Source organism: Streptomyces sp. 4F14, from assembly GCF_048159485.1.
GTDB lineage: Bacteria > Actinomycetota > Actinomycetes > Streptomycetales > Streptomycetaceae > Streptomyces.
Genome location: NZ_JBLRVY010000038.1, coordinates 57,672 through 110,572 on the forward strand (window position 1 = coordinate 57,672; position 52,901 = coordinate 110,572).

Annotated in this window: 52 protein-coding genes (1 of these 52 only partly in view); 21 read left to right on the forward strand and 31 right to left on the reverse strand. The window is 72.0% G+C overall.

The features are described 5' to 3' along the window. On the forward strand, window positions 1–662 hold the 3' portion of the coding sequence (locus tag ACLZOT_RS43425) for a glycosyltransferase (RefSeq protein ID WP_416974755.1). 526 nt of this gene lie to the left of the window's left edge; 662 of the gene's 1,188 nt are visible here — the last part of the coding sequence; its start codon lies off the left edge, out of view; its stop codon occupies window positions 660–662. Further along, window positions 659–1,732 carry a class I SAM-dependent methyltransferase gene (locus ACLZOT_RS43430; RefSeq protein ID WP_416974756.1) on the forward strand — a complete coding sequence of 358 codons (1,074 nt, stop codon included), beginning with the start codon at window positions 659–661 and terminating at the stop codon, window positions 1,730–1,732. Before ACLZOT_RS43425 ends, ACLZOT_RS43430 begins: the two co-directional genes overlap by 4 nt. Before the next feature lie 25 nt (window positions 1,733–1,757). Here ACLZOT_RS43430 and ACLZOT_RS43435 read toward each other — a convergent pair whose 3' ends face one another. The 7 genes from ACLZOT_RS43435 to ACLZOT_RS43465 all read right to left on the reverse strand — a co-directional run bounded on the left by ACLZOT_RS43435 (window position 1,758) and on the right by ACLZOT_RS43465 (window position 8,559). Then, the gene (locus tag ACLZOT_RS43435) at window positions 1,758–3,104 is read right to left on the reverse strand and encodes an MFS transporter (protein WP_416974757.1); all 1,347 of its coding nucleotides are present in this window, start codon (window positions 3,102–3,104) and stop codon (window positions 1,758–1,760) included. Window positions 3,105–3,237: 133 nt separating this feature from the next. Continuing rightward, window positions 3,238–4,188, reverse strand: coding sequence for a VOC family protein (locus ACLZOT_RS43440; protein WP_416974758.1), 951 nt, complete (start codon window positions 4,186–4,188; stop codon window positions 3,238–3,240). Window positions 4,189–4,207: 19 nt separating this feature from the next. After that, entirely contained in the window at window positions 4,208–5,251 is a 1,044-nt protein-coding gene (locus ACLZOT_RS43445; RefSeq protein ID WP_416974806.1) for a 4-oxalomesaconate tautomerase, read from the reverse strand. A 41-nt stretch (window positions 5,252–5,292) separates the two neighbouring features. Then, window positions 5,293–6,000 (reverse strand): 4-carboxy-4-hydroxy-2-oxoadipate aldolase/oxaloacetate decarboxylase, encoded by a 708-nt coding sequence (locus ACLZOT_RS43450; RefSeq protein ID WP_416974759.1) that lies wholly within the window; start codon window positions 5,998–6,000, stop codon window positions 5,293–5,295. Further along, window positions 5,997–6,740, reverse strand: a complete 744-nt coding sequence (locus ACLZOT_RS43455; protein ID WP_416974760.1) for a PIG-L deacetylase family protein — start codon at window positions 6,738–6,740, stop codon at window positions 5,997–5,999. Before ACLZOT_RS43455 ends, ACLZOT_RS43450 begins: the two co-directional genes overlap by 4 nt. Window positions 6,741–6,794: 54 nt before the next feature. After that, the gene (locus tag ACLZOT_RS43460) at window positions 6,795–7,445 is read right to left on the reverse strand and encodes a GntR family transcriptional regulator (protein ID WP_416974761.1); all 651 of its coding nucleotides are present in this window, start codon (window positions 7,443–7,445) and stop codon (window positions 6,795–6,797) included. Between the two features lie 94 nt (window positions 7,446–7,539). Next, window positions 7,540–8,559, reverse strand: coding sequence for a LacI family DNA-binding transcriptional regulator (locus ACLZOT_RS43465; protein WP_416974762.1), 1,020 nt, complete (start codon window positions 8,557–8,559; stop codon window positions 7,540–7,542). Window positions 8,560–8,756: 197 nt separating this feature from the next. Between ACLZOT_RS43465 and ACLZOT_RS43470 the strand changes: the two genes are divergently transcribed. Then, the gene (locus ACLZOT_RS43470) at window positions 8,757–9,890 is read left to right on the forward strand and encodes a Gfo/Idh/MocA family protein (protein WP_416974807.1); all 1,134 of its coding nucleotides are present in this window, start codon (window positions 8,757–8,759) and stop codon (window positions 9,888–9,890) included. Window positions 9,891–9,924: 34 nt separating this feature from the next. Here ACLZOT_RS43470 and ACLZOT_RS43475 read toward each other — a convergent pair whose 3' ends face one another. Further along, entirely contained in the window at window positions 9,925–10,956 is a 1,032-nt protein-coding gene (locus ACLZOT_RS43475; protein ID WP_416974763.1) for a LacI family DNA-binding transcriptional regulator, read from the reverse strand. Window positions 10,957–11,105: 149 nt separating this feature from the next. On the opposite strand from ACLZOT_RS43475, the gene ACLZOT_RS43480 reads away from it, so the two are divergent. Genes ACLZOT_RS43480 through ACLZOT_RS43490 form a run of 3 tightly spaced genes read left to right on the forward strand, consistent with a single transcriptional unit; the run spans window position 11,106 to window position 14,083 of the window. Further along, the gene (locus ACLZOT_RS43480; protein WP_416974764.1) at window positions 11,106–12,260 is read left to right on the forward strand and encodes a phytanoyl-CoA dioxygenase family protein; all 1,155 of its coding nucleotides are present in this window, start codon (window positions 11,106–11,108) and stop codon (window positions 12,258–12,260) included. Window positions 12,261–12,270: 10 nt separating this feature from the next. After that, window positions 12,271–13,038 (forward strand): SDR family oxidoreductase, encoded by a 768-nt coding sequence (locus ACLZOT_RS43485; protein WP_416974765.1) that lies wholly within the window; start codon window positions 12,271–12,273, stop codon window positions 13,036–13,038. A 40-nt stretch (window positions 13,039–13,078) separates the two neighbouring features. After that, window positions 13,079–14,083, forward strand: a complete 1,005-nt coding sequence (locus ACLZOT_RS43490; protein WP_416974766.1) for a Gfo/Idh/MocA family oxidoreductase — start codon at window positions 13,079–13,081, stop codon at window positions 14,081–14,083. 44 nt (window positions 14,084–14,127) lie between these two features. On the opposite strand, the gene ACLZOT_RS43495 is transcribed toward ACLZOT_RS43490, so the two are convergent. Then, entirely contained in the window at window positions 14,128–14,328 is a 201-nt protein-coding gene (locus ACLZOT_RS43495; protein ID WP_416974767.1) for a hypothetical protein, read from the reverse strand. Between the two features lie 15 nt (window positions 14,329–14,343). Between ACLZOT_RS43495 and ACLZOT_RS43500 the strand changes: the two genes are divergently transcribed. After that, the gene (locus ACLZOT_RS43500) at window positions 14,344–14,859 is read left to right on the forward strand and encodes a hypothetical protein (RefSeq protein WP_416974768.1); all 516 of its coding nucleotides are present in this window, start codon (window positions 14,344–14,346) and stop codon (window positions 14,857–14,859) included. Between the two features lie 12 nt (window positions 14,860–14,871). Here ACLZOT_RS43500 and ACLZOT_RS43505 read toward each other — a convergent pair whose 3' ends face one another. The 5 genes from ACLZOT_RS43505 to ACLZOT_RS43525 are packed head-to-tail and all read right to left on the reverse strand — an operon-like array spanning window position 14,872 to window position 19,266. After that, complete coding sequence (locus tag ACLZOT_RS43505) at window positions 14,872–15,408, reverse strand: GNAT family N-acetyltransferase (RefSeq protein ID WP_416974769.1); 537 nt, start codon at window positions 15,406–15,408, stop codon at window positions 14,872–14,874. Window positions 15,409–15,417: 9 nt separating this feature from the next. Further along, complete coding sequence (locus ACLZOT_RS43510) at window positions 15,418–16,314, reverse strand: sugar phosphate isomerase/epimerase family protein (protein ID WP_416974770.1); 897 nt, start codon at window positions 16,312–16,314, stop codon at window positions 15,418–15,420. Further along, window positions 16,311–17,189, reverse strand: coding sequence for an ATP-binding cassette domain-containing protein (locus ACLZOT_RS43515; protein WP_416974771.1), 879 nt, complete (start codon window positions 17,187–17,189; stop codon window positions 16,311–16,313). The genes ACLZOT_RS43510 and ACLZOT_RS43515 overlap by 4 nt, the downstream gene beginning before the upstream one ends. Before the next feature lie 5 nt (window positions 17,190–17,194). Next, window positions 17,195–18,244 (reverse strand): ABC transporter permease, encoded by a 1,050-nt coding sequence (locus tag ACLZOT_RS43520; RefSeq protein WP_416974772.1) that lies wholly within the window; start codon window positions 18,242–18,244, stop codon window positions 17,195–17,197. Next, entirely contained in the window at window positions 18,244–19,266 is a 1,023-nt protein-coding gene (locus ACLZOT_RS43525) for a sugar ABC transporter substrate-binding protein (protein ID WP_416974773.1), read from the reverse strand. The genes ACLZOT_RS43520 and ACLZOT_RS43525 overlap by 1 nt, the downstream gene beginning before the upstream one ends. Window positions 19,267–19,472: 206 nt before the next feature. Here ACLZOT_RS43525 and ACLZOT_RS43530 point away from each other — a divergent pair, with 206 nt between their 5' ends. Continuing rightward, a complete protein-coding gene (locus tag ACLZOT_RS43530; RefSeq protein WP_416974774.1) occupies window positions 19,473–20,258 on the forward strand; it encodes a GntR family transcriptional regulator in 786 nt (261 codons plus the stop codon). A 91-nt stretch (window positions 20,259–20,349) separates the two neighbouring features. On the opposite strand, the gene ACLZOT_RS43535 is transcribed toward ACLZOT_RS43530, so the two are convergent. The 3 genes from ACLZOT_RS43535 to ACLZOT_RS43545 all read right to left on the reverse strand — a co-directional run bounded on the left by ACLZOT_RS43535 (window position 20,350) and on the right by ACLZOT_RS43545 (window position 22,966). Beyond that, on the reverse strand, window positions 20,350–21,108 hold the full coding sequence (locus tag ACLZOT_RS43535; RefSeq protein WP_416974775.1) for an SDR family NAD(P)-dependent oxidoreductase: 759 nt from the start codon (window positions 21,106–21,108) through the stop codon (window positions 20,350–20,352). 2 nt (window positions 21,109–21,110) lie between these two features. Then, window positions 21,111–22,289 carry an acyl-CoA dehydrogenase family protein gene (locus tag ACLZOT_RS43540; protein WP_416974776.1) on the reverse strand — a complete coding sequence of 393 codons (1,179 nt, stop codon included), beginning with the start codon at window positions 22,287–22,289 and terminating at the stop codon, window positions 21,111–21,113. 104 nt (window positions 22,290–22,393) lie between these two features. Further along, window positions 22,394–22,966: a TetR/AcrR family transcriptional regulator gene (locus ACLZOT_RS43545; protein ID WP_416974777.1), complete on the reverse strand. Its 573-nt coding sequence runs from the start codon at window positions 22,964–22,966 to the stop codon at window positions 22,394–22,396. A 208-nt stretch (window positions 22,967–23,174) separates the two neighbouring features. On the opposite strand from ACLZOT_RS43545, the gene ACLZOT_RS43550 reads away from it, so the two are divergent. From ACLZOT_RS43550 to ACLZOT_RS43560, 3 genes are all read left to right on the forward strand, one after another. Beyond that, the gene (locus ACLZOT_RS43550; protein WP_416974778.1) at window positions 23,175–24,506 is read left to right on the forward strand and encodes a gluconate:H+ symporter; all 1,332 of its coding nucleotides are present in this window, start codon (window positions 23,175–23,177) and stop codon (window positions 24,504–24,506) included. A gap of 38 nt (window positions 24,507–24,544) precedes the next feature. Further along, complete coding sequence (locus ACLZOT_RS43555; protein WP_416974779.1) at window positions 24,545–25,876, forward strand: enolase C-terminal domain-like protein; 1,332 nt, start codon at window positions 24,545–24,547, stop codon at window positions 25,874–25,876. 100 nt (window positions 25,877–25,976) lie between these two features. Further along, window positions 25,977–26,795, forward strand: coding sequence for an SAM-dependent methyltransferase (locus ACLZOT_RS43560; RefSeq protein ID WP_416974780.1), 819 nt, complete (start codon window positions 25,977–25,979; stop codon window positions 26,793–26,795). A gap of 9 nt (window positions 26,796–26,804) precedes the next feature. Here the strand turns inward: ACLZOT_RS43560 and ACLZOT_RS43565 are convergent, their stop codons facing one another. Further along, window positions 26,805–27,374, reverse strand: a complete 570-nt coding sequence (locus ACLZOT_RS43565; protein WP_416974781.1) for a TetR/AcrR family transcriptional regulator — start codon at window positions 27,372–27,374, stop codon at window positions 26,805–26,807. A gap of 129 nt (window positions 27,375–27,503) precedes the next feature. On the opposite strand from ACLZOT_RS43565, the gene ACLZOT_RS43570 reads away from it, so the two are divergent. Both ACLZOT_RS43570 and ACLZOT_RS43575 read left to right on the forward strand, forming a co-directional pair. Then, window positions 27,504–28,214: an alpha/beta fold hydrolase gene (locus ACLZOT_RS43570; protein WP_416974782.1), complete on the forward strand. Its 711-nt coding sequence runs from the start codon at window positions 27,504–27,506 to the stop codon at window positions 28,212–28,214. Window positions 28,215–28,300: 86 nt separating this feature from the next. Next, on the forward strand, window positions 28,301–29,773 hold the full coding sequence (locus ACLZOT_RS43575; RefSeq protein WP_416974783.1) for an aminotransferase class I/II-fold pyridoxal phosphate-dependent enzyme: 1,473 nt from the start codon (window positions 28,301–28,303) through the stop codon (window positions 29,771–29,773). A 3-nt stretch (window positions 29,774–29,776) separates the two neighbouring features. Here the strand turns inward: ACLZOT_RS43575 and ACLZOT_RS43580 are convergent, their stop codons facing one another. The 5 genes from ACLZOT_RS43580 to ACLZOT_RS43600 form a co-directional block, all read right to left on the reverse strand. After that, a complete protein-coding gene (locus ACLZOT_RS43580; RefSeq protein ID WP_416974784.1) occupies window positions 29,777–30,544 on the reverse strand; it encodes a class I SAM-dependent methyltransferase in 768 nt (255 codons plus the stop codon). A gap of 22 nt (window positions 30,545–30,566) precedes the next feature. Further along, on the reverse strand, window positions 30,567–31,418 hold the full coding sequence (locus ACLZOT_RS43585; RefSeq protein WP_416974785.1) for a DUF6454 family protein: 852 nt from the start codon (window positions 31,416–31,418) through the stop codon (window positions 30,567–30,569). A gap of 96 nt (window positions 31,419–31,514) precedes the next feature. Then, window positions 31,515–31,703, reverse strand: a complete 189-nt coding sequence (locus ACLZOT_RS43590) for a hypothetical protein (protein WP_416974786.1) — start codon at window positions 31,701–31,703, stop codon at window positions 31,515–31,517. 263 nt (window positions 31,704–31,966) lie between these two features. After that, window positions 31,967–32,716 (reverse strand): hypothetical protein, encoded by a 750-nt coding sequence (locus tag ACLZOT_RS43595; RefSeq protein WP_416974787.1) that lies wholly within the window; start codon window positions 32,714–32,716, stop codon window positions 31,967–31,969. A gap of 31 nt (window positions 32,717–32,747) precedes the next feature. Further along, window positions 32,748–34,037 (reverse strand): hypothetical protein, encoded by a 1,290-nt coding sequence (locus ACLZOT_RS43600; protein WP_416974788.1) that lies wholly within the window; start codon window positions 34,035–34,037, stop codon window positions 32,748–32,750. Between the two features lie 197 nt (window positions 34,038–34,234). Between ACLZOT_RS43600 and ACLZOT_RS43605 the strand changes: the two genes are divergently transcribed. From ACLZOT_RS43605 to ACLZOT_RS43620, 4 genes are all read left to right on the forward strand, one after another. Then, a complete protein-coding gene (locus tag ACLZOT_RS43605) occupies window positions 34,235–34,366 on the forward strand; it encodes a hypothetical protein (RefSeq protein ID WP_416974789.1) in 132 nt (43 codons plus the stop codon). Between the two features lie 6 nt (window positions 34,367–34,372). After that, window positions 34,373–35,404, forward strand: coding sequence for a cytochrome P450 (locus ACLZOT_RS43610; RefSeq protein WP_416974790.1), 1,032 nt, complete (start codon window positions 34,373–34,375; stop codon window positions 35,402–35,404). Between the two features lie 34 nt (window positions 35,405–35,438). Beyond that, window positions 35,439–37,721, forward strand: a complete 2,283-nt coding sequence (locus tag ACLZOT_RS43615; RefSeq protein ID WP_416974791.1) for an Orn/Lys/Arg decarboxylase N-terminal domain-containing protein — start codon at window positions 35,439–35,441, stop codon at window positions 37,719–37,721. Between the two features lie 116 nt (window positions 37,722–37,837). Then, window positions 37,838–38,968: an FAD-dependent oxidoreductase gene (locus tag ACLZOT_RS43620; protein ID WP_416974792.1), complete on the forward strand. Its 1,131-nt coding sequence runs from the start codon at window positions 37,838–37,840 to the stop codon at window positions 38,966–38,968. Window positions 38,969–38,979: 11 nt separating this feature from the next. On the opposite strand, the gene ACLZOT_RS43625 is transcribed toward ACLZOT_RS43620, so the two are convergent. Continuing rightward, window positions 38,980–40,557 (reverse strand): HAL/PAL/TAL family ammonia-lyase, encoded by a 1,578-nt coding sequence (locus ACLZOT_RS43625; protein ID WP_416974793.1) that lies wholly within the window; start codon window positions 40,555–40,557, stop codon window positions 38,980–38,982. A gap of 166 nt (window positions 40,558–40,723) precedes the next feature. Between ACLZOT_RS43625 and ACLZOT_RS43630 the strand changes: the two genes are divergently transcribed. After that, window positions 40,724–41,863, forward strand: a complete 1,140-nt coding sequence (locus tag ACLZOT_RS43630; protein WP_416974808.1) for a 3-oxoacyl-[acyl-carrier-protein] synthase III C-terminal domain-containing protein — start codon at window positions 40,724–40,726, stop codon at window positions 41,861–41,863. Then, window positions 41,860–43,764 carry a cytochrome P450 gene (locus ACLZOT_RS43635; RefSeq protein WP_416974794.1) on the forward strand — a complete coding sequence of 635 codons (1,905 nt, stop codon included), beginning with the start codon at window positions 41,860–41,862 and terminating at the stop codon, window positions 43,762–43,764. Before ACLZOT_RS43630 ends, ACLZOT_RS43635 begins: the two co-directional genes overlap by 4 nt. Here the strand turns inward: ACLZOT_RS43635 and ACLZOT_RS43640 are convergent. After that, a complete protein-coding gene (locus ACLZOT_RS43640) occupies window positions 43,734–44,960 on the reverse strand; it encodes an EF-hand domain-containing protein (protein ID WP_416974795.1) in 1,227 nt (408 codons plus the stop codon). The two genes, ACLZOT_RS43635 and ACLZOT_RS43640, sit on opposite strands and share 31 nt — an antisense overlap. Window positions 44,961–45,256: 296 nt before the next feature. Next, window positions 45,257–45,808, reverse strand: a complete 552-nt coding sequence (locus tag ACLZOT_RS43645; RefSeq protein ID WP_416974796.1) for a Uma2 family endonuclease — start codon at window positions 45,806–45,808, stop codon at window positions 45,257–45,259. Window positions 45,809–45,956: 148 nt separating this feature from the next. Between ACLZOT_RS43645 and ACLZOT_RS43650 the strand changes: the two genes are divergently transcribed. Beyond that, window positions 45,957–46,529, forward strand: a complete 573-nt coding sequence (locus ACLZOT_RS43650; protein WP_416974797.1) for a Uma2 family endonuclease — start codon at window positions 45,957–45,959, stop codon at window positions 46,527–46,529. A 36-nt stretch (window positions 46,530–46,565) separates the two neighbouring features. Here ACLZOT_RS43650 and ACLZOT_RS43655 read toward each other — a convergent pair whose 3' ends face one another. Next, the gene (locus ACLZOT_RS43655) at window positions 46,566–47,999 is read right to left on the reverse strand and encodes an MFS transporter (RefSeq protein ID WP_416974798.1); all 1,434 of its coding nucleotides are present in this window, start codon (window positions 47,997–47,999) and stop codon (window positions 46,566–46,568) included. Window positions 48,000–48,101: 102 nt separating this feature from the next. Here ACLZOT_RS43655 and ACLZOT_RS43660 point away from each other — a divergent pair, with 102 nt between their 5' ends. Next, window positions 48,102–48,815: a TetR/AcrR family transcriptional regulator gene (locus tag ACLZOT_RS43660; RefSeq protein ID WP_416974799.1), complete on the forward strand. Its 714-nt coding sequence runs from the start codon at window positions 48,102–48,104 to the stop codon at window positions 48,813–48,815. Here the strand turns inward: ACLZOT_RS43660 and ACLZOT_RS43665 are convergent. The 4 genes from ACLZOT_RS43665 to ACLZOT_RS43680 all read right to left on the reverse strand — a co-directional run bounded on the left by ACLZOT_RS43665 (window position 48,799) and on the right by ACLZOT_RS43680 (window position 52,561). After that, window positions 48,799–50,100, reverse strand: a complete 1,302-nt coding sequence (locus ACLZOT_RS43665) for a family 43 glycosylhydrolase (protein ID WP_416974800.1) — start codon at window positions 50,098–50,100, stop codon at window positions 48,799–48,801. The genes ACLZOT_RS43660 and ACLZOT_RS43665 overlap by 17 nt on opposite strands. A 23-nt stretch (window positions 50,101–50,123) precedes the next feature. Then, window positions 50,124–50,966 carry a helix-turn-helix domain-containing protein gene (locus ACLZOT_RS43670; protein WP_416974801.1) on the reverse strand — a complete coding sequence of 281 codons (843 nt, stop codon included), beginning with the start codon at window positions 50,964–50,966 and terminating at the stop codon, window positions 50,124–50,126. Between the two features lie 205 nt (window positions 50,967–51,171). Continuing rightward, window positions 51,172–52,017, reverse strand: a complete 846-nt coding sequence (locus ACLZOT_RS43675; RefSeq protein ID WP_416974802.1) for a hypothetical protein — start codon at window positions 52,015–52,017, stop codon at window positions 51,172–51,174. A 91-nt stretch (window positions 52,018–52,108) separates the two neighbouring features. Next, complete coding sequence (locus ACLZOT_RS43680) at window positions 52,109–52,561, reverse strand: RICIN domain-containing protein (protein ID WP_416974803.1); 453 nt, start codon at window positions 52,559–52,561, stop codon at window positions 52,109–52,111. Window positions 52,562–52,901 lie beyond the last annotated feature (340 nt).

Consider the following 52,901-nt stretch of genomic DNA (forward strand, 5'->3'; position numbering starts at 1 on the left):
ATCCCCGGTTCTCCCCGCATCTGGTCATCGGGTTCAGCACGCCCGAACTCGCCGGTGAGGTCGGGGCGGTTCGCTGGGTCGGCCCGTCGGTGACCGACCGCCCCGACGGCCAGGGCTTCCCGTGGGAGTGGCTCGACCCGGACCGCGCGACCGTCCTGGTGAGCCTCGGCACCGCCAACACCGATGCCGGGGAGCGGTTCCTCGCCGTGTGCCGGGACGTGCTGCGCGGACGGGCGAAGCGCCTCCAGGCGGTGGTGGTCGACCCCGGCGGGGCGCTGGGCCGCGAGGCGGGCGAGAACGTCCTCGTCGTGCCGTCCGTACCGCAGATCGCCTTGCTGGCCAGGGGAGTTGACGCCGTCGTGTGCCACGCGGGCCACAACACCGTGTGCGAGTCCCTGTGGTACGGCGTGCCGCTGGTCGTCGCGCCCATCCGGGACGACCAGCCGCTGGTCGCCGGGCAGGTCGTGGCCGCCGGGGCCGGGGTGCGGGTGCGGTTCGGGCGGGTCGGCGCGCAGAAGCTGGGGGCGGCGCTGGACGCCGTGCTCGACGAGCCGTCGTACCGCTTTCAGGCCGCGCGGGTGGGGGCGGCGTTCCGGGCGGCCGGGGGTGCGGACGCCGCCGCCGTCCATCTCGAAGAGCTTGCCGAGAGGAGTCGTGCGTGAGTGACGCGAAGGACGAGCGGGAGCGGTGGATCGCCGAGCTTCGGCCGCGCTACCAACAGGACTTGGCGGAGGGCACGGAGCGGTACTTCGCGCCGCGCCGGGCCGACTGCCCTTGGTGCGGCGGGGAGTTGCTCAGTACACGGCTGCGGACCACCGACCTGTTGCAGCACAAGCCGGGACGGTTCACGCTCGACCGGTGCGAGACGTGCGGGCACGTCTTCCAGAATCCCCGACTGACCGCCGAGGGGCTGGAGTTCTACTACCGGGACTTCTACGACGGGCTCGGCGAGAAGCAGCTCGGGGACCTCTTCGACGGGCGGGACTCGTCGCATCTGGGGCGGGCGCGTTCCATGACCGCGCACGATCCGACGCCGAAGCGGTGGCTGGACGTCGGGACCGGGCACGGGCACTTCTGTGCGGCGGTCCGTGACGGGCTCCTGCCGGACACCTCCTTCGACGGGCTCGACTTCACGGACGGGGTGGAGATCGCCGAGCGGGAGAAGCGCGTCGAGCGCGGCTACCGGGGGAGTTTCCCCGCGCTCGCCGGTGAACTCGCCGGTCAGTACGACGTGGTGAGCATGTTCCACTACCTGGAGCACAGCGCCGATCCGGACCGCGAGCTGCGGGCCGCCCGGGAGGTCGTGCGGCCCGGCGGGCACCTCCTGATCGAGGTGCCCGACGCGGAGAGCCGGCTGTCGCGTCTGCTGGGCCGGTGGTGGCTGCCCTGGCTCCAGCCGCAGCATCTGCACTTCATCCCGGTGGCCAACCTGCGTGACCGGCTTCGGGAGTTGGGTTTCACCGTCGTCGCCGAGGAGCACACCGAGCCGCACGAGGCGATCGACCTGGTGGCCGCCGTGTGGCTGCTGCTGGGCCACATCTCGCCGCCCGAGAACACGCCCTGGTTGGAGCAACCGCCGGGCGTACTGCGCCGGGTGACGCGAACTGCCGTGTTCGTGGCGGGAATTCCGGCCCTGCTCGCGGCGACCGTCCTGGACCGCATCGCCGTACGGCCGTTGGCGCGGCGGTTGCGGCTGTGCAACGCGTACCGGGTGGTCGCGCGCCGGGAGTGACCCCACTGTTTCGACAGCTCACGTCTCAGTGCGCTCGGGCGAGTTGACCGACCCGGTCACCGCTCCCCGCACTGCGCACCGCCGCCACCCCGATGAACACCATCGACCACACCCCGGCGATCGCGAACGCGGTGAAGCCCCACTCGCCGTGTCCCGAGGACAGCAACTGGCCGCCGAGCCACGGCCCGAAGACCGCGCCGAAGCGTCCGATGCCCGAGGTCCAGCCGACGGCGGTGGCGCGGTGGCCGGGGGCCGAGCGCAGGGAGACGGTCGCGTAGACCATCACCTGGGCGCTGTTGAGGAAGACACCGGTCAGGAAGACGACGGCCATGGTGAGCGCCAGCGGCATGTGGACGCTGAACAGGTAGACGCCGACGGCGGTGAGCGCGAACCAGAGGGCCGAGATGCGGGGTGCGCCGGTGGGGGTCCCCCCGCGCGAGCGAAGCCGAGCGTGGGGGAGGTCGGCGGCGCGGCCGGCGAGGAGCATGCCGACGATGCCGCCGAGGTTGAACACCACCACGAACGTCAGGGCGTTGGAGAGGGCGTACCCCTCGGCGCGCATCAGGGTGGGGAGCCAGGTGGCGACGCCGTAGACGAGGAGGAGGCCGCCGAAGGAGGCCAGCCAGTACAGGAGGGTCTGGAGCCAGGCGCCGCCCTGGAAGAGGTGCAGGAGCGCGTCCCATCGGTCGGCGGCCGTCTTCTTCCCCTCGGCCTGCGGCAGTTCGACCTGGTGGCGGTCGGCGAGGGCCCGCGCCTCGTCGGTGCGGCCCTTTGCGACGAGGAAACTCAGCGATTCCGGCAGGAACTTGGCGAGCACGGGCGCAAAGAGCAGCGGCAGCACGCAGATCCAGAACGCGGCACGCCAACCCGCCGGTTCCACCAGCCACTTGGCGACGTACGCGGAGAGGATGCCGCCCGTGTGGTGCGCCGTCATGAGGACGCCGATCGTCAGGGCGGCGCGGGCGCGGCCCGCGTAGTCGGAGACCATGCTGATGGCGGTCGGCAGCAGCCCGCCGAGGCCGATCCCGGCGAGGACGCGGCCGAGGCCGAACACGCCGAGGCTGCCCGCCACCGCGCAGATCGCGGAGGCCAGCGAGAACAGCGTCACGCAGGCCACCATCAGCTTCTTGCGGCCGATCCGGTCGGCGACGGTCCCGGCGGCGAGCGCACCGGCCAGCATGCCGAGCGTGGCGTAACTGCCCAGGTCACCGGCCTGGTCGGCGGTGAGCCCGAAGGTCTTGGCGGCGAGGAGGTGGGGCAGCACCGAGCCGTAGATGAACATGTCGAGCCCGTCGAAGAGGACGGCGAGCCAGCACAGGCCGACGACCAGGAGGGCCAGGCGGCGGCCCGGTGGGGTGAGCGAGGGGGACATCGTCGTTTTCCTCTCGGGCGGGGACGGTGCGCATGACGGTAGGGAGCCCGGGGAGTGGCGTCAACATTTTTGTCAACAATCTCATCGACAATACAGACGCCTCACATACCGACACAGCTACAGGCAGCGACCGTCAGCCGACCGGCGGTGTCCCGTGCGTGTGGAACGACTCGATCGTCTTCAGCCCCCACGCCTGCCCCTTGGCCCGCTCCTCCTCCGTCCACGTCACGAGCGGCCAGTCCGGCGCCAGCACGAGCCGGGTGAGCGGGTTGCACAACTCGACGCGGTTGCCGCCGGGTTCGTACACGTACAGGAAGAACGTCTGCTGGATGGCGTGCTTATGGGGTCCCGTCTCGATGAACACCCCGCTGTCGATGGCGAGATCGGCCGCCCGGAGGATGTCCTCGCGGGTGTCGGTGGCGAACGCGATGTGGTGCAGCCGGCCCGTCGCCCCCGTCCAGTCCGAGGTGTAGACGACGTCGTACGACTTGTCCGTGTACGTCAGCCAACGCGCCCCGATCTTCCCGGAGTCGAGCCGGATCTGCTCGGTCGGCCGGGCGCCGAGGACGTTCTCCTGGAACTCCGCGTTCGAAAGCACGTCCGCCGCAAGGAAGTTGACGTGGTCGAGGCGCCGGACACCGACGCCACGGTTCGGCTTGGCCTGGGGCTGGTTCTTCAGCGCCGGGCGCAGGTGCTCGGGGGCGCGGTAGTGCTCCGACTCCCAGTACAGGGCGTGTTCATGGCCGTCGGGGTCGGTCGTGACGTAGAGGGGCCCGAGGCCGGGCTCGTCCTCCACCCACGTCCCGGCACCGCCCGCCGCCTCGATCGCGGCGACCCTGCGGCGCAGGGCCGCCGCACTGGACGTCCGCAGTGCGAGCCGTCCGAGGCCGGGGCGGTCGCGGGCGGTGAGGACGAGGCTGTGGTGCTCGTAGTCGTCGAACGTACGCAGGTAGACGGTGTCCGGGCCTTCACTGTTGGCGGTGAGGCCGAGGTAGTCGGTAAAGAAAGCGACGCTGGCGGCCAGGTCCGGCGTGTAGAGCTGGGCGTGGCCGAGGTGGGCGATATCGCCGAGCGGCGGGGTCATCGGGAGTCCTTGGGGGAGGTCAGGCGGGTGCGGGGAACACGGTCCCGTCGAAGATCTTGCGCGCCGTCCGCACGATCGCGGTGCGACGCGCGGCGGGCAGCCCTTCGGGGGTGGTGGCGAGGGTGGTCTCTATGTCGAGGTGTCCGGTGGGGTGTTCGATACGGAGGCGGGTGCCTCCGCTCGGTACGACGGCCCCGGGCGCGACCGTCTCCCCCACTCCCCCGGCCAGCCCGAGCCCCGCCGCCACGCTCGCCGCCCCCAGCACCCCGATCGAGGTGTGGCACCGCACCGGAATGAACGTCCGTGTGCTCACCGCGCCCCCGAACCTCGGCAGCGACAGCAACGTCACCTTCGGCACGGTCGCCCCGGAGACGTCCCCCAGCCCCATCAACTCGCCTGCTGCCAGCCGTACTTCACGAAGCCGCCCGGCAAGCGCGGCATCCCCCTCCAGCTCCCCCGGCGACTCGTACCCGCTGACCCCGAGCGAGGCGGCGGCGACCAGCACCGTCGGCATCCCGTTGTCGACACAGGTCACCGGCGTCCCACCGATGACGTCCCGCACCCGGCCGGTCGGCAGCAACGGCCCCGCACCGCACGGGAATTCGACCGACACCGGCGCGGCGGTCCCGGGCACCCCCGCGATCCCCACGTCCCCGCCGTACCGCACCCGCCCACCGGGCGTGGGGAAGGTCGCCGTAGCGAGATCACCGGAGTTGACCATCCGGATGCGTACGGCGGTCTCCGCCTCCCCGGCCGCGACGAGCCCCCGCTCGACGGCGAAGGGCCCGACCCCGGCAAGGATGTTCCCGCAGTTCTGATGGTCACTCACTTCCGGTTCTTCCACGGCGACTTGGAGGAAGAGGTAGTCGACATCGGCGTCCGGCGAGGCGGACCGGGAGACGATCGCGACCTTGCTGGTGAGGGGGTGGGCGCCGCCGAGGCCGTCGATCTGACGGGGGTCGGGGCTCCCCATGACGCGGAGCAACAGGGCGTCGCGCGCGGCGGGTTGGGCGGGAAGGTCGCCGGCGAGGAAGTAGGCGCCCTTGGAGGTGCCGCCCCGCATGAGCAGGCAGCGCACGCCGTCGCCGAAGTCAGGACCGGGGCTCACGCCTCCTCCCCGGCCGCGTACTCCTCGTACGTCCGGTACTCCACGCCGAGTCGCTCCAGCTTCTCCCGCAACCCGTACCGGTCCAGCCCGAGTTGGCCGTCGAGGAAGGCGGCACGTGTGCGGGCCTCCTTCTCCTCACGAGCCTCGGAGGCGGCAACGACCTCGCGGGCGCGGCGTCGAGGGACGACGACCACGCCGTCGTCGTCGGCGAGGATCACGTCACCGGGGTGGATCACCTGCCCGTCGACGGCGACGGGGACGTTGACCGAGCCGCCGGTCGCCTTGACCGAGCCCTGCGCGGAGACGGCCCGCGCCCAGGCCGGGAAGCCCATCGCGCGGAGTTCCCGGGTGTCGCGGATCCCGGCGTTGCTGACGAGCCCACGAACACCCCTGCGCTGGAGGGCGGTTGCGAAGAGCTCACCGAACAGGCCGTCGGTGCAGGGGGAGGTGGTGGTGACGACGAGGAGGTCGCCGGGAGCGCACTGCTCGACCGCCGCGTGGATCATGAGGTTGTCGCCGGGCCAGGACAGGACGGTGACAGCGGTCCCGGCGACCCGCACACCCTGCTGGACGGGCCGGATTCCCGTACCCAGCAAGCCGGTTCGCCCCATCGCCTCGCCGACCGTGGCGACGCCGAAGCGAGCCAGCGCGTCGACGTCCTCGATCGCGGCCTTCGGCGGGCCGGTGACGATGACGCCGCTCACGCCAGCTCCTTCGCGATCTGCGGGAAGGGCCGCATGTACGCCTCGGCCATGGTGTCGTGGGCGAGGCCGAGGTTGGGTCCCGCGTTGCGCCTGAGCTGGACGCCCCGGCGGACGGCGAGGTCGGTGTAGTAGGCCCACAGGTGCTGCTGGGCGGCGAGGCACTCCATGGCCTTGCGTTTCGTGTCCCACACCGCCGTGATGTCGAGGAGGACTTCGGGCCTGAAGTTGCTCAACTCCGGCTGGTGGGGCTCGAAGTAGAAGACGGGCGGGGCGCCGATGATCTCGCCGGGTCCGGGGTAGCCGATGGCCTGGGCGAGGACGCGGGCCTCCATCGCCATGCGGTGGGCGGCGGGGTGGTCACCGTTGTAGGGGTCCTCGGCGGGGTGGGTGAGGACGACGTCCGGCTGTACCGCGCGGTACAGCTCGACCAGACGGTCCGTCAACTCCCCTGTGGGCAGCAGAGGGTAGTCGCCGGCGTCGTAGAAGTGGATCTCGGCACCGAGGACGGCGGCCGCGCGCTCGGCCTCGGTGCGCCTCAACTCCTTGATCTCGTCCAGGGTCCTGCCCTCGCGCCATGCCTTCGCGGACTCGCCGCGCTCGCCGTAGGTGAGACAGGCGATGGTCACCTTCTCCCCTCGCGAGGCGGCCAGGGCGACAGCACCGCCCGCGCGCCAGACGAAATCCCCGGCGTGGGCGGTGACGACGAGGGTCGAACGAGGGGGCGCGGCGGGCTGGTTCACAGGGGGAACTCCTTGGGCTGTTCACGTGACAGGAGCGCCCACCCCGGCGCGGGTTCAGTCGCTCAGCGCCTCGATCACGCTCGCGAGGTGGGCGCGGACGGCCGTCTCGGCCGCCTGCGGGTCCCTGGCCTCGATCGTCTCGATCATCGCCAGGTGTTCGTTCAGGGAGCGCTGGGGGCGCCCCGGCCTCAGCGCCAACTGGAAGCGGTGGCGCACGAGTTGGGCGTTGAGCCGCTCCAGGAGTTCGACGGCCGTGCGCTGGCCGGAGAACTCCCGTACGCGGGCGTGCAGTTCGTGGTTGAGGTCGGAGTAGGTGAGCGGTTCGCCGTCGGCGACGGCCTTGGTCATCGCCGTGCCGATGTCCTTGAGTTCGCCGATCTGCTCGTCGGTCGCGAGGGTGGCCGCCTTCGCCGCGCACAGTCCTTCGAGGACCATGCGGCACTCGGTGATGGCGACGGCCTCCTCGACGGAGACGACCCGTACCCGGGAACCCCGGTTGCGGATCCGCTCCACCAGTCCCTGCGCTTCGAGGTCGATGAGCGCCGCGCGGATGCTGGCCCGGGTGACACCGAACCGCTCGGCGAGTTCGTTCTCGACCAGCCGCTGGGCCGGTGCCATCTCGCCGTGCAGGATCGCCTGTCGCAACTGCGCGAGCGCGTGCTGCTTGGCCTGCTCGCCGCTGCTCGGGCCGGCTCCTTGAGGCATCGTCGCCCTCCCTGAAGTGAGTGCCTGTCGAACGTAAATCTAGCCCGACAGAATTGTCAACAATTTCGTCGCCCACTTTGGCGGGACAGCCGCTCTAGCTGGAGGCCGCCCGAGGCGGAGCAGCCGTGCTCCCCCGCCGCTCCAGCACCGGCACCGCCAACCGCACCCGCCCCTCCCCCCGCTCCCCCTCAAGTCGCGACAACAGGAACCGAGCCGCCTCCCGTCCCACTTCCCGCCCGGCCGGATCCACGGTCGTCAGCCACAGATGCCGCAGCCGCGAAATACTCGTGTTGTCGTACCCCACCACCGACAACTCCCCCGGCACCCGCACCCCCATCTCCTCGGCCGCCGACAGCACCCCCACACACACGATGTCGTTGACGGCGAACACGGCGGACGGCCGCCCGGCACGGCTCAACAGCCGCACGGTCGCCCGGTACCCGCCCTCCTCGGTCATGTCGCTCGCCTCGACGAGCCCGAGCCCCGCCGGATCCACCCCGTGCGCGCGCATGGCGGCCTCGTACCCACCCCGCCGCAGCTCCCCCACGGCCCCGTACCCGGCGATGTGCGCGATCCGCCGGTGCCCGAGCGACAGCAGATGCTCGGTCGCGAGCCGGCCCCCCACCTCGTCGTCGGCGGCGGCGACGTCCACCCCGGCCGGCACCGCCTCCCGCGCACCGGCCACGACGACCGGCATACGCCCCGCCACGGCGTCGAGAGCGGTCCCCTCGGGGAAAGTGCCGACCACGACGAGTCCGTCCGCCTGGAGGGCGAGGAACGGATCCGCGAGGTCCTGCCCGACCCGCCGGTTCAGCCGCGCGTCGGCGAGGAGCATGTGCAGCCCGCTCGCGTGCAGCAGCGAGTTGAGCCCGTCGAGGAGATCGACGTACCAGGGATTGCGCAGGTCGTTGAGCAGCACCCCGACCGTACGCGTGCGCTGTTCGCTCAGGCTGCGCGCGGCGGCGTTGGGCCGGTAGCCGAGTTCGCGCATCGCCGCCAGCACGGCTTCCCGCTTCTCGGGCCGGACCTGGGGCGCACCGCGCAGCACGAGGGAGACCAGCGACTTGGACACCCCGGCCCGGTCGGCGACGTCACGGATGGTGGGCGGTCTCATGCGTGGACCGTTCCATCCGCCCGACCCGTTGTCAAAGCCGGAAACGGCCGCGCGCGAGCCCCCTGGACACCAGCCCCCTCGCCCCTTGACAGCCGCACCCCCACGCCCCCAGGGTGGCGTGGACAGTTTGTGGACCGGTCCAAAGAGGGGCTGCTGCCGTGACCGACCTGGGTATCGCCGTCATCGGATTCGGCTGGATGGGCCGCGTCCACACGCAGGCGTACGCGCGCGTGCCGCACCACTTCCCCGGCCTGACGGTCCGCCCGCGCCTGGTGACCGTCGCCGAGGAGGTCCCCGGGCGCGCGCAAGAGGCCGCCGACCGGTACGGCTTCGCCTCGGCCACCCGGGACTGGCGGGACATCGCCGCCGACCCGCGCGTGCACGCGGTGAGCATCACCGCCCCGAACTTCCTGCACCGCGAGATCGGCGTGGCGATGGCCGAGGCCGGCAAGCACATCTGGATCGAGAAGCCGGTGGGGCTCACCTCGCGCGACGCGCGCGCGGTGGCCGACGCGGTGGCGAAGGCGGGCGTCCAGGGGGCGGTCGGTTTCAACTACCGCAACGCCCCCGCCGTCGAGAAGGCGCGCCACCTCATCGCCTCCGGCGAGATCGGAGACGTCACCCACGCGCGCGTACGGCTCTTCAGCGACTACGCGGCCCATCCGGACGGCGCCCTCACCTGGCGGTACGAGCGTGAGCGCGGCGGCAGCGGGGTACTGGGCGACCTCGCCTCGCACGGCGCCGACCTGGCGCGCTTCCTGCTGGGCGACATCGTCTCGCTGACCGCCGACACGGCCGTGTTCGTGCCCCAGCGCGCGCGTCCCACAGGCGCGACGGCAGGCCACCAGCTTGCCTCCGGCGGCGTTCTGGGTCCCGTCGAGAACGAGGACTACGTCAGCTGCCTGCTGCGCTTCGCCTCGGGCGCGCGCGGGGTGCTCGAAGCGTGCCGGGTGTCCGTCGGCGAGCAGAACAACTACGGCTTCGAGGTGCACGGCACGAAGGGCGCCGTCCTGTGGGACTTCCGCCGCATGAACGAGCTGCGCGTGAGCACCGGTACGTCGTACCAGGACCAGCCCGTCAGCACGGTCTACGTCGGCCCCGGGGACGGCGAGTTCGCGGCGTTCCAGCCGGGGGCGGCGAACGCGATGGGGTACGACGACCTCAAGGTGATCGAGGCGTACCGTTTCCTCCGGTCCGTGGCGGAGGGGACTCCGTACGGGACCACTCTCGCGGACGCTGTGCGCAGTGCGACTGTCCTGGACGCCATGGCAAGGTCGGCGGAGACCCGGGGCTGGGTGGACATGGAGCCGGACGACGACATCGGTCGATAATCCGACAAGAGCCAATCGGCGCTCCCCATGCGACCTACACCTTCACCCCCACCGGCATGTTGTACGGCGTCACGACCTGGATCGCCGACGGCAGCACCGGCCCCGCCGGCGGCAGCGCCCCCTGCGCGCGCATGACGGTATGACACGCCTCCCGCATGTCCTGCCGCAGATCGTGGTGCAGGACCGCGGAGATCCGCTGCTCCCGCAGCAGCCGCGTGTTGTCCTGGTCCAGGTCGTGCGCGACGAACACCGCGCACTCCCGCCCGAGATCCGCGAACGCCTGGAGCGTCGCGTTGTTCCCGCCCCCGATGGAGTACACCGCGCGCACCTCGGGATCCCGCTCCAGCGCGGCCCGCACCAGCTCGTACTGCGTCGCGTCCAGCCCCTGCCCCTCGGTGATCTCGACCAGCGCCCGCGCGGGATGCCGTGCCCGCATCACGCTGCGGAACCCCATCTCCCGCTCCTCCTCGTTGCGGAACGACCCGCTGCTGAGGCTGGTGAGGACGTTCCCGGGCCGTTCGCCGAGCCACTGGCCCATCAGGTACGCGGCGGTGGCCCCGGCGGCCCGGTTGTCGATGCCGACGTACGCCAGGCGCGCGCTCGCGGGGAGGTCGGTGACGAGGGTGACGACGGGGATGCCCGCGTCGACGAGGCGGCCGACGGCGTCGGTGACCTCGGGCGCGTCGGGGGCCTTGAGGATGACGCCCTGGGAGCCGCGCCGGGCGATGCGCTCCAGGGCGGTGACGGTCTCGCGCGCCGGGCCGGTCTCTCGGAAGTGGAAACGGGAGCGGAGGACCGCCGGGTGCAGGGCGGGGAGTTCGGCCTCCAGGGCGGCGCGTACGGCCGTCGTGAACCGTTCGGGGGCCTGCATGACGATGTCCAGCATGAAGGTCCGCCCGACCAGGCGGACCTGGGTGCGCTGCCGGTCGAGGTCGGCGATGGCCCGCCGTACCTCCTGCTCGGTGGAGGCGCGGACGCCGCCGCGGCCGTTGAGGACGCGGTCGACGGTGGCCTCGCTGAGCCCCGCCTGGCGGGCGATCTCGCGGATCGGGAAGGGGTGGCCCACAGCTGACTCCTAAGACCTCACCGACGGCGGTCCTTGAGGGGTTTTTGATGGCCCGCTGCCAGTTGTTCGAGGGGTTTGTGCTGACAACAATGACAGAGTCGCAGCACCACGTGTCCCGAGTCGCCCTCCTGTGCACCGAAAGGACGAGGATGTCCTTCACACCCGAAACCCGGCCCGAAGCCTCCGCGCCTGCCGCCTGGCTGACCGACCAGGACTGCGACCTGGACGCCTTCCGCGCGCTCGTCGAGCGCACCACGGACCCCGCCGACTACCCGCGCGCGCGTACGGTCGAGGACAACGTCCTCGTGTACGACAGCGAGGACCTCCCGGAGCCTCCCGAGCTGGTGCGCGCGCTCACCGACGGCCCCGGCATCGTCCTGTTCCGCCGCGCCTTCCCCGACACGGCCGTCGTCGACCGCCTGACCTCGGTGTTCGAGGCCCTCATCAACGAGCAGCGCGCGGCCGAGGCCCCCGCGGGCGACCACTTCGCGAAGCCGGGCGCCAACGAGCGCGTGTGGAACGCGCTGGAGAAGGCCGCCCTGTACGACCCGTCCGCGTTCGCCGACTACTACGCGAACCCCGTCGTCGCCCTCGTCTCGGGCGCCTGGCTGGGCCCCGGCTACCAGATCACCTCGCAGGTCAACGTCGTCAACCCGGGCGGGGCCGCGCAGACCGCGCACCGCGACTACCACCTGGGGTTCCTGTCGGCGCAGGCCGTCGCCGCCTACCCGGAGCACGTCCAGCGCCTGTCGGCCGTCCTCACCCTCCAGGGCGCCGTCGCGCACTGCGACATGCCGGTGGAGTCGGGGCCGACGCTGTACCTGCCGTACTCCCACACATACATCCCCGGGTATCTGGCGTGGCACCGGCCGGAGTTCCAGGCGTACTTCAAGGAACACCACGTCCAGTTGCCGCTGGCCAAGGGGGACGCGGTGTTCTTCAACCCGGCGGTGTTCCACGCGGCCGGCACCAACCGCACCCTCGACGTACGGCGGATCGCGAACCTGCTCCAGGTGTCGTCGCCGTTCGGGCGGGCCATGGAGACCGTCGACCGGGAGGCCGTCGCGAACGCCGTCTACCCGGCGCTCCTCCAGCACGCCGACGACCCCGGCTGGGTGGAGCGGGTGATCGCCGCGAGCGCCGAGGGCTACGCCTTCCCCACCAACCTCGACCGCGACCCGCCGGTCGACGGCATGGCCCCGCCCTCGCAGGCCGACGTCGTCCGCCGCGCGCTCGCCGAGGGCTGGACCACCCGGACCCTGCGCGACGCGCTGCGGGCCGGCGCCGTACGGCGCGAGAGCTGAAAGGACCGGCATGACACTCCTCAAGGACAAGGTCGTCCTCGTCAACGGCGGCAGCCAGGGCGTGGGGGCGGCGATCGCCCGCGCGTGCGTGCGCGAGGGCGCGAAGGTCGCCGTGACCGGGCGCCGCCCGGAGGTAGGCGAGGCACTGGCCGCCGAACTGGGTCCCGACGCCCTGTACGTCCGCGCCGACCTCTCCGACGCCGCACAGGCCAAGGCCGCGGTGGGTACGGTCGTCGACGTGTACGGCCGTGTCGACTGCCTCGTCAACTCGGCGGGCCTCACCTCGCGCGGCACGCTCCTCGACACGACGCCCGAGCTGTTCGACGCGCACATCGCGATCAACCTCAAGGGGCCGTTCTTCGCGATGCAGGCGGCCGTCGCCGACATGGTGTCGCGGGGCGAACCCGGCACGGTCGTCAACATCATCACCTCGTCCGCGCACGGCGGTCAGCCCTTCCTCGCGCCGTACGTCGCCGCCAAGGCGGGCCTCATCGGGCTGACCCGCAACGCCGCGCACGCGCACCGGTGGGACCGGGTCCGGATCAACGGCCTCAACATCGGGTGGACGGCCACCGAGGGCGAGGACGCCACCCAGCGGGCCTTCCACGGCGCCGAGGACGGCTGGCTCGCGGAGGCGTCCGCGAAGCTGCCGATGGGCAAGCTGGGCCAGCCCGACGAGATCGCCGACTTCGTCGTCCTGCTGCTGTCCGACCGGTCGGGCGTGGTGACCGGTTCGGTGATCGACTGGGACCAGAACGTCCTGGGCGGCCTCGACTAATCCCCCTGTTTCTGCACCACCCTTTAGGAGCTGCACCCCCATGCGTATCGGAATCCTCGGCCTCGGCCGCATCGGCGCCTTCCACGCCGAGACCCTCTCCGGACTCGACGCCGTCGACTCCCTCGTCCTCACCGACCCGTACGCCGACGCCGCGAAGGCCGCCGCCGAGAAGTTCGGCGGGGACGTCGTCGACTCGCCCGAGGCGCTGCTCGCGGCGGGCGTGGACGGCATCGTCGTGGCCGCCGCGACCGACGCGCACCCGGCGCTGATCCGTGCGGGCGTCGAGGCCGGCATCCCCGTCTTCTGCGAGAAGCCGGTCGCGAAGACGATGGCTGAAGGCGTCGAGGTCCTCAAGGCCGTCCAGGGCAGCGGCGTACCCATCCAGATCGGCTACAACCGCCGTTTCGACGCCGGTTTCGTCGCCGCGCGCGCGGCCGTCCAGGCGGGTGAGCTGGGCACGCTCCACACGGTCCGCTCCACCACCCTCGACCCGGCGCCGCCGCCCGCCGCGTACGTCGCCGCGTCCGGCGGCATCTTCCGCGACTGCTCCGTCCACGACTTCGACATCATCCGCTGGGTGACGGGCCGCGAGGTCACCGAGGTGTACGCCGTCGGCGGCAACCGGGGCGCCGACTACATCAAGGCCGCGGGCGACGCCGACACGACCGGCGCTGTGCTGACCCTCGACGACGGCACCATCGCCGTCGTCTCCAACTCCCGCCACAACGGCCGCGGTTACGACGTCCGCATGGAGATCCACGGCTTCACCGACTCCATCGCGGTCGGCCTGGAGGACAAACTCCCCCTCCGCTCGGTCGAACCCGGCGTCACCTTCCCCTCCGGCACCCCCCACGACTTCTTCATGGACCGCTTCACAGAGGCGTACCGCGCCGAACTGACCGCCTTCACCGAGGTCGTCGCGGGCACCCGCCCGTCCCCCTGCACCATCGAGGACGCCCTGGAGGCGGGCTGGATCGCGGACGCGTGCACCCTGTCCCTCCAGGAGCACCGCCCGGTGACGATCGCGGAGGTCCGGGGCGCCTGAGGCGCAGGGGCGATACGGCGGTGTCGTACGGCACCGCCGACGCCTCACCGGAGTCCGGCTTCGTCGGCACGACGCCGGTACTCGGCCTCGGCAGCCGCGTCGAGGAAGGTCACCCGGTGCCACCGGGCCAGGTCGTACCCCTCGCTCTCCCGCCAGGGCCGCAGCGCACCGCACAAGTGATTCCAGTACTCCGCGACCCGGCCGAGCCGCTGCTTCTCGTCGGCGAGCCGCTCGGCCTCGGTCATCGGCGGAGCCGGCAGGTGCACCCGCCCCGGACGGCCACGGAAACGGCGCTGCCCCGGGGCCCGGATCTCCGCGTCGACCCCCAGCACCAGACGGGACACGACCTCCGCGAGGGCCTCGGCGATCCCGTGCTCGTCCGTGGAACCGCCGTGCTCCCGCTCCTGCGCATCTCACCGCGCCAACAGGAACTCCAGAACAGCCCAGACGTCGGCCTTCGTGACGTCCGACGAGGGCGGCCGGTCGAGCAGTTCCTCGGGCCCGTCGTTCCGCAGGGGCGTCCCGGTCTCCGCTACGAGGAGTTCGGACGTCCGGTCGCGACGGCAGACGACCCGCTCGACGCCCTCGCGACCGCCGAAGACCTCACGGGAGCCGTACGCGGTCGGTGGGTCAACGCCGGTGTGGTGCCGGACGAGTACGCCGTGCGGTTGAAGGCGATCACCAGTACCGGGGGGACTCGGGGTCGATCGCGTTCCACCGGCCGTTGGGGTTCACCATGTCAGCCGACGACCGTGTTCACCCAGTCGCTCTCCTGACACCGGGTCGCGTCAACTCCGCGCCCGTACATGCAGATGCCCGTCCAGCGGATACGCCGGCGGCTGCGCGGGCAACGTCGTCTCAAGCCCGTACCCGCACTTGGCCGCCACCCGGCAGGACGCCGCGTTGTCCACCTGATGGATCAACTCCAGCCGCTCCAGGGACGCGTGGCGGGAGAACGCCCATTCCGTGAGCCCTTGCAGGGCGCCGGAGGCGATCCCCCGCCCCCGGGCCTCCGCAGCCGTCCAGTACCCGACCTCACCCGCCGCGGCCGACGGACGCTTCAGCACCACCTGCCCGAGAAGCCCGCCCCGCTCCCCCACGACGGCGAAGGCCAGCCGCTCCCCGCTCTCCCACCCCTGCCGCTGCTCGTCGAGCCAACGCCCGGCATCTGCCTCGCCGTTGAGGTCCAGGCTGGTCCAGTGCCGCAGCGCGGGGTCCTGTGCGGCGGCCAACAGGGCCGGCGCGTCGGACCGCTGCCAGGGCCGCAGCGACAACGCGGAAGCCGGCCCCGAGGAGCCGGCTTCCAGCGGTATGACGATCTCCATGTGTGCAGGCTAAGCCCCGCAGGAGCGCAGGAACTGCCGGGTGCGTACGGCGATCGGCAAGGGCCGGTCGGGTTCGCACGGGTACATGTCCTGCTCGACGATCGCGAACAACTCGACCCCGAGGCGCCCAGCGGCTTCCAGTACGGGCCCCAACTCCGGTATCCCGGACGGAGGTTCGCACATCACGCCCTGCGCGACGGCCGGTCCGAACGGTGTGCCCTTCGCCCGCACGTCGGCGAGGATCTCGGGGTCGACCTGCTTGAGATGCAGGTACCCGATCCGCTCCCCGTACGTCTCGATCAGCTTGACGCTGTCACCGCCGCAGTACGCGTAATGCCCGGTGTCGAGGCACAGGTTGACGAGTTCGCCGTCGGTCGAGTCGAGGAACCGCTCGACGTGGTCCTCGGTGTCGAGGTGGGTGTCGGCGTGCGGATGGACGACGATGTCGAGCCCGTACGTCTCCTTGACCTCGTGTCCCAGGCGTTCCATGCCCTTGGTGAGGTGGGCCCACTGGGCGGCGGTCAGCTCGGCGGGTTCGAGGAGTTCGGCGGTCTTGTCGTCGCGCCAGAAGGAGGGGATGACGACGAGGTGCTCGGCGCCCATGGCCTGGGTGAGCGCGGCGACCTGGCTGACGTGCTCCCAGGTCGACTCCCAGACGGAGGGCCCCCGGTGCATGCCGGTGAAGACGGTCCCGGCGGACACCTTCAGCTCCCGCCGGGCGACCTCCTCCGCCAACCGCGCGGGGTCGGTGGGGAGATAGCCGTACGGCCCCAACTCGATCCAGGAGTACCCGGCCCCGGCGACCTCGTCCAGGAACCGTTCCCACGGCACCTGCGCCGGGTCGTCGGGGAACCAGACACCCCAGGAGTCGGGGGCGGACCCGACCCGGATGCGGTCCAGAGTCACGTCCCCTCCCCCGAAGTCACGCTGTCCGGCAGCTCATCGACGTCCACGCCACGGACCTGCGCCAACTCGTGCTTGAGAGCAGCGAGTTCGGCCCCGCCGGCCATATGGTTCGTCAGCTCCTCAAGGCTGACCTCACTGCGCGCCGCGCTCAACTCCAGCGTCCCCAGGCGCAGGACGCTGAAGTGGTCGCCGACCATGTAGGCGTGGTGGGGGTTGTGGGTGATGAAGATGACGCCGAGTCCCCGGTCGCGGGCGGCGGCGATGTACTTGAGGACCACGCCGGACTGCTTCACCCCGAGCGCGGCGGTCGGCTCGTCCAGGATCAGCACGCGCGCTCCGAAGTACACGGCGCGCGCGATGGCGACACACTGCCGCTGGCCGCCGGAGAGCGTGCCGATGGGCTGTTCGAGGTCGTCGAGGACGATGCCCATGTTGCGGAGTTCTTCGTCGGCGGTCTTCTTCATCCGCTCGATGTCCAGCCGCCGTACGGGCCAGGGGCCTTTGGTCATCTCGGAGCCGAGGAAGAAGTTCCGCCACACCGGCATCAACGGGACGGTGGCGAGGTCCTGGTAGACGGTCGCGATGCCCCGCGCCAGAGCGTCACGCGGAGTCGAGAACCGCACCGCCTCCCCGTCGACGAGGAACTCGCCCTCGGTGTGCTGGTGGAGGCCGGAGATGATTTTGATCAGCGTGGATTTTCCGGCACCGTTGTCCCCGAGGACGCAGGTGACCTTGCCGGGGTGCACGGCGAGGGAGACGCCGTGCAGGGCACGGATGTTGCCGTACGCCTTGCCCGCACCGCGGAGTTCGACGATCGCGCCGTTCCCGGTCGGGGCGTCCTGGAGGATCGCCCCGTGTGTTCCTTCGGTCGTCATGGAAGTCACCTCCGGGTGGCCGTGCGCTGGATCCACAGGTTGATGAGGACGGCGCCGAGGAGCATGACGCCGAGGAAGGCTTTGAACCAGTCGGGGTTCCAGCCGGCGTAGACGATGCCCTGCTGGACCATGCCGAACATGAACGCCCCGAAGACCGGGCCGATCGCCGAACCGGCCCCGCCGGTCAGGAGACACCCGCCGATGACGGCCGCCGCGATGTAGATCAGCTCCTGCCCGACCCCCTCACCCGACTGCACGGTGTTGAAGGAGAACAGGTTGTGCATGCCGATGAACCAGGCGCCGAACCCGACGGCCATGAACAGGGTGATCTTCGTGAAGTTCACCGGGACACCGACGGCGCGGGCGGACTCCTTGTTGCCGCCGACGGCGAAGACCCAGTTGCCGAACTTGGTCCGCAGCAGCACCCACGTCGCCAGCACGGCGAAGACGAGCCACCACACCACGGTGATCTTCACCTCGACACCGCCGACGTCGAACGAGGACGCGAAGACCTTGCGGGCCTGGTCGAAGCCGTCCATGTCGCTGATGTCGTTGGTCGCGACGTTGTCCGTGACCAGCTTCGTCACGGCCAGGTTCACGCCCTGGAGGATCAGGAACGTGCCGAGGGTGACGAGGAAGCTGGGCAGTCCGGTCTTGACGACCATCCACCCGTTCAGGAACCCCACCGCGAGCGAGACGATCAGCGCGACGACCACACCGACCCATACGTTCATGGTGAGTTGGTAGCTGAGCATCGACGCGGTGAGCGCGGAGGAGATCACCGCGACACCGGACGAGAGGTCGAACTCGCCGCCGATCATCAGCAGCGCGACCGGCAGGGCCATGATCCCGATCGTCGACGACTGGTACAGGACCGTCGCCATCGACCCGCCGTCCCGCAGCGTCGGCGCCGCGATCAGGAAGAACACGAACACCGCCGCCGCACCGAGGAACACCCCCACCTCGGGACGCGCCAACACCCGGATGACGATCGGCCGTTCGGCTGTGCGCCCGTCCTTGTCCTGTGCGGGGGGCGCCAGTTGGGCCGTACTCATCAGCGCGTGCCCTTCGCGGCGTACTCGGCGACCTTCTCGACGTTGGTCTTGTCGACGAACGCGGGACCGGTCAGCACGGCCTGCTCGCCGCCGCCGCTGGAGTTGCCGTTGTTCTTGTAGAGCCACAGTCCGTCGACCGCCAAGTAGCCCTGGAGGTACGGCTGCTGGTCGACGGCGAACTCGATCGTGCCGCCCTGGACCGCCTTGACGAGTTCCTTGTTGAGGTCGAAGGTCGCGACCTTCGCCTTGGACCCGGCCTCGGAGACCGACTTCACGGCGGTCAGCGCGAAGGGGGCGCCGAGCGTGACGACGTGGTCGATCGCGCTGTCCTGGCGGAGCTTGGCGGTGATGGTGGACTGCACGGACGGCATGTCGGTGCCGTTGACGTTGAGGATCTCGGTGGTGCCCTTGAAGGTCTTCTTCAGGCCGTCGCAGCGCTGGGTGAGACCCACGTTGCCCTGCTCGTGGACGACGCAGACGACCTTCTTCGCGCCGTCGGTGTTGAGGCGGTTGCCGAACGCCTCGCCCGCGACGGACTCGTCCTGCCCGAAGAATTCGAGGAGACCGAGCTTCTTCCAGTCGCTGAGGCCGGAGTTGAGGCCGACGACGGGTATCCCGGCCGCCTTCGCCTTGGCGATGACGCCCTTGAGCGCGTCCGGCTTCGCCAGCGTGACGGCGATGCCGTCGACCTTCTGGTCGATGCCGTTCTGGACCAGGTTGGCCTGGTTGCCGGCGATCGGGTCGTGGGAGTAGACGAGTTCGATGTTGTCCTTCGCCGCGGCGGCCTCGGCACCCTTGCGGACGGTGTCCCAGAAGGTGTCGCCGGGGGGAGCGTGGGTGACGAAGGCGACCTTCATCCGGGCGGTGGTGGCCTTGCCGGCGGAGGCGCCGGACGAGGTGTCCTCGTCGGCCTTCTTGCCGCCGGAACTGCTGGAGCACCCCGCGATGGTCAGTGCCGCGGCGGCGGCGAGGGCCACGACCGGGACGAATCTGCGGGAGCGGGCTGACGTTGCACTGTCCATCTTTCCGGCACCTCACTGTGCGGACGCTGCGCTGTTGGGACGGGATCAAATCCCCTGCCGAACCCGGTGTCAATAGTTTGTTAAGACATCATTTCAGTAACAGGTCCGAATGTAAGAACAAATCATTGACACGGACGGCTGCCGGGACCTACACCTGAGGAACGCACACTCCGGAGCCGATCTCTACCCCCGAGGAGGTGCCTCGCATGCCGAAGACCGGCGAGCGGGCCCGTACCGTGTCCGCCTCCGCGCTGGACGCGGTGCACTTCGCGCTGGACCGCGGCAGCCCCGTCCCGCTGTACTACCAGCTCGCCCAGCAGCTGGAGTCGGCGATCGAGCACGGCACGCTCGCCCCCGGCAACCTCCTCGGCAACGAGATCGACCTCTCCACCCGCCTCGGCCTCTCCCGCCCCACGGTCCGCCAGGCGATCCAGTCCCTCGTCGACAAAGGGCTCCTCGTACGCCGCAGAGGCGTCGGCACACAGGTCGTGCACAGCCAGGTCAAGCGCCCCCTCGAACTGAGCAGCCTGTACGACGACCTCGCCGCCGCGGGCCAGGGCCCCACCACCGTGGTCGTCCGCAACGAGACCCTCCCCGCACCCGCCGACGTGGCCGCCGCCCTCGCCGTCCCCGAAGGCAGCATGATCACCCACATCGAACGCCTCCGCGCGACCCACGGCCAGCCGGTGGCCTACCTCTCCAACTACCTCCCCCAAAGCCTCCTCGACCTCTCCACCCCCCACCTCGAAGCCACCGGCCTCTACACCATGTTCCGCACGGCCGGCATCACCCTCCACAGCGCCCACCAGACGATCGGCGCCCGCGCGGCGACTCCGGCCGAGGCGGAGCTCCTCGACGAATCCCCGGGCGCCGCACTACTGACGATGCAGCGCACGGCGTACGACGACACGGGCCGAGCGGTGGAGTACGGGACGCACATCTACAGGGCGTCCCGGTACGCGTTCGACTTCCAACTACTGGTACGGGCATAGACGGAAAGCCGACCAACAACGGCACCCCAGTCTTTCAGGGGCGCGGGGAACCGCGCGACCAGCCGCAGCGAACCCGCACCCGCAAAACCACCTACCGCGGCGCCATCCTCAACGCCCCGTCCATCCGGATCGTCTCCCCGTTCAAGTAGTCATGGTCCACAATCGCCAACGCCAGCTTCGCGTACTCCTCCGGCGAGGCGAACCGGTGCGGGAACGGCACGCCGGCCGCGAGCGACGTACGGAACTCCTCGGAGACCGTCCCCATCATCGGCGTGTCGACGATGCCCGGCGCGATCGTGCACACCCGGATCCCGTACTGCGCGAGATCGCGGGCGGCGGGCAGCGTGAGCCCGACGACGCCCCCCTTGGACGAGGCGTACGCGGCCTGCCCGACCTGCCCGTCGTACGCGGCGATCGACGCGGTGTTGACGATCACCCCGCGCTGCCCGTCGGAGTCCGCCTCGGTCTGCGCGATGGCCTCGGAGGCGAGGGCCAGCACGTTGAAGGTCCCCACCAGGTTGATCTGGATCACCTTCGCGTACAGCGCGAGATCGTGGACGCCCTTCTTGCCCAGGATCCGCATGGACGGCCCGATCCCGGCGCAGTTGACGACGGCCCGCAGGGGTACGCCCGCCCCGGACGCGGCGGCGACGGCGGCGGCCACCTGCTCGGGGTCGGTGACGTCGGCGGGGACGTACGTCACCCCGGGCACCTCGGGGGCGCCGTCGGTCGCGGACTTCAGGTCGACGGCGAACACCCGCGCCCCGGCCCCGGCGAACGCCTTCGCGGTCGCGGCACCGAGTCCGGACGCCCCGCCCGTGACGAGCGCGGCGGTGTCGGCGAGCTGCATTCTCACTCCTTGCCGAGGACGGTGAGCGCACCGCCCTCGCTCCGGTCGAGCGCACGCGAGATGACCATGCGCTGGATCTGGTTGGTTCCTTCGAAGATCTGCATGACCTTGGCCTCGCGCATGTACCGCTCGACGGGGAAGTCCCGCGTGTAGCCGTACCCGCCGAGGACCTGGACCGCGTCGGTGGTCACCTTCATCGCGTTGTCGGTGGCGACGAGCTTCGCGACGGACGCCTCGCTGGTGAACGGCAGCCCCTGGTCCTTGAGCCGGGCCGCGGACAGGGTCGTCGCGCGCGCGGACTCCACGGCGGCCCCCATGTCCGCGAGGACGAACGCGAGCCCCTGGTGCTCGATGATCGGCTTGCCGAACGTCTCGCGCTCGCGCGCGTACCGCACGGCGTGGTCGAGGGCCCCTTGCGCGAGGCCGGTCGCGACGGCGGCGATCCCGAGGCGTCCGCAGTCCAGCGAGGCGAGCGCGATCCGCAAGCCCTGCCCCTCCTCCCCGATCCGCCGCGAGACGGGTACGCGGACGTCGTCGAACCGCATCGTCGCGGTCGCCGACCCGGTCAGCCCCATCTTGCGCTCCGGCGGATCGGCGCTCAGCCCCGGGGTGCCGGCCGGGACGAGGAAGCAGGAGATGCCGTGCGTGCGGTCGTCGGAGGTGCGCGCCATGACGGTGTAGAAGTCGGCGTAACCGCCGTGCGTGGTCCAGGCTTTGGCGCCGTTGATGACGTACTCGTCGCCGTCGCGCACCGCGCGCGTCCGCATCGCCGCCGGGTCCGACCCGGCGTGCGGCTCGGAGAGGCAGTACGCGCCCAGCAGCTCCCCGCCGAGCAGCTCCGGCAGCCACTCGGCGCGCTGCTCGTCCGCCCCGAACCGGGCCAGCGGGAAGCAGGACAGGGCGTGCACGGAGATCCCGACGGCGACGCTCGACCAGACGGCGGCGACCTCTTCGAGGACCTGGAGATACACCTCGTACGGCTGCCCCGCCCCGCCGTCCCCCTCGGGGAACGGCAGCCCGAGCAGCCCGCTGCGGCCGAGCGTACGGAACACGTCCCTCGGGAACTCCGCCTCCGCCTCCGCATCGGCGACACGCGGCGCCAGCTCCTTGGCGGCGAGCAGCCGCGTGAGCCGGACCAGTTCGAGGGCTTCCTCGGTGGGCAGGGCGCGAGTGGCGGGCACGGGGTCCTCCCCGGGACGAAAACGATACTGGAACGAGTACCTGCGTATCGTTAACAGTACGCGACAGGGGCGTACGGCGACAGCGGTTCCGTTTCTTGTGATCCTTACGACGACACCGCGTGCACGATCAGCGACGCGAGCTGCTCGTACGCCTCCGCGTCCGACAACCCCGTCCGCGCCTTCAGCTCACCCCCCTGGATCTGCCGCATGGTCGCCGCCGCCACCTCCCCCACGAACCCGGCGTGCACGTCCCTGAACGCGCCGTGCTCCACCCCGTCGGCGATCAGCTGCCGCACCCGCTCCGAGGCCCACCGCGTGTTCGCCTCGTACACCTCGCGGGCGGGCGGGAAGTCGGCCACGTCGTCGACGAACCGGCGGGACAGGGGCCGCAGTTGCTCGGCGACGGCCGTCAGGTAGACGCGCACCCGGTCGGCCGGGTCGGCGGTCTGCCCGACCCGCTTCTCGACCGCCTCGGTGGCCCCGCGGAAGTAGTGCTTGACGGCCTCGACGACCAACCCCTGTTTGCTGCGCGCCAGTTGGTAGAGCGTCGTCTTCGAGCACCGCAGCCGCACCGCGAGATCGTCCAGGGTGAGATCGGCGAACCCCTCCGCCGTGACCAGCGTGACGAGGCGTTCCAGCAGGTCCGCCTGGCGGGCGGTGCGGCGAGCGGAGGGCATGATCCCAGCCTAATCCAGAAGTGACCGACCGGTAGGGAACGGGCGGCGGACCGTTTCCGCGCCGCCTGCGGCATGAACCGATCTCCCCTCCCGTCCGTGCAGACTCATTGATAACTCCCGTCCACATACTTAACCTTCGTCTCAGGACATAGACACTTCTGGACACAGACGGGACTTGCCAGCGTCTCCATCGATAGGGGAACTGCACATGCCGCTCGTGGTCGTCGGGATCAGCGTCCTGGTCCTCCTCTTCCTCATGACGAGGCTGAAGCTCAACGGCTTCGCCGCCCTCCTCCTGGTAGCCGTAGGCGTCGCGCTGGTCAGAGGCATCCCCGTCGCGACCATCCCGGACGTCCTCGCGGACGGCCTCGGCGGCCAGATCGGCGACACGATGCTGACCATCGGACTCGGCGCGATGGTCGGCCGGGTGATGGGCGACTCGGGCGCCGCGCAACGGATCGCGGGCCGGCTCCTCGACATCTGCGGGCCCCGCTGGGTGCAGGTCGCGATGGTGCTGACGGCGATGCTGATCGGCGTCACGATGTTCTACGAGGTCGCGTTCGTCATCATCGTGCCGGTCGCGTTCACGCTCGTCCGCGTCACCGGCGCGAACCTCCTGTGGGTCGGCCTGCCGATGTCGATCGCCCTGTCGACGATGCACAGCTTCCTGCCCCCGCACCCGGGCCCGACGGCCGTCGCCGCGACCTTCCACGCGTCCGTCGGACTCACCCTGTTCTACGGCCTGTTCATCGCCGTCCCGATCGGCGCGGCCATCGCCCTGCTGTGGCCCCGCCTGCCGTTCGTGCGCGCGATGAACCCGACCGTGCCGACCGGCCTGGTCAGCGACAAGGTCTTCGAGGAGGACGAACTCCCGGGCCTGGACTGGTCGTTGGCGGTCGCCCTGCTGCCGGTCGTGCTCATCGCGGGCGCCGCCGTCACCGACATGGCCACCGACGCCGAATCCGGCCTCGTCCACACCGTCGAGTTCATCGGTTCCGCGCCGGTCGCCCTGCTGCTCACGCTGCTCGTGGCGATCTGGGCGTTCGGGCCGCGCATCGGGCGCAGCCTGGAGGAGGTCAGCGCGTCCTGCCGGGGCGCCGCGCAGGCGATGGCGATGATCCTGCTGGTGATCGGTGCGGGCGGCGCGTTCAAGCAGGTCCTGGTGGAGGGCGGGATATCCGACTACATCAAGGACGCCACCGACGGCTGGTCGATCTCCCCGATCATCCTGGCCTGGCTGGTCGCCGCGATCCTGCGCGTCGCGCTCGGCTCGGCGACGGTCGCCGTCGTCACCGCCTCCGGCGTCGTCCTCCCGCTGGTCGCGGGCAGCGGCGTGCACGCCGAGATCATGGTCCTCGCCGTCTCCTGCGGCTCGATCGCGTTCTCCCATGTGAACGACCCGGGCTTCTGGATGTTCAAGGAGTACTTCAACCTGTCGGTCGTCCAGGCGATCAAGGCGCGGACGACGTACACGACGGTCCTCGCGATCCTGGGCCTGGGCGGCACGCTGCTGCTCGAACTGGCCCTCGACACCCTCTGACCGGCCCTCCGCAAGAAACCGACCCCGTTAGGAACCAGATGCCCCAGCCCGTCGTCACCCGCTACTCCGTGCACCCCGTCGCGGGCCACGACTCGATGCTCCTGAACCTCTCCGGCGCCCACGCCCCCTTCTTCACCCGCAACATCCTGGTCGTCGAGGACTCCGCCGGCCACGTCGGCCTGGGCGAGGTCCCGGGCGGCGAGGCCATCACCCAGACCCTGCGCGACGCCGAACCCCTCGTCGTCGGAACGGAGTTGGGCGACCACAAGCGTGTCCTGCGCGCCGTCTCCGAGACCTTCGCCGGCCGCGACGCCCACGGCCGCGGCGAGCAGACCTTCGACCTGCGCACCACCGTCCACGCCGTCACGGCGATCGAGTCGGCGCTCCTGGACCTCCTCGGCCAACACCTGGAGGTCCCGGTCGCGGCCCTCCTCGGCGACGGCAAGCAGCGGGACGCCGTACGGGTCCTCGGCTACCTCTTCTACGTCGGCGACCCGGACCGCACCGACCTGCCGTACGTCCGGGAGAAGGACGCCGAGGTCGAGTGGTACCGCGTCCGCCGCGAGGAGGCGCTCACGCCGGAGGCGGTCGTGCGCCAGGCGGAGGCGGCGTACGCGCTGTACGGGTTCCGGGACTTCAAGCTGAAGGGGGGTGTGCTGGCGGGCTCGGAGGAGGTGAAGGCCGTACGGGCACTCAAACAGCGCTTCCCCGAGGCGCGGATCACCCTCGATCCCAACGGGGCCTGGTCGTTGGCGGAGGCGGTCGAGCTGTGCCGTCCGCTGCGCGGGACGCTCGCGTACGCCGAGGACCCGTGCGGCGCCGAGGGCGGGTTCTCGGGGCGGGAGATCCTCGCGGAGTTCCGCCGGGCGACCGGGCTGCCGACGGCCACGAACATGATCGCCACCGACTGGCGCCAGCTCACCCACGCGCTCGCGCTCGGCTCGGTCGACATCCCGCTGGCCGACCCGCACTTCTGGACGATGGCCGGCTCGGTGCGGGTCGCCCAGCTCTGCAACTCCCTGGGCCTGACGTGGGGTTGCCACTCCAACAACCACTTCGACGTCTCGCTGGCGATGATGGCGCACTGCGGGGCCGCCGCGCCCGGCGAGTACAACGCCCTGGACACGCACTGGATCTGGCAGGAGGGCCTGGAGCGCCTCACCGTCGAGCCGCCGCGCATCGTCGCCGGGGAGGTCGCGGTGACGGACGCGCCCGGTCTCGGCGTCACCCTCGACCGGGAGCGGCTGGCCGCCGCCGAGGCGCTGTACGCGGAGCACGGGCTCGCGGGGCGCGACGACGCCGTAGGGATGCGGTATCTCGTACCGGAGTGGACCTTCGACGCCAAACGCCCCTGTCTCGTGCGGAGTTGACCCCCGGGCTCCGATCCGGGCGGCCGGGTGCCAAGATGATGTTCCGCAAGTCATCCCGCGCCCGGCTCCGCGAAGCCGACCGCCAGGACGGAGCCCGCCCATGACCGCCCCCGACCCGATCGCCCGCCCGAAGATCGACACGAGCCGTCCGCACCCGGCGCGGATGTACGACTACTTCCTCGGCGGCAAGGACAACTACCCGGTCGACCAGGAGGCCGCCGAACGCTTCATCGCGGCGGCCCCCGAGGTGAAGGTCGCCGTCCGCGCGAACCGCGCCTTCATGCGGCGCGCGGTGCGGCACGTGGTCGGCGAGGGCGGCATCCGGCAGATCCTCGACATCGGCACGGGCCTGCCGACCGAGCCCAACGTCCACCAGATCGCCCGCGAGATCGCGCCGGAGACGCGGGTCGCGTACGTCGACAACGACCCGATCGTCGGTACGCACTCCATGGCCCTGCTGGACGACGACGAGGGCATCTCGGTCGTCCTCGCGGACCTGCGCGAGCCGCGCGCGATCCTGGACCACCCGGACGTCCGCAAGGTCATCGACCTGAACGAGCCCGTCGCCCTCCTCCTGGTCGCCGTCCTGCACTTCGTCCAGGACGACGAGGACCCGGCCGCGATCATGTCGACCCTCCTGGACGCCCTCCCCACCGGCTCCTACCTCATCCTCACCCACGCCACGGTCGACTTCCACGAGGACCGGCGCAAGGACGCGGTGGCCATCTACAAGAACGCCTCCGCGACGATGAACCCCCGCACCCACGCGGACGTCCTCGCCTTCTTCGAGGGCTTCACCCTCCTCGACCCGGGCCTGGTCACGGTCCCGACCTGGCGCCCGGACGGCACGGACGAGAAGCCGGACCCGAACCTGCCGCCGATCGGGTTCTACGGGGGTGTGGGGCGCAAGGACGCGTAAGCGGTCCCGTCACTCCTCGTCGAGGGGAAACAGCTGGTCCACCGCCCGCCGCAGCGTCTCCCGCACGACCTTCGGGCTGTCCAGCTCCGCGGACTGGAACGCCCCGTCGTGCAGCAGGACCAGGAGGCGGGCGGCGTGGTCGGGGTCGGGGTGGTGGAGGTCGGCGGCGAGGTCGCGCAGGACGCCGTGGAGCCAGGTGCGCTGGTCGTCGATGACGGCGCGGACGGGGTGGGTGCGGTCGGGGTACTCCGCGGCGGCGTTGAGGAACTGGCAGCCGCGGAAGCCGTCTTCGAGGGTGGCGTCGCCGAGGACGGCCATCACCGCGCGGACCGCCTCGCGCGGTGACCTGCCGGCGCGGGCGCGGGCGACCGCCGTACGGATGTCCTCGGCGGTGGCCGTGAGGTAGGCGGAGACGAGGTCGTCCTTGCTGGGGTAGTGGCGGTAGAAGGTGGCGCGGGTGACGTTGGCCTCGGTGACCAGGCGTTCGATGCCGACGGCCTGGATGCCCTCCGCGTAGAACAGACGGGACGCGGTGCTCAGGAGCCGGTCCTTGGGGTGGGGTCGCGAGGCGGTGGTCATACACCCATCGTAAGGAAAGAACGGTCGTTCCGGTCCGTCGGTCTCCTCACATTGCGGGCTCCAGGGAGAACGACTAGTCTCCCCGAGAGAAAGACCGATCGTTCTCTCTATCTCCCGAAGGGCACCACCATGAGCACCACCACCCCCACGATCGTCCTCGTCCACGGCGCCTTCGGCGACTCCGGCATGTGGCGCGGCGTCGTCGCCGAGCTCCAGGCCCAGGGCTACACGGCCCTCGCCGTACCGAACCCCCTGCGCGGCCTGGAGTCCGACGCCGCGTACGCCGCGACCGTCGCGAAGTCCGTCGACGGCCCGGTCGTCCTGGTCGGCCACTCCTACGCCGGCGCCGTCATCACCCGCGCCGCCCGTGACGCGGCGAACGTCGAGGCCCTCGTCTACGTCGCCGCCTTCCAGCCCGACGAGGGCGAGAGCTGCCTGGAGAACGCCGGCCGCTTCGAGGGCGCCAAGATGGGCCCGGCCACCACCGTCTCCTTCGAGCACGAGGGCGAGCCGGAGCTGCGGATCCTGCCCGAGCACTACCGGGACGTCATCGCCGGCGACCTCCCCGCCGAGACCACCGACCTCCTCGCGGTCACCCAGCGCTCGGTCCGCGTCCAGGCCCTCACCGCGGAACTCTCCGGCACCCCGGCCTGGCGCACCCTCCCCTCCTGGGCCGTCGTCGCCACCCAGGACAACGCGATCCCCGGCCGCGCCCAGGAGTTCATGGCCGAGCGCGCCGGTTCCCGCATCGTCCGCGTCGAGGGCTCCCACGCGGTGTCGATCTCGCAGCCGCACGCGGTGGCGGGGGTGATCATCGAGGCGGCGAAGGCGACCCGCTGACCACCGGACCGCGCCCGTGTACGGCCCTCGTCCCCGGGTACCCGGGGGCCTGACCGCGCCCCCCGTACCCGAGGCAGGCCCCCGTGATGGATCACTCCCAGGCCCCCGTACTCGACGCCCTGGCCGTGCGGCACGCGGGGAACGCTCTGTCGTTCACCCCGCCCGGGCACCGGCAGGGGCAGGGGGCCGACCCCCGGGTACGGGCCGTGCTGGGGGACGCCGTCTTCCGTTCCGACGTCCTGGCGACCGGCGGCCTCGACGACAGGGCCGCCTCCCACCGGATCCTGGAGCGGGCGCAGGAACTGATGGCGGACGCGGTCGGGGCCGAGCACACCTTCTTCACGACCTGCGGCAGCTCGCTGTCGGTGAAGGCGGCGATGCTCGCGGTCGCGGGGCCGCACGAGGAACTGCTGGTCGGCCGGGACGCGCACAAGTCGGTGGTGTCGGGGCTGGTGCTCGCGGGCATCCGGCCGGTCTGGGTGGACCCCCGCTGGGACGCCGCCCGCCACCTCGCCCACCCGCCGGACGCGGACTCCTTCGAGGCCGCGTTCACCCAACACCCCTCCGCCCGGGGCGCGTTGGTGACCTCACCCACTCCGTACGGCGCCTGCGCGGACCTCGCGGCGATCGCCGGTGTCTGCCACCGGCGGGGTCTGCCGCTGATCGTCGACGAGGCGTGGGGCGCGCATCTGCCGTTCCACCCCGAGCTGCCCGCCTGGGCGATGGACGCCGGCGCGGACGTCTGCGTCACCTCCGTCCACAAGGCGGGCTCGGGCCTGGAACAGGGCTCCGTCTTCCACCTCCAGGGCACCCTGCTCGACCCCCGCACCCTCGCCAACCGCGCCGACCTGCTCGGCACGACCAGCCCCTCGGTCCTCGTCCACGCCGCGCTCGACGGGTGGCGCCGGCAGATGATGCAGTACGGCAAGGAGCTGTATGACGACGCGCTGGCCGTCGCCCGGCAGGTCCGCGCGCGGATCGGGGGCATACCGGGGCTGCGGGTGGAGGGACGGGAGGACTTCTGCGGGCCCGGCGGGGCGGCCGACCTCGACCCGCTCCAGATCGTCATCGACCTCACCGGACTCGGGACGAGCGGCTACCGGGCCGCCGACCGGCTGCGCGACCGGCACCGCATCGACGTCCACCTCGCCGACCACCGCCGCGTCACCGCACAGCTCACCCACGCCGACACGGCCACGACCGCCGGCACCCTGACCACGGCGCTGGCCTCACTGGCGGACGAGAGCCACCGGCACCCCGTCCCCACGCCCCCGATCCACCTCCCCTCCCCCGCCGACCTCCGCCTGGAACAGGCCCTCCTGCCCCGCGACGCCTTCTTCGGCCCCACCGAGGACGTCCCGGCGAGCGAGGCGCCCGGCCGGATCGCCGCCGAGATGCTCACCCCGTACCCTCCCGGCATCCCGGCCGCCCTCCCCGGCGAACGCCTCGGCACCGGCGTCCTGGACTACCTCCGCACCGGCATCGCGGCCGGCATGGTCGTCCCCGACGCGGCCGACCCCCGGCTGGGGACGGTACGGGTGAGCGCACTGAGCCGTTGACCGTCATACGGCGGTGAGCGTGCCGATGATCCGCGGATGCCCGTCGATCGTCGTCTCCAGGGTGTCGCCCGTCTCCGCGAGGCCGGACCACTCGGCGAGGCGGGCGAGGGCGCGGGCGCTGAAGCCCCAGTAGTGGACGTCGTCGCCGGAGTTGGCCTCGCCCGCCGCGAGGACCTGCATCACGGGGGTGTCGGTGGGGGCGCCGTAGGTCTCCAGGAGGATGCGGCCGCCGGGGTTGAGGAGGCCGCGCAGGATCTGGAGCATGCCGAGGGGGTTCTCGACGCGGTGGAGCATGCCGCAGCAGTAGACGAAGTCGAAGCGTTCGGGGAAGCCTGCGAGGTCGAGGGCGTCGGCCTTGAGGTAGTCGACGCGGGAGCCGAGCAGGGCGCTCATCGTGCGGAACGTGGAGCCGCCGGTGATGTCGATGTTCCAGCGGCCCTTGACCATGCGGCAGTACTGCTCGTTGTCGACGGCGAGGACGCGTGTCGCGCCGCGGGCCTCGGCGAGGAAGGCGTAGAAGCCGTCGCAGGTGCCGACGTCCAGGACGCTCTGTCCGGTGAGGTCGGTTGGGAGGAAGGGGATGCGGTAGCGGTGGTCGCGGGCGAGGCCGGGGGTGTAGAGGCCGGCCTCCTGGTTGAGGGCGAAGGTGTGGAACCAGATCGGGGTCGAGTCCAGGACGCGCCGGCAGTCGGCTACGGGCGCGTTCACCGGCAGGAGGTCGGCGACCTCCCGTTCCGCCTGGGTGATCTCGAACGCCAGTTGTGTGGTCATCTCCGGGGGCCTTTCGTGGTGCTCACAGCGCCGCTTCGAGGACGAGCAGGCTCGACTCCCCGGGGCGGGAACCGTCGTCGGGGATCGCGTACATCCGCAGCCGGTCGCCGGTCACTTCGAGGTGGGTGGCGTTGAAGGTGACCGCGCGCCCGGCCGGGGAGAGCGCGGTGACCGGCGCCTCGTGGTGGATGTCGCCCGTGGACATGTCGATCAGGGCGATGCCGCCGAGGCTGAAGACGTGGCCGTCGCCGTCCGGGTACTCGGCGACGCCGGTCCAGGAGGCGAGCGTGCCGGTCGTCTCGACGCAGTCCTGGAAGTCGACGTAGTGGCTGCGTACGGGGATGCGGCGGAGGAGTTCGCCGGTGTCGGTGAGGACGAGGATGTGCCGGCCGCCCCAGGTGATGCCGTACAGCTGGCCCGTGTCGGGGTCGCGGGAGACGCCGCCGAGGTGGTCGTCGTAGCGGAACGCCTCGGTGACGTCGCCGGAGGCCGGGTCGACGCGGTACATGATCGAGCGGGAGTCCGGCCGGTACTCGGCGGTCGGGACCCAGACGTGCTCGCCGTCGTAGGTGAGGCCGCTGGGGTGGTAGACGGTGTCCTCGCCGAGCTGCCAGGTGCGCAACAGCCTGCCGTCCGGGGTGAGTTCGAAGAGGTGGCCGACGCCCCGGCCGGCGGTGCGGTCGGGGCCGGTGCCGGGATTGTCGTAGCGGACGGTCTCCTCGATGATCTCCGCGCTGCTGAGGAAGAAGTTCTCGCCGACCCGGTCGAGGCCCTGGGGGTGGTGGCAGGCGAAGTCGAGGGGGATGCGGTCGACGGTGATCCACTCGGTGGCGCGGGTCAGTCGGCCGATGGCGTCGTTGACCGAGAGTTCCACGGGGTGCTCCTCGGGGGAAGACGGTCAGCCCCCACCGTCACCGATGGCACCACGGGGGGCGGCCGTCCGCCACTTGGCGGACACGAGACCGAGGGCTCAGCCGATCATCGTGATGTCCGGTGGCCACAGCACACTGCCCGCGAGCAGCAGCGAAGGGCCGAGGTGCACCGGGCAGACCGGCAGCGACGGCAGCCGGTGGCGCAGCACGCTGAACCGGGCCTCGTCCAGGCAGCCGGCCTCGCCGTAGGGGCCTCGGCACTTCTCCGACGGACGGTCGTCCTTCATCACGGGAACCTCGCTGCTCCGGGGCCGGGGATGCCACCACCTCCAGAAAACCGCCGCCCGCGCGGGGCGTGCCAGGTCCGGGCGGCCGTTGGGGTGACGGGCAGCGGCGCCGTCCACCCGAACGGCCGGGGCAGCGCCCGAGCGAACCGGGCGGCTCGCGGGCGGGAAGTCTTCGAGGGGACGTCCGGCCTTTCACCCGTACGGCGCTGGACGCCCCGAGGCCGCGCGGCACGACCACGCCACCTCGCAGACGCGGGTCTGGGTTACGCCGACGGGAAGTACCGGCTGAACGGCGTGGCATCCACCGCGAGGATGCCGTTGAACGGCTGGTCGAGCTGGTGGATCAGCAGGACCAGGAACGTGATCAGCGCGGACAGGCCCATGACCATCACGACGTGGGTGACGCTGCGTTCCACGCCGAACATGAACATGAACGCCACGGTGAGCACCCCGCCGATGATCAGCCCCAGCCACAGGATCGGCGAGAGTCCGCCGCCGATGTCGCCCTCCCGGCCGCGCCGGGCGTCGTCCAGGGTGCTGAGCTGGGCCAGTACTTCCTGGGCCGCCGCCTGCTGGGCCGGGGTCGCGTCGTCGGGCAGCCGGTCGGCGGCGCGCAGCCGGTCCAGGAGCCGCCAGCCCTCCGGGCCGAGGGGCTGCCCGGCGGCCATCGCGGGCCACTCGACGTCGATCACGTGCCGGGCGTAGGCGTCCGTCCCCGAGCGCACCTCGGACGCCTGCGGCTCCGGCAGGGAAGCGGCCAGCAGCCGTACCTGGTGCACGGCGCTCGCCTCGGTCGCCACATGGTCCGAGGCGCCCGAGCGGGCGTCCCACACGGACACCAGGGACAGCCCGAGGATCAGCGCGTACAGGACGCCGACCATCATCGCGATGTACTCGGCGACGTCCTCCCGCGGCTCCTCGTCCTCCGCGAGCGGCCGGAAACGGTGCTTGAGCAGGACGACGGCCGCCGCGAGCAGGGCGACGCCGGCGCAGATGACGAGTGTCTCGGTCATGGTGTGGGACTTTCGGACGACACGGGAGGGGTCACCCGCGCCGCGAGCCGAGAAGCACGGCGGCGACGATCGCGGGGAGCAGCACGACGAAGAGGATCAGGGCGAGGCCCAGACCGGTGGGGCCTTCGCCGGGGCGGTAGAGGCGGTTCAGGAGGGACCGTTCGGCCCGGCGGGGCGTCTGGGGGGTGGCCCGCTGCGGGTTGTCCGCCGCAGGCGGGGCGACGCCGGGTACGGGAGCGGCGGGCGGGGCGACTCCCGGTGCGGCGACGGCGGGCGGGGGCGGGAAGGGCAGGGGGACACCGGGAGGGGCGGGCGGCACGGGCGGGACCGCGACGCCGGGAGGCACCGGGGGCACGGGAAGGGCGGGCGGTGCAAGGGGCACGGCCGGGATCGGCGGCGCGGCGACCGGCGGCGGGCCGGGCGGCGGGGTGCCCGGAGGGCGGGGGGTACGCGGCACCGGTGCCGTGGGTGACGGGGACGGCGTCGGCCGGGGCGGCCGTGGCGGCGCGGTCAGGACGAAGGGCGCGGAGGCGTACGCGGTGAGCGCGGGCGGCGGCACCAGCCGGCCCGAGACGCTCAACGTGCGCGTACGGTCGCTCCCCTCGGCCCGGCCCTCGCTGACGTACCGCCCGGGAGCCCGGCGCACCACGGCCCGGCACACGGCGGAGCCCCCGGCGGCGATCCGGGGTACGACGGGCAGCCCGCCACCGCAGTCGATGCCACGCCCCCCGCCGAGGAGCCGGTCACTGAGCCGCACGGCGAAGACCGTCCGGTTGCCCCCGTTGGTGACCCGGTAGCCGACCGTCGCCGTCCGCCCGTCCACCCGCACGGACTCCGTGAGCGCCAGTCCCCCGCCGACCCCCGCGTACCCGGCCCGCGCCTTGGCCGTGGACCGGGCACGCAGGGCGGGGATCCGGCCGACGGCGAGCACTTCACCGGCGTGCACGCCGGGCCGGGCCGGGGTCCGGGCGGTGCAGGTCGCGGAGGTGAGCCCCCGCAGGACGCGCACCCGGCTCCCGCCACCCGCGCAGCGCGGTACGACGCCGTCCAGGCGCGGGTCGGTGACCTGTACGTCGTAGAGGTCGGCGCCGGTCCGATTGGTCAGCCGGTAGACGCGCACCACCGGGTCCCCCACCCGGATCCCCGGCCGCACGGCCCCGAGCCCAGGTCGGGCATTGACACTCACCCGCAGCGCGAGCCCGTACGACCCGGCCCCGTCGGCGGCCACCGGCCCGCCCCCACCGAACACCGCGCACAGGGACAGCACCAGAACGGCCAGAACGACCCAGCGCCCGCTTCGCCCCGGCCGTCGTCTGATCATCACACCGGAAATGCTCGACACGTCCCCGCGCCCCCGCACTCCACGCCACGCCGGTCCCGGCGTCCGGAACGCCGGGATTCACCCGTACGGGCCCGTCGCGTGGTGGGCCGTACGGCTCTCGACCCCCCTCGGACGGGGGAACGTCAGGACGAGCGACACCCGTTCGTCGAATTCGCGTGCGAGAGGTGGATCGTGGCATGGCGGGCTTCAGCGACGGCGTGACCGAAGAGGAACTGCGTGCCGACCCCTTTCCCCTCTACGCCCGGCTCCGGCGGGAGGCGCCGGTCGTGTGGTTGCCGGGTGTCGGGACGTGGCTCGTCACCGGATAGGACGAGGTGCGGCAGGCGATCGGCGCCCCGGAGGCGTTCACGTCGGTGGACGGGATGATCAGCGAGTTCTGCGAGCCGCTGAGCCTGCTGACGCTGGAGGGCGACGCCCATGCCGGGGTGCGGGCGGCGGTGGACGACCGGTTCACGCCGGAGACGGTCGTCGCCGTGGACCCGGTGATCGAGGAGGCGGCGGTCCGGAGTGTCGGCGCGCTCCCGGAGCACGGCACCGCCGAGCTGATGGACGCCTGCTTCAAGCCGGTGACGGGCGCGGCGGTCGCCGAGCTGTTCGGCCTGCCGAAGACGGACCCGGCGCGGCTGATGCGTTGGGCGGATGCGCTCGGCCCCCGCGAGACCGGCCCGGACCCGGCGGCCGACGCCGTCCTGGACGCCGGGGCGCGGGCGGCCGCCGCCGAGGTCGACGCGGCGCTCGGGCCGGTGGTCGAGGGCCTCAAGGCCGCCCCGGACTCCTCGTTCCTGTCCCGGCTCACGCACTGCGGGCGCCCGCCCGGCGATCCCCGGCCGACGGCGGACGTCCTGTCCACGGTCAAACTCTGCGTCGCCTCCTTCCGCGAGATCGCCGACGCCACCGCGAACGCCCTGCACGCCCTGCTCACCCACCCCGAGCAGCACGCCGCCCTGCGGGCCGATCCGGCGCTGCTGGCGGGCTGGGTGCGCGAGAGCCTGCGCTGGTCCCCGCCGATCGCCGTCCTGGAACGGGTCACCACCGTGCCCGTCCGGCTCGGCGCGCACACCGTCCCGGCCGGCGAGCGGATCGCCGTCGCCACCGCGTCCGCCAACCGCGACGAGCGGGCCTTCACCGACCCCGAGACCTTCGACATCCGCCGCACCCCGGCCCCGGTCCTCACCTTCGGCTACGGCACCCACCGCTGCCTGGTGCGCGCGCTGGTCCCCCGGGTGCTGCGCATCACCCTCGCCACGCTCCTGGAGCGCCGGCCCGGTCTACGGCTCGCGGCGGGGCAGCCGGGGCCGTCCGGGTGGCGGGTCAGGACGCTGGACCGGCTGACCGTGGAGTTCTGAACCGCCGTACGCGACACAGGGAGCAAGCACCACCATGTCTCAACCCCCCATGATTCTGCTGGCCGTTGCCGACCGTCCCACCGACGACAGCGCGGGTGCCGATCAACTCCGGCGGATAGCAGAGGAGTTGACGGGGCAGGGCGCGGCCCCCCGCTGGGTGTCGAGCGCGCGGGACGCGCGGGCGGTGATCCGTGCGGAGGCGGGCCTCGCGGCCGTGCTCCTGGACTGGGACCTCGGCGCGGACGGACAGGGCCGGCCCGCCGAAGAGGTCCTGGAGGCGGTGCGGCGGCGGGCGACGGGGCTGCCCGTCTTCCTCGTCCTGGACGGCGCGGGCCTGGACGGCGTCCCGCTGTGGGCGGCGGAGGTCGTGGTCGGCTACGTGTGGCTGCACGAGGACACACCCGCCTTCCTCGCCGGCCGGATGGTGAAGGCCGCCCGGGACTACCGGGAGCAGCTGCTCCCGCCGTTCTTCCGGGAGTTGATCCGCTGGGACGACAGCCACGAGTACTCCTGGCACACCCCGGCGCACGCGGGCGGCGTCGCGTTCCTGCGCTCCCCGGTGGGCCGCGCGTTCTTCGACTACTACGGCGAGCAGCTCTTCCGCTCCGACCTCACCTGTGTCGTGGACCAGCTCGGCTCGGTCTGGGAACACTCGGGCCCGGTCGGCGACTCGGAGCGCAACGCGGCCCGGATCTTCGGCGCCGAGCGCACCTACTACGTCCTGCACGGCACCTCCGGCGCCAACCGTCTGGTGGGCCACCACTGCGCCGTACAGGACGAGGTGGTGGTCCTGGACCGCAACTGCCACAAGTCCGTGCACCACGCGATGATCCTGGCGGGCGCCCGCCCGGTGTACGTGACGGGCACCCGCAACGGGTACGGCCTCATGGGGCCCGTCCCGCCGGGGCAGTTGACGCGCGCGGCGGTCCAAGAGGCCGTGCGGGGAAGCGAGTTGGCGGCTCGGGCGGTGTCGCCTGACCCCGTGTACGCGGCGGTGACGAGCAGTACGTACGACGGGCTGCTCTACGACGCCGTGGGCGTGGCGGGGTCGCTCGGGGCGAGCGTGCCACGGCTGCACTTCGACGAGGCGTGGTCGGCGTACGCGAAGTTCCACCCCCTGTACGCGGGGCGCTGCGCGATGGACGTGCCGGTGACGGACGCGGGGCCGTCGCTGTTCGCGACGCAGTCCACGCACAAGCTGCTGGCGGCGCTGTCGCAGAGTTCGATGGTGCACGTCCGTTCGTCGCCGAGGGCGCCGGTGGACCACGGGAGCTTCAACCAGTCGTTCATGATGCACGGCACGACCTCGTCGCTGTATCCGATGCTGGCGTCGCTGGACGTGGCGGCCGGGATGATGGACGGGGCGGCGGGCCGTTTCCTGATCGACGAGACGATCACCGAGGCGATCCGCTTCCGCCAGGCGGTCCCCCGGCTCGCGCGCCGGATCAGCGAGGCCGGCGACCGCCCCGACTGGTTCTTCGGCGTCTGGCAGCCCCCGACGGTCACCGACCCGGACACGGGCCGGACGTACGCCTTCGAGGACGCCCCGCTGGAGCTGCTGGCGGCGACGCAGTCCGCCTGGTACCTGGACCCCGGCGCGGACTGGCACGCCTACCCCGGCCTCGCGCCGGGCCACTGCATGATCGACCCGGTCAAGGTGACCGTGACCTGCCCGGGCATCCTCGCGGACGGCACGCCGCAGCCGTGGGGTGTGCCGGGGAAGATCCTCAACGCGTACCTGTACCGGCGCCGGGTGGTGGTCGACAAGTACGACCCGTACAGCCTGATCTTCTTCTTCTCGATGGGCATCACGAAGGGCAAGTGGGGCACGCTGATCGACGCCCTCACCGACTTCAAGGCCCTGTACGACGCCGGCGCCCCGCTCGTCGACGTCCTCCCGGAGACGGTGGCGGCCCACCCCTCGGCCTACGCGGACCTGACCCTGCCGAAGTTCTGCGCCCGCATGCACGAGCCGACCCTGCGCCTCACGGCCCTCCTGAAGGCCGCCTCCGACGAGCTGCCGGTCCCGGTACTACCCCCTGTCCAGGCGTACGAGGCGCTGGTGCGCGGCCGCACGGAACGCGTCCCGCTCGACGGGCTGCCCGGCCGTACGGCGGCGGTGATGGTCGCGACCACTCCGCCGGGCAGCCCGATCCTGGTGCCCGGGGAGCGGGTGGGGGCGGCGGACAGCGCGCTGATGCGGTACCTGCGGGCGCTGGAGGAGTTCGACCGGGCGTTCCCCGGCTTCGCGAGCGAGACGCATGGGGTGGAGCACGATGAGGGCGGGGGGTACGGGATCGCGTGCGTGGTGGAGTGAGAGAGGTGTCGGTGGTCTGTCGGGGCGCTGTCGGTGACTGTCGGCCGTTGTCGGCGATCTGTCGGGCGGGGTTGACACCTTCTCAGGGACAGCAGGCCCGACCCTGAGGAGTCATCATGCACAGCCCCGTCACGATCATCGGCGCCGGACTCGGCGGACTCACCCTCGCCCGTGTGCTGCACGTCCACGGTGTCCCCGTGACCGTCTTCGAGGCGGAGCCGTCCCCGTCGGCGCGTACGCAGGGCGGGATGCTCGACATCCACGACTACAACGGGCAGCTCGCGCTGGAGGCGGCCGGGCTCATGGACGAGTTCCGCGCCATCGTCCTGGAGGGCCGCGAGGCGATGCGGGTCCTCGACACGGACGGGACCGTCCTGCTCGACAAGGCCGACGACGGCACCGGCGGTCGCCCCGAGGCGATGCGCGGCGAGCTGCGGCGGATGCTGGTCGACTCGCTCCCGGACGGCACCGTCCGGTGGGGGCACAAGGTCACCGGGGTCCGCGCCCTCGGCGGGGGCCGTCACGAGGCGGCCTTCGCCGACGGCACGACCGTCGCCGCGGACCTGCTGGTCGGCGCGGACGGCGCCTGGTCCCGGGTCCGGCCGCTGCTCTCCGGGGCGGTCCCCGCGTACGTCGGGACGTCGTTCGTCGAGACATACCTCTTCGACGCCGACACCCGGCACCCGGCCACCGCGAAGGCGGTCGGCGGCGGCATGCTGATCGTGCCCTCGCCGGGCAAGGAGATCTTCGCCCACCGGGAGAGCGGCGACACCCTGCACGCGTACGTGGGGCTGTTCAGGCCGCTGGAGTGGTTCGCCGGCGTCGACTTCACCGACGCCGCCGCGGCGACCGCGCGGATCGCGGCCGAGTTCGAGGGCTGGGCGCCGGAACTCACCGCGCTGATCACCGACAGCGACACCGCGCCGGTCCTGCGCTCCCACTACGCCCTGCCGGCCGGGCACCGCTGGGACCGGGTGCCGGGGGTGACCCTCCTCGGCGACGCCGCCCACCTCGCGGCCCCGAACGGCGAAGGCGCCAACCTGGCGATGCTGGACGGCGCCGAACTCGGCAAGGCCCTCGCCGAGTTCGCCGACGACACGGAGGCGGCGCTCGCCACGTACGAGGAGGCCATGTTCGTACGCGGCACCGAGAACGCCGCTCTCGACGGCGCCGAACTCCTCCCGATCGACTCCGAGAACAACACGGCGCGCGAGCTGATCAGCAGGTTCGCGGAGAACGGCGGATAACTGAGCGACCGTCACCGTGCGCCCTCCACCACCTCGCTCACCCCACCCCGCCGGATCAGCCCCGTCAGAGCCCGCAGGTCGGTGTCGAGCCTCCGGTCCGTGTCGAGGAAGGCGGCGTGTGTGCGGACCAGGTCGAAGACGGCCCGGGTGCCGGGGGCGAGGCGGTCGGGGCCGCGTAGTTCGGCGGCCTGGCAGCAGGCGAGGAGGTGGAGGGCCGCGATCTCCGTGACGAGTTCGACGACCGTGCGCGCGTCGCGGGCGGCGATGGTGCCCATGCTGACCTTGTCCTGGTTGTGGGCCTCGGTGGAGCGGGAGTGGGCGGTCGCGGGGTTGGTCAGTTTGAGGGCCTCGGCGGCCAGCGCGGAGCACGCGATCTGCGCGCCCTTGAAGCCGTGGCCCATCCCGGCGCTCTCCTCGGGCGGCGCCGCGAGGTTGAGCGGCAGGCCCCGGTTGAACTTGTCGTCGACGAGGAGCGCGAGCTGCCGGTCGAGGAGGTCGCCGACGCTGGCGACGGCCGTCTTGAGCGCGTCCATGGCCTGTCCGACGTGTCCGCCGTAGAAGTTGCCGCCGCTGAGCGGTTCGTCGAGGGCGGGGTCGAAGAGGGGGTTGTCGTTGCTGGAGTTGATCTCGACGTCCAGCCAGGGCACGACCCAGCCGAGGGTGTCGAGGAGCACACCGGTGACGTGGGGCGCGCAGCGCACGGAGTAGCGGTCCTGCACGGCCCGCTCCAGCGGCACGACCTGCTGGGCGCCGATCCGGGGCAGGCCGGCGTGCGCGCGGAGGTGGTCGGTGGCGAGCCGGGAGCCGGTGAGCAGGGCGCGGATGCGGGCGGCGCTGCGCAGTTGCCCGGGGTGGGGTTTGTTGCGGTGGACGGCGTCGTGGAAGTGGCCGAGGTTTCCCTCCAGGGCCTCGCAGGTGAGCGCGGTGCACACGTCGGCGACCAGGGCGAGGTGCTCGGCGTCGTGGGCGGCGAGGGTGGCGAACCCGGACATGAAGGAGGTGCCGTTGATGAGGGCGAGCCCCTCCTTGGCCTCCAGCGTGACGGGGGTCAGTCCGCAGGCGTCGAGGGCCTCGGCGGCAGGCAGGGGTGCGCCGCGGTGGGTGACCTCGCCGTGGCCGGTGAGGACATCGGCGACGTAGCACAGGGGCACGAGGTCGCCGCTGGCCCCGACCGAGCCCCGTTCGGGGACGCGGGGCAGGATGTCGTGCCGGAGCAGGTCCAGGAGCAGGTCGACGAGGTCGCGGCGGACGCCGGAACGGCCCCGGGCCAGGCAGTTGGCGCGGATCAGCAAGGTGGCGCGGACCACGTCGTCGGCGGTGTCGGGGCCGCTGCCGTTGAGATGGAAGCGGATCAGGCCGTGCTGGAGAGCGGCGGCGCGGCCGGTCCCGACGTGGAAGCGGGCGCTGTCGCCGAATCCCGTGGTGACGCCGTAGATGGGCCGGCCGGTGGCGATGAGCCGGTTCCTCAGGTCGACGGAGGCGGCCATCTGTTCGGCGGCCTGTCCGGACAGGGCGAAGGCGGTGTTCCCGGGGTGGCGTGCCACGGCCGCGACGTCGGCGACGGTGAGCGTGTCCTCACCGATGTCCATAGGATCCGTCAAAGTGAGTTACTCGCATTCGATCGACCGTGAAAGGTGGAGGGTTTATCCGCCCTCATTTCTCAAACTATTCCAGCGGGTCTCCGGAATTCCTGTGACAGGCCAGTTCCTTTCCAGGAAATGCGGGTGCGGGGATCGGATGGAATGATCGGTGACCATGAACGCGGCACCGACGACGGTGGATCCCCGGCTGCACGCGATAGCCGCCCGGCCCCCTGATCCGTCCTGGTCGACCGAAGATCTGCTGGCCGCCGCCGGGGACCGGCTGTCGGAGCGGCTGGCCGCCATGCTGGGCGACCTGGGGGTGGCGAAACGCCATTCGGTCCTCGCCAATTACCCCGAGGTGCTGTTCGAGGGCGCGGCGCCGCGTCTCGACGTACGGGCCTCGGAGCTGTCCGCGCGCACGGCCGCCGAGTGCCTGGAGAAGTCCGGGGCGGCGCCGGAGCGGATCGGGCTCGTCCTCGGGGTGACGAGCAGCCCCGGGCGGCTGCTGCCGAGCCTGGTGTGCGACCTGTTCGGCCTGCTGCCGTGGCTGCCGCGCGACGCGGCGAACCTGAGCATCGCGTACATGGGCTGCTCGGCGATCGCGAAGGCGGTGGAGACGGCCCGCTGGTATCTGACCTGCTGTCCGGACCGGCTGGTCCTGGTGTGCTTCATGGACGCGATCACCCCGCTGTCCCCGGTCCTGCCGGGCCGCTACAGCCACTTCGACGAGGTGCCGCCCGAGGAGCGCCAGCGGACCGTGAACGCCCTGCACGGCTTCCTGTTCGGTGACGCGGCGGTGGCGATGCTGCTGGGCGCGGACGGTCCCGGTCCCGCGTTCGGCCCGGTCGCGCACCTCACCAACGAGCGGGCCGAGGACGCCGAGCTGGGCACCGTCCCGGACGGCGGCTCGGACCTGCCGGTGGTGCACGGGCGGCGCGTGTACACCCTGAGCCCGTGGGTGTCGGCGCGCGGCGCCGCGTACGTGGAGGCCACCGTCGCCGACCTGCTGCGCACGCACGCCTGCGGGATCGCGTCGGCCGCCGAGGCGACGACGCTGCTCCTGCACACGGGCAGCACCCGCATCCTGGACACCCTGCACGACCGCCTCGGCCTACCGCCCGGCAGCCCGGCGACCCGCTCCTCGTACCGCGTGCTGCGCGACTACGCCAACACCGTCGGCTGCTCGGTCCCGATGATGCTCGCCGAGCCGGTGACCCGCCCCGAGGGCACGGCGCTGGTCGTCGCCTTCGGGCTGAGTTTCAGCTGCGGCGCGTTCACGATGACGGTGCCGCCCGGGGGCTGGACCCCGTGAGCACCGCCGCCGGCGTCCCTTCCCCGGCCCGGATGTACGACTGGCTGCTGGGCGGCAGCCAGCACCGCCCCTGCGACCGCGCCGCCGCCGAGGCCCTCGAAGCGGCCCGCCCCGGGGCGCGGGCCAGCGCGCGGGCCAACCGGGCGTTCCTGCGCGGCTTCGTCGGCCACTGTCTGGACCGGGGTGTCGACCAGTTCCTCGACCTGGGCAGCGGCCTGCCCACCCAGGGCCACGTCCACCAGACGGCGCACGCCCGCGCCCCGCGCGCCCCGGTCGTGTACGTCGACCACGACCCGGACACCGTACGCACCGCCGCCGCCCTCCTGGCCGACGAGCCGTACGCGGTGATGCTCGAAGCGGACCTGCGCGACCCGGCCGCCGTGCTCACCGACCCCCGTCTCCTCGCCCTGATCGACCCAGGTCTGCCGGTCGCCCTGAGTCTGGTCTCCGTCCTCCATCTGATCCCGCCCGAGGACTCCCCCGGCGAGATCGTCGCCGCCTTCCTCGACCGCCTCCCTCCGGGCAGCCTCCTCGCCCTCACCCACCTCAACGCCCCGGCGACCGCGCGGGTTCCCACCCGGCCCCGCCTGTACGACCGCACCGCCGACGAGATCCGGGCCCTGTTCGCGGGCGCCGACCTGCGACCACCGGGCCTCACCCGCCTCCCCGGCACCCCCGTCCTGGCCGGCATCGCCCGGGTGGCGCCCCGCTCCCCCGCCGGCGGCCCCCTGGACGCGGCGCGGGCGGCCCGCGCCCTGCCGACCCCGGCCGGCCGCGCGGACCCGTACCCGTACTACCGGGTCCTCAACGACCTGGGCCCCGCCCACCGCCTGACCGAGAACCGGTACGTCGCCAACGGCCACGCCTGCGTGGACCGGGTCCTGCGCGACCCCACGCTGCGGGTCCGGGACCGTGAACTCCTCGACCGCTCCTGGCCCGAGGGCCACGACCACCCTTCGGTGACCCTCCAGTACGGCTCGATGATCTTCGACAACTCCGCCGCCCACGACCGGGTACGCCGTCTCATGGCTCCCGCGTTCACGCCCCGCCGGGTGGCCCGGGCCGAAGCGGACATCACTGAGCTGGCCGGGCGGCTCCTGGAGCGGCTGGACGGCGAGGGCGTCGACCTCGTCGGGGAGTTCGCCTATCCGCTGCCGTCGGCGGTCGTCGGTGCCCTGTTCGGCGTGCCCGAGGAGGACGCCGAATGGCTGCGTCCGCGCGCCGACGCGGCTGCCCGGGCCATCGAACCCGACGCCCAGCACCGGGACTTGACCGACGCCGACGCGGCGGCCGAGGAGCTGCGGGGGTACCTGCGGGACCTGGTCGCCGCGCGGCGTGCCCGGCCCGGCGAGGATCTGCTCAGCGCGCTGATCGAGGGCTGCGACGCCTCCGACCTGATCACCAACCTGGCCCTGCTGCTGATCGCCGGTTTCGAGACCACCACCCACCTCATCGGCACGGCGGCGACCCTGCTCATGCGCCGGCCCGAGCACTCGGCGGCCCTGCGCGCCGATCCCTCGCCTTTCATCGAAGAGGTCCTGCGGTACGACGGGCCGGTCCAGACCACCGTCCGCTGGACCGCCGAGGGCACCACGCTGGAGGGGGGTCTGCGAGTGCCGCCCGGGGGCCAGATCCTCGTCCTCCTGGGCGCCGCCGACCACGATCCGCGCCGCTACCGCGACCCGGACGTCTTCGACCCGGGGCGGCCCGATGTCAGGCCGCTGTCCTTCGGCGCCGGACCGCACCACTGCCTGGGCGCCGCCCTGGCCCGGCTGGAGGCGCGGATCGCGCTGCCGATGCTCGTCGCGCGCTTTCCCGGCCTGGCCCCCGCCGGGCGGCCCGTGCGCCGGGACCAGTTGACCCTGCGCGGCTACGACCGCATCCCCGTCACCCCGGGCTGAGCCGCGCGCTTCGCGAGGACCGCGTGGAACCCGAACCGCCACACGGGGCGCAGTCCGGTGCGGAACTCCTCGAAGGAGAGCTGTCCGTCGCCGTCGGTGTCGTAGACGCGCATGCAGCGGGCGATATCGCTCTCGGGCAGGCCCCAGCCCAGCAGGAGCAGGCGCAGTTCGTTGGCGTCGATGCTGCCGTTGCCGTCGAGGTCGAGGCGGTCGAAGACCAGGCGGGCCGCCTGCTCGGGGGTGGTGTCGGCGCGCGGCGCGTCCGGCCGGTGGAGGGCGTAGAAGTGCTGGTGGAAGGCGTCGAACGAGAGGTGCCCGTGCTCGCCGTGACGCTCCAGGAGGGCGTGCACGTACGGCCGGGACAGCCCGCAGCGGTCGGCCATCGCGTCGAGTTCGTCGGCGGTGAGGGTGCCGCCGCCGTCCGTGTCGAGGGCGTCGAAGACGGCACGCGCCCGCTCCCGGTCGTCCGCCCCGGCGGGGCCCGTCATCGCGGACCAGGCGACGCGGGCCCGTTCCTCGACGAGGGTCTCGCGTCCCCGTTCACTCGTGTACGCGGCGAGTTGGGCGGGCGACGGTTTCAGGACCGCCCGATAGAGCAGGGCGTGCGCGAACACGAAGCCGAGGAGCAGCAGGTTGCCCGCGAAGCCCACGGCCGCCGGGACCATGACGAGGCCGGCGAGGAGGATCGCGACGGAGTACGTCGACTCCGGGAACAGGCCGAGCGCGTTGAAGAGGCCGATGAACACCCGGCACCAGACGTACACGTTGAGTACGAGGAAGGTGTTGACGAGCCAGAACTCCGAGTGCGGGTCGAGCAGCAGCCGCAGCGCGCAGTAGGCGTGCAGCAGGATCACGAACACGTACCCCGGGACCATGACCGCCCGCGAGCCGAAGACGATCGTCGTCTGCCAGGCGGCGGTGGGGACGTGCAGGACGAGCGCGGCGACGGCCATCACGGTGGCGGGTACGGCCGGATCCGCGACGAAATACGCGACGACTCCTGCGGCCAGCTCGACCGTGCCGCCGATCGCGTGCACACGCACCGCGAGCCGACGCCCGCGCAGCAGCAGGAACTTGGGGTGCGGCGGGGTAAGGAGGTGGTACAGCAGCACGAACACGTTGCAGAACAGGGCGGCGGCACACAGCGCGAGCCGCTGCGACTCCCCCGCCTCGTCCCGCCTGACGAGCAACGCCATCAGAGGCAGCGTCACGGCGATCAGAGGCAGAAGAACGAACGCCAGATACTTCACCCGACGCTTCGCGTCCAGGGAGTCCGAGGGGTCCGACGGGTCCGGTGACAGGGGGCGGTTCGGTGCAGGCTGCACGGGAACACCAATCTGCCGGTGCGATTACTCCATCCTGGCGCATCCGGGCCACGGTCCGCGCTGGTCAGGCGGGTCTTCGCGGCCAGGTTCACTCGTGCGGGTGACACGCCTCGGGGGTCGGCCCGGCGGTCGTGGTGAGGTCGCCGAGCGCCGCATCACCGACCAGGTCAGGAAGCGCCGGTCTCCGGCTCGGGGCGGGGCAGCTCGTCCAGGTCGAGGGTGTAGGTCCGGCCGTCGGCCAGCTCGACGGGCAGCTTGCCCGTGCCGTACTTGTGGGTTCGGGCCGTGATGTAGCCGGTGCCGGTGGGCTCGGTGTGAACGACGACCTCCGCCGCGTACGGGTCCACGACCATGTAGACCGGGATGCCGTAGCGGCCGTACTTCGCGGTGCAGTCGTCGTAGTCCTTGCGCGCGGAGGAGACCGAGACGACCTCCGAGATCAGCAGCACGTCCTCGAAGCTGTAGCGCTTGCCCTGCGTCTGCGCGTCCTCCCGCAGGATGGCAAAGTCCGGGGCGGAGTTCTCATCGGCTGGGAAGTCGATGTAGACGTCGGAAGCAGTCTTTGCGTGGCGGCCGAGAGCGAGTGAGTCGATCTGCATCGACTTGATCGTGCTGGAGTGCTCGAAGCTCCGCGGGGTCATGACCACTTTCCCGTCGGCGCCGAAGAGGACCGTGTACCCAGCGGGTAACTCGGTCTGCATGATCGCATCGACACTCATCGACGACTCCTCCCTGTCGTTTCTCAACATAGGGGTCTCCCTCTCCCGACAGCCGCCGCAAGGGCCCGGCGGCCGAGACCGAAGCCATGCCGGAACACGGCCCGATAGCGTGGTGGGCGACCGGCTGCCGATGAGGAGGTGGGCCAGAGTGACCCTTCCTGTGCTGCGCCCCCGCCCCGGCAATCTGCGGGAGGTCGCGGAGCGGATCGAGGCGTCCACCGGGCTGCGGGTCGAGATCATCGGAGGCAGTCTCGTGATGTCACCCGCCCCTGGTGGCAAGCGTGCGGGTACCGTCCGCCGCCTGCGGGTGCAGATCGAGTCCCGGCTGCCCACCGGTCTCGCACCGTACGAGATGTCCTCCGTGGCCATGCCGGAGGACCCCGACGACTACGCCACACCCGACCTGACGGTCCTTCCAGTGGAGTGGGACGAGGACGACTCCTGGCTCGCCGACCCCGCCGACGTCGCCCTCGCGGTCGAGGTGATCTCGCAGTCCGAGAAGGCGAAGGACATCACCGACAAGAACGGCTGGTACGCCCGTGCCGGGGTCGCCGTTCTCCTCGTCCTCGATCCCCGTACCGGCCGCTGGACGCTGCACACCAGGCCCAAGGACGGCGAGTACCACGGTCAGGTGCACGGTGTGTACGGGGAGACGGTCGAACTGCCGGTGCCTCTGCCGTCCCCGGTCGACACCGGAGTCCTGCCGCTCTACGGATCCTGACCCCGTACGGGCCCTCCTCGTGCATGCGGTCCTCCTCTACTCGGGGGGCGTGCGGGTGCGGCGTATCGCCCAGGCCAGCAGGGCGGCGGACGCGAGGGTGAGGAGCGTGGCGGAGACGGTGGCCGCTTCGTGGAACCGGTGGGTCTGGTGGGTGGTCCAGTGGCCGGCGGTGATGTTGCCGGTGAAGAGGGCGGCGAGGACGGTGCCGGCCACGGCGACGCCGGTCGCGGCGGTGACCTCGGCGGCGGTGTCGATGAGGGCCGCGCCGGTGGAGGTGCGGTCGGCGGGGAGGCCGTTGAGGACGTTGACGCCGGCCGCGGCGCCGACGACGCGCATCCCGGCGGCGACGAGGACGAGGGCGAGCGCCACCCAGGGATAGCCGAGGTTCCCGGACACGGTGTAGACGGCGAGTCCGGCCACGACCGACCCGGCGCTCATCCAGGCGGCCCGGTCGATGCCGACGCGCTCGACGAACCGGTGCACGAACGGCCCTCCGGCGATGAGGACGACGACCTGCGGCAGCATGCCGAGCGAGGCCAGCGCGGGCGGCCACCCCCAGTCCAGCTGCAACTGGAGCGTGACCAGGTAGGCGAGCCCGGCGTTGGCGAGCCCGGCCGCCGCCTTGTAGGCGAGCCCGCCGGACACCTTGGGCCGGGCGACGAGTGAGAGGTCGAGCAGCGGATGCGGGACCGTCCGCTCCCGTACGACGAACAGGGTCCCGGCGAGGACCGCTCCGGCGAGCGCGGCCCAGGGCGTCCACGACCGGGCGCCGGAGTCCACGAACAGGGTGGGCGCGACGAGGGTGAGGACGATCGCCGCCGTACCGAGCACCCCGCCGGGCAGGTCGGCGGGGGCGCGGTGCAGGCCGGCGGGGTCGTCGGGCGGGACGCCCCGGCGGATGCCGGCGATGGCGAGCAGCACGATCGGGACGTTGACCAGGAGCAGGACCTGCCAGGGCGCGAAGGACAGGACGAGGCCGCCGACGGTCGGGCCGATCGCGAGCCCGACCATGCCGACGGTCGAGATGAGGGTGATGGCGCGGACCCGCAGCCCCTCGTCGTCGAAGAGGCGGAACGCCATCGCCATGGTGCCCGGCGTGGTCATCGCGGCGGCGAGGCCCATCACCGCGCGGACGGCGACGAGCGCGCCGGTGCTGGTGACGGCGGCGGTGGCGAGGCTCGCGGCGCCGAGCAGGACGAGCCCGGCGATCATCACGCGGCGCCGCCCGAGCCGGTCGGCGAGGACGCCGAACACGAGCATCAGGCCGCCGAAGACGACGGAGTAGCCGTTCGTCACCCATTGCAGGGCGATCGTCGGGGCGTCGAGTTCACGGCCGATGGTGGGCAGCGCGACGTTCAGGACGGTGTTGCTCATCATCTCGAACAGGAAGACGGCCGACAGGCCGACGAGGGCGGTCCGCGCCTCGCGCAGGGTGCGGAACGGCCGGTGGGTGGTGGTGGGGGATGCCATGGGGCTCCTCTCCGGAGGATCCGGAACATCGACGAACAGTGTTCCACAGACGAACACTGTTCTACGCAAGGAACGGCGTTCGCGTCAAGCTATGCTGGACCCGTGACGAACAAGAGCGAGTGGGCCGCGAAGATCGCCGCCCTGGGCGAGCCGGACCGGGACCGGCGGACCGGGAAGGCCCCGATCACCGTGGCGCGGATCGTGGACACCGCGTTCCGGCTCGTCGAGACGGACGGCTTCGAGGCCCTGACGATGCGCCGCGTCGCCGCCGACCTCAAGACCGGACCGGCCTCGCTGTACGCCCACGTCCGCAACAAGGCCGAACTGGACGAGCTGCTGATCAGCGAGGTGTGTGCCCGCATCCCGGTGCCGGAGCCCGACCCCGCCCGGTGGGCCGAGCAGATGCTCGGGATCTGCCGGGCCCTGCGCGACGAGTACCTCCGCTACCCCGGCATCTCCCGCGCCGCCCTGGCCGCCGCGCCCAACAGCCTCGACGCGCTGCGGCTCAGCGAGGGCATGCTGACGATCCTGCTGGCCGCTGGGGTGCCCCCGCAGTCCGCCGCGTGGGCGATCGACGCCGCGTTCCTGTACGTCTCCGCGTACTGCTTCGAACTGTCCCTGCGCACCCACGCCGACACCGGCGTCGACCAGCGCGTCCTGGACCGCGACGACCTCGCCGAGCGCTACCGCATGCTCCCCGCCGACCTGTTCCCCAGCACGGTCGCGCACATCCGCGAACTGACCTCGGGCGAGGGACACGAACGCTTCGAGTTCACGCTGACGGCACTGCTGGGCGGTCTCACGCCGTCTCGATGAAGTCCAGTTCGGCGTAGAGGTCGCCCTTGGACAGGGTGATCGTGTTCCAGCCCGACTCCAGCTCGACGGACTTGGTGGTCGCCTGCCAGTGCTCCCAGGCCGTGTGCGGGTAGGAAACGCTGCCGACGACCGTGCCGTTGACGGCGAGGCGATGGGAGGCCGGCGCCGGGGTGCCCGACGCGTCCCGGGAGCCGTTCGCGAAGTGGACGGTCAGCGTGTGGGCGCCCGCAGAGGCGGCGAAGACCCTGAACTCGACCGCGCTGTCGGGGAAGTCGATGCGGCCGACGGCCCGGTCGTCGGACGCCGTGGAGGTCTCGCGGACGACCGCGTGCGTCAACCGGGCGTTCTCCGCCTGGTAGATGACCTTGCTGCCCCGCACCACGGGATAGCCGTCGGCCCAGCCCAACTCGGCCTGGTAGAGGACGCGGATACGGCCCCGGTGACCGTGGAAGAGAATCCGATCGCGTCCGTCGGGCCCGGTGACCACGTCCTGTCCCCCGGGGCCGTGGACCGCACCGGAGAAGGTGTCCGTGGTCATCAGCGGCCGGAACGCCTTGGTGTACGGCCCGGTCAGGGCCGGGGACACGGCGTACCCGGTGGCGTACGCGTCGGTGTCGTAGGCGTTCGCCGAGTAGAACAGGACGTAGTGCCCGGCGCGTTTGACGAGCGTGGGCGCCTCCACGAGACGCCCCTCCCAGGGCCGGTCCTGCCGGATCAGACGCACCGGATCGCCGGTGACCCGGGTGCCGTCCCAGGTGGTGGGCTGGAGGTGCAGCCACGTGTCCTTGCCGAGGCCGCAGCAGTTGCCGTCGTTCTTCCACAGCAGGTAGCGCCGGCCGCCCTCCGTGTACGTCGAGGCGTCGATGGCGCCGCCCTCCCCCGCCGGGCAGACCAGCGGGGTGTCGCCGACGGGGTGGAAGGGGCCGTCGGGCGTGGCGGACCGGGCGACGCCGATGCACTGGCGGCCGCTCGCCCGGTCGCGGGCGGTGTACTGCATCGTGAACCCGGCGTCGGCGGCGAACACTTCGGGCGCCCACACGAGGTCGGCCCGGGGCTGCGCCCAGGCGCCGAGCACGGGCAGCGGGTCGCGGTCGTCGGGGGTCCAGTGCTCCAGGTCGGGCGAGGTGGCGTGCTGGAGGTGCCGGCCGCCGCTGCCCGTGGCGTACGCGTGGTAGGTGGTGCCGACCTGGAGGACGTCCGGGTCGGGGAAGTCACGGTCGAGCGGGGACGCCGGGTGGGCCGCGGCGAGGCAGAGGGCGGCCAGGAGAAGGGCGAGGCGGGGCATGCGGGACTCCTTGCGGACGGAGGCTATGCCAGTTCGATGCCGTCCAGTTCGGTGAAGAGGTCGCCTTTGGAGAAGCGGATCGTGTTGCGGCCTGCGTGGAGGAAGACCGTCACCGGCTCGGTCTTCTGCCAGTTCTCCCAGCCGGTGTGGGGGTAGTGGACGGGGCTCGCGACGACGCCGTTGACGGCGAGGCCGTGGGAGGCGCAGGAGGGGCCGCCGCCGCTGTCCTGGGAGCCGTTGCTGAAACGCACGCTCATGGCTCGGGGGCCCGCCGAGGCGGCGTCGACGGTGAACTCGACGTAGCTGTCGGGGTAGTCCATGTGCGCGATGGCCTTGCCGCTGCGGGCCCCGGTGGCGTCGCGGATCGTCACCTGGCGCGTGCGGGCCTTCTCCGCCTCGTGGAAAACGGGCCTGCCGTCGTGCGGGGCGCCCTTGCCGACGGCGGCTGCGAGGGCGCCGTCGCGTTCGGGGCCGGCGAACTGCACCCCGTACACCGCCAGGCTCGTACCGAGAAGGACGGCGGTGATCGCCAGGGCGACGAGCCAGGTGCGTGTCGGGCGCTGTGGTGCGGGAGTTGGGGCGGGTGTGGGTGCGGGGGCCGGTTTCGCCGAGGTCTGGGGGTCGGCCGCCTCCCACAGGGCCCGGAGTTCTCGCGGGTCGCCGTCCAGGATGCGGCAGATCTCGACGACCACCGACCAGGGGGCGACGCCGTCGCCCCGGAAGTAGCGCGAGAGGGACGAGTCGCTGACGGGGACCCGCTTCTCCAGCTCCCGCAGAGTGAGTCCCGACCGGTGCTGCAACGCGCGCAGGGCCGCGCCGAGCTGCCGCTGCGCCACCAGACGGTCCGGCTGACCGCTGTCCGTCATGACGGACGTCTCCCGAGGGTCGGCAACGGGTGTCCCGTTGACTGCTTCATGGCGTGGGACCGGCTGTCCCAGCAGGTCAGGACTGTATTTATACGGACATGGGAGCTGCAACCGGCTGGGGTGCAGGGTCGATTCACCGGCCGCCCGGTTCACCCGTACGGCGGAGCGCCCGGCCGGTGGCGGGCCGGGCGCTCCGGACGGCGGGTCAGTCTCCGTACTGCACGGGCCGGTACGCCTTGTACTCGCTGCCGGCGTTCAGCCCGTACGTCAGCGTCCGGTGCGAGGTGCCGGGGCCGCTGCGCTGCTCGTAGGCCAGGTACGAGGTGTGCGCGGCGTCGTTCCACCGCTCGAAGATGACGGCGTGGCGGGTGTTGCTGTTGCCGATGGCGTCGATGACGAGGTCACCGGGCTGGAGTTCGCCCATGCCGATGGGGCGGGTGATGCCCCGGTTGCCCGCCAGGCCCACGGTGGTCTCGCCGGGCGTGCGCAGGCCGAGCGCCATGGAGACGTAGCCGGAGCAGTCCTGGCGGTAGCCGTCGCTCCAGTGCGCGTTCTGGCTGTACGGCACGGGCCGGCCGCCGTTCGCGGTGAGCCAGGTGGCGGCGCGCTCCAGGGTCCGCTGGCGGGTGCCGCTCGGGGTGCCGCCGCCGGGGTCGCCCTGCACGGGGACGCCGGGGAGCCGGTCCTCGGGGATGTCCACGGCGACGACGGTCAGGAAGCCCGTCACGGGCGAGGTGATGTGCGCCATGAAGGTCGAGCAGGCGCTGCCCTCGCAGACGCGGCGGCCGGTGTCGACCTGGTAGTCGGCGGTGACGCGGTCCTCACCGGCCGCGTTCCGGTTGATCATGCCGACGGAGGGCGAGGAGATGTCCGAGGTGGCATGGACGATCCACCGGGTGCCCCAGGTGGGGAAGGACGCCTCGGCCCGGGCCTGGTGGGCGTACGCAGGGGGCGCGGCGTGGGCGGCGAGGGTGAGGCCGGGGGCCGTCAGGCAGGCGAGGGTGAGGGCGGGGAGGATGCGGCGCAGCCTGCGGGTGGGGCGGTTGGGCATCAAAGGGCTCCTTCTACGAGGTGGCGGTTTCTGGCGGTGGCGGGACGGTGAGGTGGTCGGCGACGGCAGGTCCGCGAGGGGTGCCTGCGGCTCACTGCCACTGCTGGTTCGCCGATCCGCTCGCGCACGGCAGGGCGATCAGCCGCCGGCCCTCCCCCGGGTCTGCGACGCACGCCCCCGTGCTCACGTTCCGGAACATGAGCCGGCCGTCGGACCTCTGGAGCTTCCACTTCTGGAAGTCGAGCCCGTTGCACGGCCAGGTGCGCAGGCCGGCCGCGCTGTCGTCGAGGCACCGGCCGGTCGCCATGTTCGAGAACTGCCGGGCGTCGTCGGTGTGCCGGGTGACCACCCACTTCTGGTGGTTGTTGCCGTTGCACTGGTAGCCGCGCAGGCCGCCGCCGTCGCTGTCGTCCATGCACAGGCCGGAGTGGACGTTGCGGTACGTCTCCTCGGCCCGCACCTGGGCACCGGCGGAGGCGGAGGCGCCGAGCGCGGTGACGGCGAGCGCCACGAGGGCGGGCAGGACGGTGCGTACAGGATTCACGGGAAGTCCCTTCAGGGCATGCGGAGTTCGGCCGAGCGGCCGGGGGGACCGACGCTCTGTGGCGGTCGGTGGGACGAGTCTGCGCGGGCCGACGCCGGGCCACACCCGGATCCCGGCCGCTTCGCCCGCCTCGGGACAGGGGCGGCGCCGACCTGCCGGGACACCCCGGTCCCGGGACGGGAAGCAGCCGGCGGGACGGGCCGGCGGGCCCTCCGGACGGCCGGAGCGAAAGTTTTCGCCCCTGGTGGTGACCGAGGCGCGTGGTGCACCCTGGACAAGATCGCCGCAGCCCTCGCGCGCGCGTCCGGCTCCCCACCCCTCCAGGAAGCGACCCGTCATG

Coding starts and splice junctions, on each gene's coding strand:
- ACLZOT_RS43575 (WP_416974783.1), top strand. CDS start 28,301: ATGGATCACTCCCAGGCCCCCGTACTCGACGCCCTGGCCGTGCGGCAC.
- ACLZOT_RS43505 (WP_416974769.1), bottom strand. CDS start 15,408: ATGGAGATCGTCATACCGCTGGAAGCCGGCTCCTCGGGGCCGGCTTCC.
- ACLZOT_RS43615 (WP_416974791.1), top strand. CDS start 35,439: ATGTCTCAACCCCCCATGATTCTGCTGGCCGTTGCCGACCGTCCCACC.
- ACLZOT_RS43530 (WP_416974774.1), top strand. CDS start 19,473: ATGCCGAAGACCGGCGAGCGGGCCCGTACCGTGTCCGCCTCCGCGCTG.
- ACLZOT_RS43485 (WP_416974765.1), top strand. CDS start 12,271: ATGACACTCCTCAAGGACAAGGTCGTCCTCGTCAACGGCGGCAGCCAG.
- ACLZOT_RS43490 (WP_416974766.1), top strand. CDS start 13,079: ATGCGTATCGGAATCCTCGGCCTCGGCCGCATCGGCGCCTTCCACGCC.
- ACLZOT_RS43595 (WP_416974787.1), bottom strand. CDS start 32,716: ATGACCGAGACACTCGTCATCTGCGCCGGCGTCGCCCTGCTCGCGGCG.
- ACLZOT_RS43625 (WP_416974793.1), bottom strand. CDS start 40,557: ATGGACATCGGTGAGGACACGCTCACCGTCGCCGACGTCGCGGCCGTG.
- ACLZOT_RS43525 (WP_416974773.1), bottom strand. CDS start 19,266: ATGGACAGTGCAACGTCAGCCCGCTCCCGCAGATTCGTCCCGGTCGTG.
- ACLZOT_RS43445 (WP_416974806.1), bottom strand. CDS start 5,251: ATGCGGGGCGGCACCTCCAAGGGCGCCTACTTCCTCGCCGGCGACCTT.
- ACLZOT_RS43545 (WP_416974777.1), bottom strand. CDS start 22,966: ATGCCCTCCGCTCGCCGCACCGCCCGCCAGGCGGACCTGCTGGAACGC.
- ACLZOT_RS43565 (WP_416974781.1), bottom strand. CDS start 27,374: ATGACCACCGCCTCGCGACCCCACCCCAAGGACCGGCTCCTGAGCACC.
- ACLZOT_RS43555 (WP_416974779.1), top strand. CDS start 24,545: ATGCCCCAGCCCGTCGTCACCCGCTACTCCGTGCACCCCGTCGCGGGC.
- ACLZOT_RS43560 (WP_416974780.1), top strand. CDS start 25,977: ATGACCGCCCCCGACCCGATCGCCCGCCCGAAGATCGACACGAGCCGT.
- ACLZOT_RS43460 (WP_416974761.1), bottom strand. CDS start 7,445: ATGCCTCAAGGAGCCGGCCCGAGCAGCGGCGAGCAGGCCAAGCAGCAC.
- ACLZOT_RS43465 (WP_416974762.1), bottom strand. CDS start 8,559: ATGAGACCGCCCACCATCCGTGACGTCGCCGACCGGGCCGGGGTGTCC.
- ACLZOT_RS43580 (WP_416974784.1), bottom strand. CDS start 30,544: ATGACCACACAACTGGCGTTCGAGATCACCCAGGCGGAACGGGAGGTC.
- ACLZOT_RS43605 (WP_416974789.1), top strand. CDS start 34,235: ATGGCGGGCTTCAGCGACGGCGTGACCGAAGAGGAACTGCGTGCCGAC.
- ACLZOT_RS43435 (WP_416974757.1), bottom strand. CDS start 3,104: ATGTCCCCCTCGCTCACCCCACCGGGCCGCCGCCTGGCCCTCCTGGTC.
- ACLZOT_RS43645 (WP_416974796.1), bottom strand. CDS start 45,808: ATGAGTGTCGATGCGATCATGCAGACCGAGTTACCCGCTGGGTACACG.
- ACLZOT_RS43520 (WP_416974772.1), bottom strand. CDS start 18,244: ATGAGTACGGCCCAACTGGCGCCCCCCGCACAGGACAAGGACGGGCGC.
- ACLZOT_RS43670 (WP_416974801.1), bottom strand. CDS start 50,966: ATGACGGACAGCGGTCAGCCGGACCGTCTGGTGGCGCAGCGGCAGCTC.
- ACLZOT_RS43470 (WP_416974807.1), top strand. CDS start 8,757: ATGGGCCGCGTCCACACGCAGGCGTACGCGCGCGTGCCGCACCACTTC.
- ACLZOT_RS43655 (WP_416974798.1), bottom strand. CDS start 47,999: ATGGCATCCCCCACCACCACCCACCGGCCGTTCCGCACCCTGCGCGAG.
- ACLZOT_RS43675 (WP_416974802.1), bottom strand. CDS start 52,017: ATGCCCAACCGCCCCACCCGCAGGCTGCGCCGCATCCTCCCCGCCCTC.
- ACLZOT_RS43640 (WP_416974795.1), bottom strand. CDS start 44,960: ATGGCGTTGCTCGTCAGGCGGGACGAGGCGGGGGAGTCGCAGCGGCTC.
- ACLZOT_RS43590 (WP_416974786.1), bottom strand. CDS start 31,703: ATGAAGGACGACCGTCCGTCGGAGAAGTGCCGAGGCCCCTACGGCGAG.
- ACLZOT_RS43620 (WP_416974792.1), top strand. CDS start 37,838: ATGCACAGCCCCGTCACGATCATCGGCGCCGGACTCGGCGGACTCACC.
- ACLZOT_RS43665 (WP_416974800.1), bottom strand. CDS start 50,100: ATGCCCCGCCTCGCCCTTCTCCTGGCCGCCCTCTGCCTCGCCGCGGCC.
- ACLZOT_RS43600 (WP_416974788.1), bottom strand. CDS start 34,037: ATGATCAGACGACGGCCGGGGCGAAGCGGGCGCTGGGTCGTTCTGGCC.
- ACLZOT_RS43570 (WP_416974782.1), top strand. CDS start 27,504: ATGAGCACCACCACCCCCACGATCGTCCTCGTCCACGGCGCCTTCGGC.
- ACLZOT_RS43535 (WP_416974775.1), bottom strand. CDS start 21,108: ATGCAGCTCGCCGACACCGCCGCGCTCGTCACGGGCGGGGCGTCCGGA.
- ACLZOT_RS43480 (WP_416974764.1), top strand. CDS start 11,106: ATGTCCTTCACACCCGAAACCCGGCCCGAAGCCTCCGCGCCTGCCGCC.
- ACLZOT_RS43440 (WP_416974758.1), bottom strand. CDS start 4,188: ATGACCCCGCCGCTCGGCGATATCGCCCACCTCGGCCACGCCCAGCTC.
- ACLZOT_RS43515 (WP_416974771.1), bottom strand. CDS start 17,189: ATGACGACCGAAGGAACACACGGGGCGATCCTCCAGGACGCCCCGACC.
- ACLZOT_RS43550 (WP_416974778.1), top strand. CDS start 23,175: ATGCCGCTCGTGGTCGTCGGGATCAGCGTCCTGGTCCTCCTCTTCCTC.
- ACLZOT_RS43630 (WP_416974808.1), top strand. CDS start 40,724: ATGAACGCGGCACCGACGACGGTGGATCCCCGGCTGCACGCGATAGCC.
- ACLZOT_RS43495 (WP_416974767.1), bottom strand. CDS start 14,328: ATGACCGAGGCCGAGCGGCTCGCCGACGAGAAGCAGCGGCTCGGCCGG.